Origin of the sequence: Hyalangium ruber (assembly GCF_034259325.1) — a bacterium.
In the GTDB taxonomy this organism is placed as follows: domain Bacteria; phylum Myxococcota; class Myxococcia; order Myxococcales; family Myxococcaceae; genus Hyalangium_A; species Hyalangium_A rubrum.
This window is the reverse complement of record NZ_JAXIVS010000025.1, coordinates 57,672-99,893: the sequence shown is the minus strand read 5'-3', so window position 1 is coordinate 99,893 and position 42,222 is coordinate 57,672. Positions and strand designations below refer to the sequence as shown.

The window sequence follows — 42,222 nt, the reverse complement described above, 5'->3', positions numbered from 1 at the left end:
CGCGGGGGCCGGGGGCGCGGGCTGCGCGGTGGGGCGTGGGGCCGGGGGCGCGCTGGAGGCGGGCGGGGGAGGCGGAGCGGCCTGCGCGGCGGGAGCGGCGACCGGCATCGGCGGGCGCGCGGCGGTGGGGACAGGCGGTCCCGGCCGCTCGGTGGCGGCGGCGGGCACGGGCGGAGCGGCCTTGGCTGCCCCGGAAGCAGCGGCCTTCTTCATGACGGTGGCGACGAGGCCGTAGACCTCTTTCCAGGCCGCCTCGGTCTCCGGGGTGAAGGACTCGCCGAGGCCCTCACGCAGGGTCCACAGCAGGGCCTCGCCCACGAGGCCGTAGTGGTGCTCCTGAACCATGTAGCCGGCGTGGCGGGCGCCGAGCTGCTCCAGCACGGGCACGAGGCGCTGGGGGTTGCTCAGGCCGTCCACGGCGACGCTGAGCATCTGCATCAGCTTCTTCTTCTGCTGGGCCAGGTCGCTCTTGAAGAGCGGCCGTACCGAGGGGTCCAGCTCGAAGAGGCGATCGTAGAAGAGATTGGAGGCGGCGTCCGAGATGGGGGCCACCTGGGCCCAGGAGCGCTGGACCAGCTCCACGGAGCGCGGGTTCAAGCCGCCCTTGGCGGCGACCGGCGCGTTGGGCTGCGCCGCGGGGCGCTGTCCCGCGGGCACGGGCACGGCGCCGGCCCCATACGACACGGTGCTGGAGGGGTTGGGGGCGTTGGGCGGAGGAGCCGGCTGCTTGGGATCGAACATAGGTGGATTCTCTCAACAGGACCTGTCCGGTCGAGGACCTGTCCGGTCGGATTGCCGGAGGAGTGGGGTGTGGTGGGTGATCACCCCTGCCGTGCCGCATTGTGCTCGCGCACCTGTCAAAAGGGGGCTCCTTTGAGGGCTCGGTGGGGTGAAAACGTCATCCACCGAGCGGCTCGGGGGCCAGCCGTGAAAAAAATGCACGGTGCGGGGCGCCGCGCACCTTGCCCCGGAGGCATCGGATGTGCAGATGGATGCGCCAACAAGGGGTCGCGCGTCGCTGGGACGCTCGGCTGCCGAGGGGGCGCTGATCCACAAAGCACACCGCGGTCCCACCCCAGGGCCGCACCTGAACCCTATGTTGACCGTCCGATCACTGCGCGTGCTCGCTTCGCTGTGCCTGGCCCTGACGGGGCTGGGCGCCGCCGCCCAGGAAGAGCAGCTCCTGGAAGAGGCCGTCGTCCGCAACCGGCTCTACGAGCCCGCGGGCAACCTCGAGTTCTCTCCGAGCGTCGGCGTCTCGATGCTCACGTACCTGACGGCCCACTACACGTTGGATCTCGGTGTGGCCTACAACTTCTTCGACACCCTGGCGATCGAGGGGCGCGCGGGCTACGCCTTCAGCCGCCACACGGGCCTGGCGCGCTCCATCTCAGAGAGCTTCCTGGACCGGGACGACAAGAAGATCACCGACGAGCTGGCGGACCTGTGGCGGATGAACCTCCACGGGGTGGCCGGCGTGCGGTGGGCGCCCGTGTACGGCAAGCTGTCGCTGATGGCGGACGTGCCCGCGCACTTCCAGGCCTACCTGTGGGCCGGCGGCGGGCTGGCCTCGTTCCAGCGCCAGTCGCTGATTCAGTGTACGCGCGTGGTGAACCGCGGCATGGGCGTGTGTGATGACCGCACGGATCCGATGGATCGCTCCAGCGCCTCGGAGAACTTCTGGGTGAAGGAGAACCGGGTGGCGCCTGTGGTGAGCGCGGCGGTGGGCCTGCGCTTCTTCGCCTTCCAGCGGCACGGCGTGAAGTTCGAGCTGCGGGACTGGGTGTTCCGCGACGCCTACCGCGTGGGCCTGTCCCGAGACGCCTGGGAGTCGGGCGCCGAGTCCGGCGAGCCCGCCTCCAGCCCGGGCCTCACGCACCTGGTCCAGTTCGACATCGGCTACACCTTCCTCTTCTAAGAACCCATGCGAACGATCCTGTCCTTCGCGGTCCTCCTGGTGGCGGTGGTTCGGGCCCAGCCCGCCTTCGCCCAGTCCGAGCAGCCCACGGTGCCCGCTCCGGGCGCCGAGACCTCCATTCCTCCGCAAGTGGCCACGCCGACGGAGCCCACGGCCTCGCCCGCCGCGCCCGCGCGTCCCGAGATGGGTACGGCGGTGCCGACCGAGCCGACCGCGCCCGCGTCCCGCGCTCCGGCGCCCGAGCAGGCCGAGCCCGCCGCCGAGGCCCAGGCTCCGGCTCCCGAGGCTCCGCCAGCCGTCGAGCCGCCGGTGTCCTCGGATGCGCCCACGGTTCTGGCGGAGGCGGACTCGGACTTGCGCACCACGACGGCCGAGCAGCAGCGGCTGGTCCACGGCGCGCCCCTCTACAACCCGAACGTGGCCGTCCACATCGTCCAGAAGAAGCGCTTCGCGGACGAGGGCCGGCACGAGTTCTCGCTCTACCCGGTGACGGTGCAGATGAACGGCCGGTTCACCAACCACACCGGCACGGCGCTCAACTACACGTACCACCTGCAGGAGAACTTCGCCCTCCAGGTGGGCGGCCAGTACAACTGGTACTCCAACGAGAGCGACTTCAACCTGGAGCTGATCGACAAGGTGCGCGAGCAGGCGCAGGCGGCCTCCTCGCTGCTCCTGGTGTGGGGCGCGCAGGCAGGTGTCGAGGTGACGCCGCTGTACGGCAAGTTCGCCTTCTATGACGACCAGCTCGCGCAGTTCAGCCTCGTCATCACCGGCGGCGCGGGCTTCGGCGGCGCGCGTCACCTGATCCGCCCCGAGGTGGACAACCAGGTGGACGGCGAGACGTTCCGGGTGCCGGCGCGCTTCGGAGATGCGGGCACCAAGTTCCTCGGCTCGGTGGGCGGCGGCTTCCGGCTCCAGTTCGGCGACTCGTACGCCATCCGCCTGGAGGTGAAGGATCTCGTCTACACCGCCCGCGTGGACCGGGTGGATGGCTGCAACCTGGCCGACTTCGAGAAGATGGAGGCCGCGCGTGCCTCGGACTCGCCCTTCGCGGACCTGGGCCTGAGCGGCGGCTGCCAGTTCCAGAAGTTCGACGGCGTGGATCCGAAGACGAAGAAGAACTACCGCGAGGACATCATCCTCGGCAGGGATCTGGTGGCGGAGCCCTCCTCGGACGTCCTCAACAACGTGAGCTTCTACGCCGGCTTCTCGGTCCTCTTCTGATGGGAACCCCTGCCATGTCCCGACTGCTCGCACTCATCGCCGTCGCCCTGGCTCCGCTTGGGGCGCTCGCGCAGGACGTGAACACCTACAACCGCGCGCTCTCCGCCTTCAACGCCGGAGAGCTCGACACGGCCGCGCCCCTGTTCTTCGAGGTCTCCGAGCGCGCCTCGGATCCGGAGACGAAGGGCAAGGCCGAGTACTACCTGGCGCAGACCTTCGCCCGGAAGGGGCTGCCGGTCAGCGCCTTCGTCACCTACGCGGCCATCGTGAAGGCCGGCTCCAAGCACCCCTCGTACCTCAAGGCGGTGGAGGGGCTCGTCGACATGCAGCAGCAGCTCGATGAGCAGAACCTCATCCCGAGCCTCCTCAACCAGGCGTACACCGATGAGGTGCGCGACCAGTGGGTGACGCTGCCGCGCGAGGTGCTGGCGCGCATCAACTACCTGGTGGCCACCATCAGCCACCGCCGCGGGCGCTACGAGGAGGCCCGCAGCCTGCTGGAGGCCGTGCCCGCCGACAGCCGCTTCTACGCCAAGGCCCGCTACCTGCTCGGCGTGGTGCTCGCCGATCCGCGCTTCCCGGGGCGCCCGGGAGAGGCCGAGGTGCTGGACAAGGCCGCCGTCACCGCCTTCAAGGCCGTGCTGGAGCAGAAGGGGGAGCGACAGCTCGAGCTCCCGGAGACCCAACACCTGGCGATGCTGGGGCTGGGCCGCCTGCACTATGGGCGCGGTGAGTACAAGGAGGCGAGCGAGGCCTACGAGGGCGTGCCGCGCTACACCCGCTACTGGGATCAGGCCCTCTTCGAGAACGGCTTCGCCCGCTTCCAGAACGAGGACTTCGGCGGAGCGCTCGGCAGCCTCCAGGCGCTGCATGCGCCGCAGTACGCCGGCGCCTTCCAGCCCGAGTCGTGGGTGCTCAAGGCCACCGTCTACTACTACAGCTGCCTCTTCGATGAGGTGAAGACGACCCTGGGCGCCTTCGACGAGGTGTACGGGCCCATGGCCAAGCAGCTCGAGCCCTTCACCGGCGAGGACATGGAGCTGATCCCCGCCTTCAACCTCGTGGCCTCGGAGAACCGCCGCCTGCCGCGCCCGGTGTACCTGTGGCTGCGCAACAACGAGCGCATCCGCGAGGTGATGCGGGTGCTCGCCAGCGTGGACTCGGAGAAGCGCTCGCTCAGCGGAATGGGGGCCTGGAAGGGCACCGCGTTCAGCGCCCAGTCCATGGCCGCGCTGGAGGATGTGCGCAACACGCTGCTCCAGGTGGGCGGCACCCTGGCCCGCAGCCGCCTGCGCGAGGCCGCCGACAACCTGCGCACCTTCGCGGATCAGGCGGAGATCATCCGCGTGCAGACGGCGCTCGATGAGAAGGACCTGCTCCAGGCGGGCGTGGACCAGAAGGCGCTGCTCACCCGCCAGTCGCTCTACCGGCCCGCCATGCCCGGGGCCTCCTGGAACTACTGGAAGTTCCAGGGCGAGTTCTGGATCGACGAGATCGGCTATTACCAGTACACCCTCAAGCGGGGCTGCCCGGCCCGCCAGGGCCAGGAGCGCACCGAGGTCGGCGCCGAGTAGCTCCAGCGCCTCCAGCGGCAGTGGAGTAACGGGGTGGCCCCGCGCGTTGTCCCGCGCACCGTGGCCGCCCCGTTTTGTTGTTTAGCGATCGAACACCTCGATGCACTCTCGGGCGCAATTGGCCGCGTTGGCACGGTAGCAGCACTTCTCATTCCCCAAGTGCGCGTCTACCTTGCGTCGTCCCTTCGATGGCGGGAGTTGGCATGAAGGCGTTCCTTCGGTTCGGTGCGCTGGCGGTGGGCGTGGCGCTCACCGTGAGCGGGGTGGGAGAGGCGGCGGCACCGTCCAAAAAGACGGCGAAGAAGCCTGCTGTATCGGCCAAGTCGGCCACAGGACAGAAGAAGGCGACGGCCAAGTCGGCCAAGGCCGCGCCTTCGCCGATCCCGGGCGCTCCCGAGGAGAAGGAGCGGCGCCAGGGCCCGGCGCGGGTGAGCCCCGCGAACATGAAGTTCGCCGAGCTGCCGCGCATCGCCGATGCGAAGAAGGAGGCCCTCGCCGACAAGAAGCGCGATGAGGCCATCGAGGGCTTCAAGCGGCTGATCCCGAAGATTCAGGACGGCACCTCGCGCAAGGCGGATCTGCTCTACCGGCTCTCGGAGCTGTACTGGGAGAAGTCCAAGTACCTCTACCGGCTGGAGATGGACCGCTTCCTCGCCGCCGAGAAGGCGTACGACGTCGCGGTGGCGCGCGGGGAGAAGGTGGAAGCCCCCAAGCAGGAGCACCGCGACAGCGAGCGCTACCGCGCCGAGACGATGAGCCTCTACGAGGACATCCTGCGCGACTATCCGCAGTACGAGCTGCGCGACGAGGTGCTCTTCTCGCAGGGCTACAACCTCTACGAGCTCAATCGCCGCGAAGAGGCGGTGAAGCGCTACGAGGAGCTGATCCGCGACTTCCCGAAGTCCCAGTTCGTCCCGGACACGTACATCCAGCTGGGCAACCACTACTTCGAGAACAACAAGCTGATGCCCGCGCGGCAGAACTACGAGAAGGCGCGCGAGACGGGCGTCCCGAAGATCTACGCCTACGCCATCTACAAGCTGGCCTGGTGCGACTACAACAGCGGTGACTACGACGCGGGCCTCAAGAAGCTGCAGGAGGCGGTGGACTACGCGGACACGCGCGGCGAGGAGCTGGGTGACCTCAAGACCGAGGCGCTCAATGACCTGACCGTCTTCTACGTGCAGCTCGATCAGCCCAAGGAGGCCCTGGCCTACTTCAAGCAGAAGGCCCCGAAGAAGCGTCAGGCGCGCCTGCTGTCGAAGACGGCCGTGGGCCTGGCGGACGCGGGCCATTTCGACAGCGCCATCCTCATGTTCCGCACGCTCATCGACGACGAGCCGATGGGCCCCAACGCGCCCGAGTTCCAGCAGGCCATCGTCCGCTCCTTCGAGGGGCTGCGTCAGCGCACCCAGGTCCGCGCGGAGATGAAGCGCATGGTGGACCTCTACAGCCCCAACGGGACGTGGTGGAAGCAGAACGCCAGCAACAACCCGGTGCTGCGCAACGCCTTCAACGTCACCGAAGAGGCCATGCGCGTGATGGTGACCGAGTACCACCAGGAGGCGCAGAAGACGCGCCAGGTGGAGACCTACCGGCTCGCGCGTGACATCTACAAGCAGTACGTGGACGCGTTCGCCTCCAACGAGGATCCGAACTTCGTCGCCGACTCGGCCTTCAACCTGCGCTTCTTCTACGCGGAGATCCTCTGGGCCCTGGAGGAGTGGCAGGCCGCCGCCGCCGAGTACGACGCCGTGGTGGCCTTCAAGATCCCGGACCGTGACTCGGCGCGCGAGGTGTCCAACGAGGCCTACCGCAAGAGCGCCTCGTTCGCCGCGGTGCTCGCCTACGACAAGCTGGTGAAGATCGAGCGCGGGCAGATCGCCAAGAGCGACCTCAAGGACGGCCAGAAGGTCGACGAGAACAAGTACAAGGGCGACGTCGAGAAGAAGCGCATCGTCAAGAAGGACGCGAAGGAGCGCCAGGAAGAGCCGCTCACGCGCTTCGAGGAGCGCCTGGTCGCCGCCTGTGACACGTACAACAAGCTCTACCCGGACAACCCGGACGAGGTGGACCTGCGCTACCAGGCCGCCGTCATCCTCTACGATCGCAACCACTTCGTGGAGTCGGCGCGCCGCTTCGGCGAGATCATCACCAAGTTCCCCGAGGAGCGGCGCTCGCGTGACGCGGCGGACCTCACCATGTTCGTGCTCGAGAGCCGCGAGGAGTGGTTCGAGCTCAACAAGCTGTCGCGCCAGTTCCAGGGCAACAAGAAGCTGACCAAGCCGGGCACCGACTTCGCCACCCGCGTGGCCAAGGTCGTCGAGGGCAGCCAGTACAAGTGGGTGGATGAGGTGGTGTACCGCAAGGAGAAGAACCCGAAGAAGGCCGCCGAGCTCTTCCTCGAGTTCGTCACCGAGTTCCCCAAGTCGGAGAACGCGGACCGGGCGCTCACCTACTCGATGATCATCTTCCAGGAGGCCGCCGAGCTGGATCGCGGCGTGGTGGCCGGCGAGCGCGTGCTGGCCGAGTACCCGGACAGCGTGTTCGGCCACAAGGTCCGCTACACCCTGGCCAACTTCTACGAGCAGATGGCCGAGTTCCGGAAGGCCGCGCAGATGTACGAGGCCTTCGTCGCCGCCTATGACGAGGCGAAGTCGGGTGGCGCGGCCAAGAAGGGCAAGACCGCCGTCGCCAAGAAGGCCACCAAGGCCCCGGCGAAGAAGCCGGTCGCCGCGGGCGCTGAGCCCAAGGTCGAGACGAAGCCGCTCACCGAGCGCGAGCAGCTCCTCAAGGAGGCCGAGGAGTGGGTGGCCGACGCGATGTTCAACGCGGGCCTGTGGTGGGAGGGCGTCGGCGAGTCGCAGAAGGCCGTCACCGCCTACCTCGCCTACATGCACCGCTTCCGCGACCGCAAGGACGTGCCGCAGATCGCCTTCAACATCGCCCTCATGCACGAGAAGAACGAGCGCTGGGCGGACGCCGCCAAGGCCTTCGCCAACTTCGCGGAGTTCTACGGCCGCGACGCGCGCACCTCGGCCGGGCAGCTCTACCTGGCCAAGTACCGCGAGCTGATGGCCTACCGGCAGATGAAGGACGCGCGCCCCGCCATGGAGCGCGTGCAGGGCGAGCTGGTGAAGGGCTGGGCCAAGCTCTCAGAGGAGGACAAGAAGGACGTGCGCCTGCTGGACGCTTATGCCCACGCCCGCTTCCTGGAGCTGGAGCCGCTGTGGAGGCGCTACACGGACATCAAGTTCACCCGCGTGGCCACCATCCGCCGCGACCTGGCCTCCAAGCAGAAGGAGATCCAGCGGGTGGAGAAGGAGTACGCGGCGGTGCTGGCCATCGGCTCGGGTGAGTGGGGCATCGCGGCCATCACCCGCATCGGCCTGGCCTACTCGGACTTCGCCCGCAACATCCTCGAGTCGCCGGACCCCAAGGGCCTGGATGAGGAGCAGCTCGCCATGTACCGCGGAGAGCTGGAGAACCTCGCCCTGCCGCTGGAGGACAAGTCCACCGAGGCGCTGGAGAAGGCGCTGGAGAAGGCCTACGAGCTGGCCATCTACAACGAGTGGACGCTGGCGGCGCAGGACCAGGTGAACCGCTACCGCCCCGGGGCCTACGCCCAGGTGCGCCAGGTGCCCTTCCGCGGCAGCGAGTTCTTCGCCACCGCGGGCGTGGCCAAGGATCCCGGCATGCCGGCGGCCGCCACGGCCGCGCCCGCGCCCGCCGCTCCGGCCAGCCCTGAATCCGCGCCGCAGGCCCCGTCCGCGCCCGAGGCGCAGCCCACGCCCACCGTCACGGTGGGGGAGGCCCAGCAGTGATGCGCACCCGTTCCCAGGTCCTCGCAGGAAAGACCGTCATGACGATCACCCGCACGCTCGCCACCGCCGCCCTGGCTTTCACCACGGCGTGCGCCACGGCGCCTCAGGTCAAGTCCACGCCCACCGCCTCGGTGGCGCCCACGACGGCGCCCGCCAAGGCCGCCGCTCCGGCGCCTCGGCCTGCGCCTCCGGGGGCTGGTCCCAACGAGCTGTTCGCCTCGGCGCTCGCGTCCTTCGACGCCGGCGACTACGAGGCCTCGCGCAAGGGCTTCGAGCAGGTGGTGGAGAAGGCGCCGCAGAGCCTCAACGCCCAGTTCAACCTGGGCCTCATCGCCGAGCGCCAGGGCCGGCTCGCCGATGCCCAGACCGCCTACGAGAAGGTCCTCTTCCTGGACGCCAACCACCAGCCCTCGCTGCTGAACCTGGGCCGGCTCTACCGCGTGCAGGAGAAGTTCGACCTGGCCATCTCGTTGTACGAGAAGGCCCTGAAGGCTCCGGGCCGCGAGCACGACGTGGCGCTGCTCAACAACCTCACCGTGGCCTACCGGCTGGCGGGCCGCTTCGAGCAGGCCGAGGCCACCGCCCGCAGCGTGCTGGCCCGCAGCAAGGACAACCCGGACGCGTACAAGAACCTGGCCCTCATCTACTATGACCAGGGCCAGTACCGGCTCGCCGAGCTGGTGAGCGGCAACGCGCGCAAGCTCGCGGAGAACGATCCGGGCGTCTACAACAACCTGGGGATGATCTACCTGAAGCTGAACGATCGTCCGCGCGCGCTGGCCCAGTTCCAGAAGGCCGTGTCGCTCGATGAGAAGTTCGCCCCGGGCCACATGAACATCGGCGCCATGGCGCTCTCGTACCGCGACTACGTGGGCGCCGAGCGCGCCTTCGCCCGGGCGGTGGAGCTCGATCCGCTCACCTACGAAGGCCAGCTCTACTTCGCCTTCGCGCTGGACGGGCAGAAGGGCCGCGACCCCAAGAAGGGCCTGGCCGCGGGCGAGGCCTTCGAGAAGGTGCTCGCCGTGCGCCCCGACCACCCGGAGGCCGTGTGCGGCGCCGGCTGGGCCTATGCCGCCGAGCGCGGCGGCTGGGACAAGGCGCTGTCCTTCCTCGACCGCTGCAAGGGGCTGCAGAGCACCACGCCGCAGGACCGGCAGATGATCGACGCCAAGGTGCAGGGGATCCAGGCGATGCAGAAGAGCGGGCAGCTCCAGCCCGCCGCCGACGCCAAGAAGGAGGGTGCGCCCGCTGGCGACGGCTCCCTGCTCAACAAGGTCTCCGAGGAGGCCGAGCGCCAGGAGGGGCCTCCTCCCGAGGAGGTCAACCCCGGCGCCGAGCCGACCCCCGCCGAGCCCGCGCCCACCGAGGGCACTCCCGCCGCCGCTCCCGAGAGCGCGGCCCCGGAGGCCCCGGCCGCCACGCCTGCTCCCTCGCCCGCTCCGTGAAAGGTATGGGCGACACGGACAAACCTACCGGACACGGTGGGAACTTTTTTCCTCTGACCGGGCAGGCGACGTGGCAGGCACCGGGCAAGTCCCTTACGATCCAGGGCATTTGGATTGGATCGACTCCTGCAAGAACATGCGGGAACCTCTTCTTGAACCCGCTGTCTCAACCGATGGGTGAACGGAGGCGACGGATGAAACGACTGGCATCGGCGGTAGTGGCGGCGGCGGCGTTGTGGACGGGCCAGGCTCTGGCCCAGGACAAGACCGAGGTGAAGATCATCCAGGAGGAAGACCGGACGATCTACCGGAAGAAGACGGTCATCGACTTCACCGACGTGGCGGTGGAGGGTGAGCTCACCAAGCCGGAGGGCTCCTACGTCTTGAACCGGAAGAAGACGGACTTCCAGAGCCTCATCAAGGTTCGGGACAACTTCAACCCCGAGTTGCAGAAGTCGGTGGACAACCTGTAGCGCCTTGGGGGGCGCGCGTTTTTCTGGGTGGGAAGGGGAAGGGAACGATCCTCATGGCGGCGGCGAAGAACAACGGACTGAGGCTGCGCATCACGGGACCCGACGGCTCCACGGTGGAGACCACCGCGGACACCGAGAGCATCATCGTGGGCTCGGGAGCGCAGGCGGCGGTGAAGATTCAGGACCCCAGTGTCTCCAACCTCCACCTGATGTTGAAGGTGGACAAGGACGGCGGGGTGACGGCCATCGATCTCGGCAGTGAGTCCGGGACGAAGGTGGACGGACAGCGGCTGATGGTGCCCAAGCCGCTCTCCCACGGAGACGTGCTCACGGTGGGCGAGTCCCGCGTGGAGGTGCTCTTCGGCGCGGACGAGGCGCCCAAGATCCCCGCGGGCGCGCACGCGAGCGGCAAGGGCTTCCAGGGCTCGGTGACGCAGCGCACGCCGACGCCCGCGCCCGCGCCGCGCGCCGCCATGGTGCCCGAGGTGGTCACTCCGCCCGCGCGGACGATGACGCCTCCTGGGCTCAAGGCGCGCCAGACGCCGACGCCCGTGCCGGTGGCTCCGGCGCCGGCTCCGGTCGCTTCGGTGACTCGGACCCCGGTGGTGGCTCCGGCCGCGGTGGCGGCGGTGATGAAGAAGGCCCAGACGCCGGCGCACCTGCAGGAGCCGCTGCCTCCCAGCGCGCTGCCGACCGCCGAGGCGAAGGTGCTCCAGGTGGCGATGCTCTGGGGCGACACGCTGCTCGAGGTGCAGCACTTCCGCGAGGGCGTGCCCGTCACCATCGGCGAGGGCAAGGGCAACCTCTTCAACGTCTTCGTTCCCGAGGTGGGCGCGCGTCACGTGCTCGCGGTGGGCAAGGGCACCCAGGTGGAGCTGCGCGCCCCGGCTGGCTCGGGCGTCATCGTCACCACGCAGGGCGATGTGCGGACCAAGGACGCGCTGCGCGCCTCGGGCCAGCTCACCCCGGCGGCGGCCGACAAGGGCCAGGTCTTCACCCTGGGCCTGCATGATCGGGCCGAGGTCTCGTTCGGAGCGGTCTCCTTCGTGGTCCGCTACGTGCGCCCCTCGCCGGCCATCAAGGTGTCGACCATCGATGAGGCGGACTTCACCTTCTTCAAGATCACCTGCATCACCATGCTGGCCGCCGCGGCCGTGCTGGCGGCCATGCTGCTCACGCCGCGCTCGGAGGCGCCCTCGGCGGATGACATCCTCCAGAATCAGCAGCGGGTGGCCAAGTTCCTCATCGCCCCGGAGAAGAAGCTCGAGATCAAGAAGCTGAAGCTGGCCGGGGTGGAGGAGGGCGCCAAGGCGAAGGACGAGGAGGGCAAGTTCGGCAAGGAAGAGGCCAAGAAGCAGGAGGCCGATCCCTCCAAGCCCGGCACTCGCGTGGTGGACAAGACCAAGAAGGAGAAGGACCGGCAGGTGGTGGGCAACGTGGGCCTGCTGGGCGCCTTCAAGGGCCTCAAGGGCGGCGCCTCGGACGTGTTCGGTCCGGGTGGCCTGGGCACTGGCATCAACAACTCGCTCGGTGGCCTGAAGGCCGGCGCGGGGCTCGGGGATGCGCAGGGCGTGGGCGGGCTCGGCTCGCGCGGCAAGGGCACCGGCGGTGGCGGCACGGCGCTGGGCATCGGCGGCCTGGGCACTCAGGGCAACGGGCGCGGCACCGGCGGCGCGGGCGGCATCGACCTGGGTGGCAAGGGCAAGGCCATCACCAAGGTCATCCCCGGCAAGACGACGGTCATCGGCGGCCTGGACAAGGACGTCATCGCCAAGGTGATTCGGCGTCACCAGAATGAGATCAAATACTGCTACGAGTCGGAATTGAACAAGAACCCCAGCCTCGCGGGCAAGGTGGCGGTGGCCTTCACCATCGACCCGACGGGCGCGGTCGCCGAGGCCAATGTGGCGGAGACGACGCTGAGCAACTCCACGGCGGAGAACTGCATGCTCTCGCGCATCCGCCGCTGGAAGTTCCCCGAGCCCAAGGGCGGCGGCGTGGTGGCCGTCACGTACCCCTGGCTCTTCTCTCCCTCGGGCAGCGAGGACGAGAGCTGAACCGCTTGAAAGCCTGAAAGCCCTGAACCCCCGGTGCTCCGCGTTGCTGGAGCCCGGGGGTTCTTCGTTGCGGGATGCCGGAATTGCTGGCCCATCCCGCAGGCCACTCTGTATTATGAGAAGGAAAGACGTTTCAGCCGGTATCGAAACCAAGAACTGCCGGACAGGCCCGTTCCTGTTCCACTCTTGAGCGGAGTTAATGGTCCAACAGCCGACCGTGGTTCCGGACCACCTCCACCCGAACCTGCGAAGGCTCCGGAACGTGGGCGCGATCCTTTTCAACCTCGCGCTCATCATCCAGTTCTGGGGGCACTGGGACGCGACCGTGGTGCTCGTCACCGTGCTGCCGGTGATGATGCTGCTGAACTTCCTGTTCATCGAGCGCTTGGCGAAGTGGACGAGCCGGGACGTGGCAGAGACCGTGCGGATGATCGCCAGCGGTCTGAGCTTCGTGGTCTACGGCCCCTTCGTGAACTGGTCGGTGATCCTCTGGCTCTACGTGCCGCTGAACATGATCTGGCTGCACGGGCCCGGAGGGCGAGAGCGCACGCGGGCGTTCTTCTACCTGCTGCTCACCAACGGGGCGGCGATCTGGGCCGGGTGTGATCCGTGGTTGCCGGTGGCCTTCGACATGCTGGGCATCATCAGCTTCCTGATCGCCGAGCAGCGCACGGCGCTGCTGCAGAGCGCGCTGCAGAAGGTCATCCAGCAGCAGGACGAGCTGCGGCAGGTCCACCAGCGCGCGCTCGAGCAGGAGAAGCTCTCCAGCCTGGGGATGATGGCGGCCGGCGTGGCCCATGAGATCAACAACCCCATGAGCTTCGTCACCAGCAACATCCACTCGCTCTACGACGAGCTCAAGCAGCAGACCTCCCTGTCCAAGGAGCTGAAGGAGTACGTGGACGAGGTGCTGCCGATGACGTTGGACGGAGTCCAGCGCGTCAACGACATCGTCGCCGACCTGCGGCGCTTCTCGCGGGGAGACCCCGAGGCCTATGTCGAGTACGACCTGAACGCCGAGGCGCAGACGGCGCTGCGCATCGCCCACAACCAGCTGCTCCACTGCCAGGTGGAGACGCACATGGAAGAGGTGGGCAGGCTGATGGGCAGGCCCCGGCAGATCGGCCAGGTGCTGCTGAACCTGCTGGTGAACGCCGGCCAGGCCACGAACGCGGGGGGCAAGGTGAGCCTGTCCACGCGCCAGGAGGGGGAGGGCGTCTTCGTGCAGGTGCGGGACACGGGCGCGGGCATGTCGCCGGAGACGATGCGCAAGCTCTTCCAGCCCTTCTTCACCACCAAGGCGCCGGGCATGGGCACGGGCCTGGGGCTGGCGGTGGTCCACGGCATCGTCACCGCGCACGGCGGCCGCATCGACGTGCAGAGCCGGCCGGGCGAGGGCTCCTGTTTCACGGTGTATCTGCCGCGCACGCCGCCGCGCACCGAGTCGATGGTCACCAGCCCCGGCTCTCGAACGGACTTGCGCCCCATCGAGTGAGCCCGAGGCGTGGAGTGGAGGACGTTCCGCCCCGTTGCCGGGCCTGTGGAGCGTTGCCGGAGTGTGGGGGGCGTCATTAACGTCCAGCGCCACTTCCGGATGTTCCTGGGAGGGCTGCTTCGGGAGGTTCCGTGAAGAAGTGTCTGTGGGTCGCCGCGCTCGCGCTGTCCTCTTCCGCACTGGCGGCCACGCCTCCAGAGGGCGTGGAGTTCAAGCCTCGGCGCGGGTTCTTCACCGAGACGGACGTCGGGGTGTTCTTCACGCTGGGCGGGGAGAACGCCTATTCGAACGCGCAGTCGTACCTGCAGCTGGGCGTGGGGTATGACCTGACGGAGACCCTGTCGCTCGGCGTTCACTTCGGGCTGGGCTCCTCGGCGGCGAACTGCTTCGCGGGCTACCTGCCGAACACGGATGTCTGTGCGCTCTCGGACAACTTCACGGTGGCGTTCGGAGACGTGACGGCGGCGTACAACGTGCGGCTGGCGGACCGGCTCTACCTGTCGCCGAAGGTGGCGGCCGGCTACACGCGGCTGGATCCGGCACCGGTGAACACGGAGGGCGATCCGGGGCGCACCATCCACGCGCCCAACGCGGGCGTGGGCGTGGGCATCGAGTACGCGACGATGATGGACCACTTCTCGGTGGGCGCGGACTTCATGGCGCGCTACGTCATCGGTCCGAACATCCCCACGTTCGCGCTGTTCCCGCGGGTGAAGTACACGTTCTGAGCCCACCGGGCGTCCGCCGCGTCCACGATTTGACGCGCGGGTGCCCATGGCTAGGTTGAGGCCGGATGTCCGGCTCCCTTCACTCCACGGCTCGCTGGTTGCGGATGGCACTGGCGTGCCTCGCCCTCCTGGGGGCGGGCGTGTCGGCGCGTGCCTTGCCGGACGCCTGGGTTGGGGCCGTCGCGGCGCTTTGCGAGCATGCGAGGCAGCGTCCAGCGGCTGAAGCCGAGGCACGGGTCGGACGTTCGGTGCTCCGCTTGGAGCGGCCTCGGGCGCGGGTTTCCCGCGAGCCTCGGATCATCCAACCGGTCCAGGTGCCGAGTCCTCTCCGGCGCCTCTTCCTCGTGCATCGCGCGCTCCTCCACTGAGCCGTTCCGGGGCCTGTTCCTGGAACCTTCTTCTTGCTCGTGGAGTTCGCCATGCCTGCCTTCTTCAAGGCGGTGCGCGCCTGGGTGCGCGCCTGCCTGCGCTTTCTTTTTCGTGTCTTCCGTCTCGCCTTCATCCTCGCGCTCGTAGCCTTGCCCGTGCCCATCGCGGCCTTCGTGGTGGCCCTGCTGGACCCGGCGCGCCGCAACCTCCCGGCCCAGGTCCTCCGCAAGAAGTGAGAGGACTCCGTGATAAATAGGGGGCCCGAGTCCCCGCATGCCGCCTCGCTTCCCGCGACGACCCGACGGCCGAGCCGCCGCCACCGCTCCCACCGTCGACGATGCGGCGGCCGCGCAGCCCGCTTCCGGCAAGGACACGCCCGCCGAGTGTACCGAGGGCTCGCGGCGGGAGATGCCTCCTCGCCGGCTCGAGCGCTTCGTGCTGCTCGAGGAGCTTGGGGTGGGCGGCATGGGCATGGTGTTCGCCGCCTTCGACGAGCGGCTCGATCGCAAGGTGGCGATCAAGGTCGTTCGGCCGCAGCGGCGCGATGGGGAAGGGGTGGCTCAGGAGCGACTCCTGCGCGAGGCCCAGGCCCTGGCCCGCCTGTCGCACCCCAACGTGGTCGCGGTCTACGAGGCCGGCGTGCTGCCCGATGGCGACGTATTCATCGCCATGGAGTTCGTCAAAGGCGGCAGCTTGCGACAGTGGCAGCGGGCGCCGGGACGCTCGTGGCGGGAGATCCTGTCGGCCTATGTGGCGGCTGGCACGGGCCTCTCCGCGGCACACCAGGCGGGTATCGTTCACCGTGACTTCAAGCCCGACAACGTCCTGGTCGCCGGGGATGGGCGGGTGCGGGTGCTGGACTTCGGCCTCGCGCTGGCGACGGCGCCCGCGCGCGAGGAGGTAGCGGGCGCGGCGGTGGCCCTGGCGGGGGCAGGGGCAGGGGCGGGCAGTGCCGGTGTGTCGGGTACGCCCGGCTACATGGCTCCGGAGCAGTTCTCGGGTGGGGCGCTCGACGCGCGGACCGACCAGTTCAGTTTCTGCGTCTCGCTCTATGAAGCCCTCTATGGCGAGCGGCCCTTCGCTGACTTCGCCTTCGCTCGCGCGGCTGGCGAGCCTGGAGAGGCCCAGCGCCGGGCACGCCCCGCCGAGCTCCATGCGCGCTGGCTCTGGGAGACGATCGATCGCGGGCTGTCACCGCGACCGGAGGAGCGCTTCCCGACGATGGAGGCGCTCCTCGAGGCGCTGACCCGGGATCATGGCCGGTCGCGTCGCCGCCTCGTCGCGGTGGGGGCGATCACGCTCCTCGTCGCTGGGACGAGCGCTGCTTCGCTCTACCTCCAGGACCTACGGCCTCGGTGCGAGACTTCCGCCGCGGAGCTGGCGGGCGTCTGGGACGAGGCCGCCAGGCAACGGGTGAGGACCGCGCTGCTCGACACCCGCTTCTCCTATGCCGCCGACGCCTGGCGCGCGGTGGAAGCGCGGCTCGATCAGTACGCCGAGCGCTGGCTCGCCGCCAGCCAGGACGCCTGCGAAGCCACCCACGTGCGGCATGTGCAGTCCCCCGAGCTGCTCGACCGGCGCATGGAGTGCCTCTCTGCCCGTAAGCGCTCCCTTGCCGCTGCCACCGAGGTGTTCACCACCCATCCCGCGCGGTCGGCCGAGCGCAGTGGCGCCATCCTCGATGGCCTGGGAGACCTTGGGGTGTGCGCGGACTCGGGAGTCCTCCGGCTGGGACTGCCTCCGCCCAAGGAGACGCAGGGGCTGGAGCAGCTCGATGCGCTGCGGCGGCACCTGGCGCGCGGCGAGGCCTTGCTGGCGGCGGGAGAGCTCGCCGAGGCGAGCGCCGAGCTGGGCAAGGCCGAGCAAGTGGAGACGCGCCTGGCGTACCTACCGGCGCGGGGCGAGGTGCTGCTGCTCCGGGGACGGCTGGAGCTCCAGCACGGCCGTTCCGCCGAGGGGGAGGCCCGGCTGCGCGATGCCCTGGAGGTCGCCACCGAGAGCCGGCATGACGAGCTGGTGGCCGACACGTGGCTCACGCTCGCCCGGGACGCTGGGGCGAGCCACCGTCCCCTCGAGGAGGCGCGGGAGTGGGTACGGCAGGCCGATGCGTGGCTGCGCCGGCTGGGCCATGGAGACGACCGGCGGCGCCTCGACGTGGCGCACGCCCGGGGCAACATCCAGATGGCGGGGGGGCAGCACCGCGAGGCCGTGGAGACCTTCACCCAGGCACTGGCGGAGGCGACCGCGCGTCGCGTCGAAGAGGTCCGGCTCGTTCCGTTGCTGCGCGGCCGGGCCATCGCCTTCGCCGCGACGGGAGAGGCCCCGAAGGCCCTGGCCGACTACCAGCGGGCGCTCGCGCTGAGTCTCGCCGCCTGGGGGCCGGGCCATCCCGATGTCGCCACCACGCGGCGGGCCCTGGGGGTGCTCCAGATCGAGCGCCTGGGGCAGGTGGAGCAGGGGCGGCGCGAGATCGAACAGGCCGCCAACATCTACCGCGCGGCGCAGGGGGAGGACGCTCCGGACGTCGGCCACTGCGAGGCCGCCCTGTCCCAGGCGGAGATGTTCCGGGGCGACTACGCCGCGGCCCTGGCCCACGCCGAGCGCGCCGACGCCATCTTCGAGCGCACGCTGGGGGCCGAGCACCGCCGCCGGGGCGAGACGCTCATGGCCATCGGCGTGCTGCGCTTCATGCGCAAGGACTACGCGGGCTCGCTCACGGCCTACGAGCGGGCGCGGGGGATTCTGGAGGCCAACCTGGGGGCCGAGCACATCGACGTGGGGGTGCTCGTCAGCAACATCGGAGAGACGCTGCTGGCGCTCGGGGAGAGCGAGGCCGCGCTTCGGAACTTCGAGCAGGCGCTGGTGATCCTCCGTCGAGGCCTGGGGCCTTCGCACCCCAACCTGGCCTTCCCGCTCAAGGGTGTGGGGCTCGCCCACCTCGACCGGAGGCACTACGCCCTGGCGCGCGAGGCCTTCGAGGCGTCGCTCGCGCTGCGCGAGAAGACGCCTGGGGGAGGGGACCCGCAGGAGCTGGCCGAGACGCGCTGGGGGCTGGCACGCGCCCTGGGCGGGCTCGGGGTGGAGCCGGCGCGCCGCCGCGAGCTGTCCACCGCGGCCCTTGAGACCTACCGCACCCTGGGGCCGGACTGGGCGGACCGCGCCCGGGAGATCTCCCGCTCCCTGGCCGCGAGGTAGGGCGGACCCTGGCTGTCATGGGCTGTCATGGTGTTCGCGAGGGCCTTCGTCCACCATCGCCCCCTCCCTTGAACCCGAGGTGACGAGAGATGCCGACCAAGTGGGTGGATCCGCAGCAGAACCCTCAGATCATCCGCGCGAGCGTGCAGTACAGCGCGGACAACCTGATCATCCAGGCGGAGGACGGCCGCTACAACGCCATCGCGCTCCAGTACAACAGCCAGGGTGACGGCGGGTACCCTTCCAGCACCACCCTCTCGCTGACCCCGCTGCCGGGCACCAAGACGGTGGCCGGAATCCAGACGACGAAGGTAGGGGGCCACACCGTGAACCCGCCCCAGGACTGGAGCTTCGCGAACGGTGTCTACAGCTACACCCTGCCGAGCAAGTTCATCGGCAGCGCGGAGCACACGGTCCACTTCAAGGTGAAGTGGAGCGACGGGACGGAGCACGATCCATTGATTGTCATCAACCCGCCGAACACCTGAGCGCCGTTACACCGAGACGATCTCGAGCCGGCTCACCCCGAGCCGGAGCTGGCGCGTCGGCTTGCGGCGCTCGATGAGCCTCGCGGCGCCCGTCACGCCCGCGCCCGCGAGCTGCTGGCGGCAGCGGTACACCGCCACGTTGAGGTGCATCTCGTCGAGCTTGAGGCTCTCGGCGAGATCCTCCAGGAAGAGCCAGCCGTGGCGGGTCTCGGGGTGGCCGGAGCCCTTGGGCGCCTGGGCCGCCTCGCGCTGATCCTCGAGCCGCGCCCGCGCCAGCGCGAGCAGCAGGGCGTGGTGCGCGCGCGCGCCGAGATCGATCGTCCGGCCCCCCTCGGCCAGCACCGTCACCGCGATGAACTCCTCGTCGCGGCTGACGGAGAAGCGCAGGCCGAGCCGCTCCAGCGAAGGGGCCAGGGACTCCGCGTCCCAGGTGGAGGCGACGATGTCGGGCAGGTGGAGCGTGAAGCTCCGGCCGCCCGCGCTCACCTCCCGCCCATCCGCGGTGCGCTCCGTGTCTCCGTCGCGCTCGACGACCCAGTCGCCCACGGCGTCGCGGTACACCGTCACCTCGGGCGCCTCGGCGTCCGGCAGGGCGATGAGCTCGTGCTCCGCGCAGACCGGCTCGCCCCCGTCCAGGGGCCGGGCGAGGGCCACCGGCGGGCTGTCATCCACCAGCTCCCAGAGGTTGCCAGCCCCCGCGAAGCCCAGGACCGCGCCGCGCTTCACCGCCACGCGCTCACCGGCCCCCAGGCGCTTGCCGTCGAGGGTGGTGCCATTGCGGCTGCCCAGATCGTGCAGCTCCCACCGCCGTCCGTCCCAGCTGAGCACCGCGTGCTCCCCGGAGACGTTCGGCTCGTTCAGGCGCAGGTGGGCGAGGCTCGAGCGGCCCACCAGGTGCCGGCTGAGGAGGACGGAGCGGGTCCGCGTCCCGCGGTGTTCGAGGATGGCCATGGGCGATTCTTGCCTGAAAACACGAAGGGCCCGCCCCTCCGCTTGCGCGAGAAAGACAGGCCCTCATGTCGCGAACTGGGTCGCGCCGCGAAGCGGTTCAGCCCACCATCAGATAGGACGAACGTTCTGCGCCTGCAGGCCCTTGGGCCCACGGCCCACATCGAACTGTACCCGCTGGCCCTCCTGCAGGCTGCGGAAACCGTCGGCCTGGATCGCAGTGTGGTGGACGAACACGTCCTCGCCACCGCCGTCCTGCGTGATGAAACCGAAGCCCTTCGCATCGTTGAACCACTTCACGACACCCGTTGCCATTTTCGCTTCCTTGCTCGACCGGACGCGGTGGATCGCGCCGGAATTCCCGCCCGCATTACGAACGGTAAGACCCGCCCTTGGCAGCTTTTGAGGCAAAAATCCAGAGATCCGCTCGTTTTCCTCACACCAGGGAACGTTCGGAATGCGACTCGGGGTGCAATGGTGCTAGCCAGTGAACATATGGGTGGAGTAGTCCTGCCTCCCTCCATGCTTCGATACTCCGCCGACCGTCGGACTCTTCTGTGGTGCGCGGCCATGCCTGTGGTGGCCCTGTCCATGTACGCCAACCCCGGGTTGATCCCCTGGTTGAGCCCGCTGGCGTGTTACCTGGCGCTGTCCGCCGGGGTCATCGCCCACAACCACAACCACTGCCCCACCTTCCGCAACCGCAAGGCGAACGACGTCTTCGGCATGTGGCTGTCGATCTTCTACGGCTACCCGACGTTCGCGTGGATCCCCACGCACAACCTGAATCACCACAAGTACGTGAACAAGGCGGGGGACGCCACCATCACCTGGCGCTACACCAACAAGCACAACTGGTGGGTCGCCTCCACGTACTTCTACGTCTCCTCGTACTTCCAGAGCGATCCGATCAAGGCCTTCATCCGCAAGGCGCGCACCAACAACCCCGCGCTGTTCCGGCAGATCGTCACCCAGTACGTGGTGTGGGCCGGCACGCACCTGGCGCTGCTGGGGCTGGCGATGGTGCTGCACGGGCCGTGGGCGGGAGCCAAGGTGTGGCTGTTCGCCTTCGCGCTGCCGGCCTTCTTCGCGCTGTGGACGATCATGTTCTTCAACTACATCCAGCATGTCCACACGGACCCCTGGAGCGAGCACAACCACAGCCGCAGCTTCACCGGCACGCTGATCAACTTCTTCCTGTTCAACAACGCGCTCCACGCGGCGCACCATGAGATGCCGGGAGCGCACTGGAGCACCCTGCGCGAGGCGCACGCGCGCATCGACGCGGAGATCCACCCCGACCTCAAGCCGCGTTACTTCTTCCCCTGGTGCTTCAGCAACTACGTGCTGGCGCTCGTCGCCCCGCGCTTCGGCACGCAGCAGATCGGCCGCGCCCCGTTCACTCCTCCCTCGGGGGAGAAGGCCGAGGTGGCGTTCGGGGACGAGCTGGAAGCGGTGGAGTCGGGCGTCAACGCCGCGCGCATCTAGCGGCGGGCCCGGAGGCGCCTTCAGCCCATGCGCTGGAGGCGCTGCTCCTGGCCGGCGACACGGAGGTGGAAGCGGGTGCCCAGCCAGCCCTGGGTGACTTCGGCCTCCACTGGCTGCTCCGTGTCGCCCAGCTTCAGCTGGCCGCGCAGGGTCACCGCGCTGCCGACATTGCAGGTCGCCTCGTCGACTTGTTCGCCGCGCAGGAGGAGGCGGAACTTCCCTCCGAGCAGGCTGATGCTTCCCTGGATCTCGATGCGAGCGTCCTGGATGAAGGCGACCTGACGGTCACTGAAGATTCCCACGGGTGTCTCCTCGGCGGATGAGCGCCAGGCCTGCGTGGAGCCAGCTCAGGCAGATGAGGTAGGTGCCGAGCACATCGCTCGGCCAGTGGGCGCCCGGCACCACGCGCGCGGCCCCGGCCAGGACGAGCAGCGCCACGCCCACGGTGATGATGGCGGTCCGCGGGGCCCCTCGGGCGGATCTCCAGGCGATGAGAACCAGCGCGCCCACGGTGACGCTGTAGAGGGTGATGAAGGTGGAGGGGAAGGAGAAGCCCTTGGGGCTGCCCATCACGGCGATGAGCTCCGGGGAGGGGCGGGGGCGAGAGAAGATCGACTTGCTCTCCTCGCCGAGGAGCTGTTCGAGCACGATGAAGCCGAGCACCAGGGCGGCGGTGCGCGTGCCGGCGAGGCGCCAGGCTCCCAGCACGGCGATGGCCATGAGGATGAACTTCGTGGGCGCGTAGGCCGTGGAGACGAGCACGGGCACCCAGGCCGTGCCCGGGGAGAGCGCCTGGACGGCCCTCGCCACGGCCACGTCTCCGGGCAGCGGGGGCGTCATGGCCATGGCGACGCCGACGAGCAACGTGCAGAGCGCGGCGACGGCGAGCTCTCGGAGGGGGAGGCCAGAAGGCGACATGGGCGCGAATCTACCTCTCTGGTGGGGCAGATGGGCATGGACGCTGTGGAGCGGTCCTGCTGTCATGGCGGCCTCCATGCCAGCCTGGGGGCCACCACGGAGACCGTCGAGCAGTTGATTCAAAAGGGAGACTTCGTGGGGGCGCTGCGCGCGCTGGAGGCCGAGCTCCAGGCTCAGCCCGCGCCGGAGAAGTACCTCCTCGTCTTCAACCTGCGCACGCGCCTGGAGGACTATGACGGGGCGCTGGCCGCGCTGGAGCAGGTGGTGCGGCTCATGCCCGACTTCGCCGAGGGGGCTGGCTTCCTGCGGGACTGTGCGGAGGCGGAGCGGCTGCGCACGCTGCGAGGCAAGGACGCGGCGCTGGCGGGCGCGCGGAAGATGTTGGGGGGGATGCCGCCTCCGGCGTCGATGCGCCTGGCCCAGGCGGCGGTGTTTCATGCCCAGGGGCGTTACGCGGAGGCCGCGCGCACGCTGACCGAGGCGAAGGAGGCCGGGCCGGCGGTGTCGGGGACGCTGACGCGGACGAATGGGGCGGTGGTGCGCTTCACGGATCTGACGGACTCGGATGAGCTGACGGGGCGGCACCTTCCGTGCTTCGAGGGGCGCACCTTGTTGGATGTGCCCTACAGCGAGCTGCGGGAGGTGCGCTTTGCGCCTCCGCGCAGCTTCATGGAGTCCGCCTGGCTGCCGGCGCTGTTGGTGCCTCGGAGTGGGGAGCCAGTGCCGCTGCGGGTGTTCACGTTCTACGCCGGGACCGGGCGGCATGAGAGTGAGCAGGTGCGGATGGGCGGCATGACGTTCTGGGAGCACGGGCACGGCTACGCCGAGGGCGTGGGGCAGCGGGACTTCAAGGTGACGCACGAGGACGGGACTACGGGGCTGGTGGGTGTTCTCCAGGTGGCGCAGATCGTGTTCGACGCGCCGAGCGCTCCTCAGGTGAAGGGGGAGGAGGAGAAGCCCCAGCGCAAGGGGTTCTGGAGCCGGCTCTTCGGGTGAGAGGGCGCGGGCCTCTTGCGCGCCGACTGGCTCCGAGGCAACCTGGAGGGTAGGCGTGTCGTATGTGACGCTGGACGTCAGACCCTGTTGGTAGACCCGCGCTCATGGAAATGGAGACGGGCGTTGGGGAGCATGGGGAAGAAATGGGACGCAAACCGGCCAGCTATGCGGATCTGGAGGCGTTGCCCGAGAACGTGGTGGGGGAGCTCATCGAGGGGGAGCTGTACGCGAGCCCAAGACCTGCTTCCGGGCATGCCCTGGCAACCACCGTGCTGGCCGATGAGTTGGTAGGGCCGTTCAGCCGGGGGAAGGGTGGGCCTGGGGGATGGCTGCTCTTGTTCGAGCCGGAACTTCGCTTGGGGCGAGATGTGCTGGTCCCAGACATGGCGGGATGGCGCCGTGAGCGGATGCCGGAGATGCCGGACACGGTGGGCTTCACGTTGCCACCGGACTGGGTGTGCGAGGTGCTCTCCCCATCGACGGTGGTGTTGGACCGGGAACGGAAGATGCGGGTGTACGCGCGCGAAGGCGTGCGGCACGTGTGGCTGGTGGACCCCAAGGCGCGGATGCTGGAGGTGTATCGGCAGGAGGGGAGCCGGTGGTTGTTGCTCGGCACGCACGCGGGGGCGGTGAAGGTGCATGCCGAGCCGTTCGAGGCGCATGCGCTGGAACTGGGCGCCCTCTGGGCTCGGTGAACCGGCGTGAACCGGATAGAATGAGCCGATTGGTTGCGCTGTTGCTGGGAGGAACCGCATGCGACTGTGGGGTTCGCAGTGGCCGGTCACGCTGCTGGGCTGGGCTCTCGGTACGGCACTTCTCGTCGGGTGCGCCTCTTGGGGCACCATTCCGCCGACTACCTTCCAATTCTACAACGTCGTTCCCTACAAGGCGCCAGGGGAGGGTGGGTGGAAGGTGGCTCAGGTTCGCATTTTGCTGACGCGCGTTTCACGGACCCAGCCCCTGCAAGCCTGGTGTGATGTGGAAATTGGGCTTCCCGAGGTGAACCATCAGGGGCGTGTTGCCAATGTCGCCGCTCAGGAACTGGCGGCCTTCGCTGCGGATGAGGCAGCGCGGTTCGCGCTCCAACAAAGAGTGGCTACCAGCGCTGCACTTTGTGATGCGTTCAGGCTGAAGATGGGAAGCCTGCTGGCGCGTGACATCCCGGGCGCTAAGGTCAACAAGTTCATGGAACAGGGGATCCCTCAGACGACGTTTTCACCGGAGTAGAGGGCTGCGCCATGGACTCGCGGTTTACAGCCGAAGCGCTCATCCAACTTGTCCACCGCTACTACCCGGCAGGAGTCCACCGCGATGACCCCAGTCATTCCTCCACTGAGGAGCATCAGCGGCTCGAAGCGCTTCGGCAGGCTGCGGTGCAAGATGTGACTTCCTGGGAGGCTTTCCTCCAGCGCATCCGTGACGAGTTACCCGGGTGTCGCGTCTGGGACTACCCGACCATTCGGTATGACCCTGCGCGAGAGGCTCGAGTCGCACAGCCGAATTCCTCGTTGGCTACGCCGGAGGTGAAGGAGGTGAAGGAAGTCGTGCTCTTGGTGAGCATCCTCGCGCCTGTTCATTGCCTCTATGCTTCCCAGCATCGGTACACGGACAGTCGGAGAGGGGAATCCACGGTGTTCTACTCTCCGCTCCCCTCGGAGTACCAAGCCTATGAGGCGAAGGTGGATCAGCTCGTGGAAGCTTTCTTCTCCTCTGTGCGCCTGCCCAATGAAGTTCTCTTTACTCCCGTGCCGGATCTACAGGTTGGCAACACTGGGTTGGGGCAGGCGAAGCTGATCGACTGCCTCTTCACGGACCATCGTTGGTAGCGGGTGTACCATCGTGCGAGGTAGGGTGCCGGGTTGCCCACCTGATTGGATGCTTCCATGACGATACCCGCTGGTCCCCGATTCCCTCCCTTTGGCGAAAGCATTGGCCGGTGGCGGCTGCTCAAGTGCGCAGGGCACGGTACCTTCGGCATCGTTTTCCGTGTTCAGCGCATCGATGCGCCAGGGACCGTGGCTGCGTTGAAGATCGCCCGGGAGTCGAGAGATCCGCGCTTCGAACGGGAGGCGAAGCTGCTGGACACCGCCCGCTCGCCGCACCTGCCTCGGCTACTGGACAAGGGGGAATGGCTCTTGTCTTCCGGGCAGAGTTACTCCTACCTCGTCATGGAGTGGGTGGAGGGGCTGCCGCTGTACGTCATGCAGAGAGAGACGGGCCTTACCAACGCCTCCGCGGCACGAGCCCTGGCCCATGTGGCGTACGCTCTGGCGGAGCTTCATCGGCTTGGTGGGGTTCACAGGGATGTGAAAGGCGACAACGTGCTGGTGAACGCCGACGGCACCGCTGTGCTCGTGGACCTGGGGGCTGCGTGGCACGTGGGAGCGCATCCGCTCACCGATACCGTGATTCCTCCTGGCACCGAGGCATACCGCAGCCCTGAGCTGCTGCGCTTCCGACGCCAGTTTCGCCACGACCCCGAAGCGCGCTACCCGTCCTGTCCTGCCGATGATCTCTACGCGCTGGGAGTGATGGCCTACCGCCTCGTGACAGGGACCTATCCGGGGCCCCGCACCGATCCGGACATCTCTTCCGCCGAGCCGCCGCGCTTTTTACCCCCGGGAGCCTTGGCAACGGTGAGACCGGAGTTAGAGCGGCTCATCCTCCGGATGCTCTCCCGGGAGCGAGAGGCGCGAGGTACCGCAGGCGAACTCGCCGACGCCCTGAGCAGGGTCAGCACTGGGCTTGAGGCTGCCACGCCCATCGGTGTCAGTCCGTCTGTGATGGAGACCCAGAAGACCGCGAGGCCTGGCCCTCGCTTCTGGCAGGTGTCGCGTACAGCACGCAGGCTCGTGGTGTTGGGAGGCTGTGCCGCTGTGGCTTTGCTCATGGTGCTACCCACGCGAGGGGGGCAGCACGAGGCTCCGCTCTACGTGGCCGCCGCCCCGGAACAACTCATGGACGACGATAGGGACGGTGGCACCGTGGGCCTTGGGGAGGAACTGCTCGCCAGCGTCACTCGCGACGTTCCCTTCTCCGGAGCGCCCACCGCCGCATTGGCCCTGCCTATGCCGAAGGTTCCGTTCAAAGGGCAGAAGAAGCCCCCCTGCAACCCTCTTTCGGAGAGGGAGATCATCGGCGCGTGCTGGGTTGTGATGGAGTTGAAGCCTCCGTGTGCCAAAGCTGGCTTCGAGCACGATGGAAAGTGCGTCATCCCCACTGCCGAGTTGCCCCGACCGCCCACCTCCGACAAGCCGTGACCGCACAAGGTGGGAGGGTGTGAAGGACGGGTGCAACCCGGCAACTCCTCCTCTCTCGTGTGGCAGCCCCCTAACCTGAGCCTCTCCTCACGAGAAGAGGTACCTGCGGATGCTCTGGCGGATTCTGTGGCGGACCAACCCCTTGCTTTTTGCGGTGATGGTCGGATGCAGCGGCACCCCGTAGGTTGTCCGCACGTACACCGGCCAGGACAAGGGCGCGCGAGGTGCGGAGCTGAACCAACTCGTCACCCGCAAGCAGCCGCGCTAGATGGCGGAGTCCATGTCCAAGCGGTTCTTCGCGCTAGCCGACAATGTGAATTTCCCGCACCGGTGGGACCTTGATACGCCGGTGGGCCGTCAGGGCCGAAAGGTGGACGACCGGCAGTTCCTGCGCGGGACCCCTGTCCACATCGAGGACCGCTTGAGAATCCCGGTCGAGATCGCAGGCAAGCCTCTGGATTTCACGGAAGCGGGCATCAGCATCCCAGTAGTCCATGTCAGGGTCGCGTCCATGTTCACGCAACTGGCACCTGACGACGTGCAGCTGATACCCGTCGACGTCAAGGGCCAGCCAGATCAGTACCTCATCCTCGTTGCCACACACCTCATCCGCTGTATCGATGAAACGGCGTCCCGAATCGAACTCTGGACGCACGAGGACGGAGTGCCCCACAAGGTCGGTCAGTACTCCTCCGTGCGGGACCTGCGTATCGACAAGGCGAAGGTGGGAAGCGCTCGGGTATTTCGCCTCGAGGGATGGTCGGGCCCGCTGCTCGTCTCCGAGGAGATCAAAGACGCCTTGGAGCGCATGGGCGCCACCGGCACGCGGTTCGAGGAGGTTTAGCCCTCCTCCACGAGAACGGGCGCTCCATGAAGTCATGGAGCGCCCGCGGTCTCTTCAACGTGTGAGTCGGTGGCTTACGCCTCGCTGCGCTCCTCGCGCTTGCGGTCGCGCTCGGCGCGGTAACGCTCGCCCACCGCCAGCGCCTTCTTGCGCATGCGGATGGACTTCGGCGTCACCTCCACCAGCTCGTCGTCGGCGATCCACTCCAGCGCCTTCTCCAGCCCCATCTCTCGCGGCGGCGTGAGAATGACGTTCTCGTCTCGGCCCGCCGCGCGGATGTTCGTCAGCTTCTTCTCGCGGCAGCAGTTCACGTTCAGCTCCGAGGGGTGCGCGTGCTCGCCGATGATCATCCCCTCGTACACCGTCACGCCCGCACCAATGAACAGGTAGCCGCGCTCCTGGATGCTGAACAGCGCGTACGGCACCGTCTCGCCCAGGCGGTCCGACACCATCGCCCCGTTGCTCCGCTTCGGGATCGACCCGAACCACGGCTCGTAGCCGTCGAACTGGCTGCTCATGATGCCCTCACCGCGCGTAATCGTGAGGAACTCCGAGCGGAACCCGATCAACCCACGCGCCGGAATCCGGAACTGGAGCCGCGTACGCCCCGAGCCCAGCTGCGTCATGTCCACCATGCGGCCCTTGCGAGGCCCCAGCCGCTCCGTCACCGCGCCCACGCTGTTCTCGGGCACGTCGCACACCAGCAGCTCCATCGGCTCGTGCAGCACGCCGTCGATCGTCTTCGTCACCGGCTCCGGGTTCGACGCCGTCAGCTCGTAGCCCTCGCGGCGCATCGTCTCGATGATGACCGCCAGCTGGAGCTCGCCGCGCCCCACCACCCGGAACGCGTCCGGCGTCGCCGTGTCCTCCACGCGGATGGCCACGTTACGGTAGGCCTCGCGGTACAGGCGCTCACGCAGGTTGCGGGAGGTGACGTACTTGCCCTCCTTGCCCGCCAGCGGCCCGTCGTTCACCCGGAAGATCATCATCATCGTGGGCTCTTCCACGGTGATGCGCGGCAGCGCGATCGGCTTCTCCGGGTGCGAGAGCGTGTCGCCGATGGAGATGTCCTCGATGCCCGCGATGGAGACGATCTCTCCGGGACCCGCGTCCTGGATCTCGGCCCGCTTCAGGCCCGAGAAGCCGTACAGCTTGACGATCTTCCCCTGCTGCACCTTGCCACCCTCACGCACCACCGACACCGGCATGTTCGGGGTGAAGCGGCCCGCCTGCACGCGGCCCACCGCGAGGCGGCCCACGTAGTCGTCGTAATCCAGGTTGGCCACCAGCAGCTGCGGCGTGTCGTGGTCGCTCGCCGGCGGGGGCGGGATGTGGTCCAGGATGGCCGAGAACAGCGGCTCCAGCGTCTTGCCCGGCACCTCCAGCTGCGTCGAGGCCTGGCCCTGGCGCGCGATGGTGTAGAGCACCGGCATTTCCAGCTGCTTATCGTCCGCGCCCAGATCGATATAGAGCGAGTAGACGTGGTCCAGCACTTCCTTGGCCCGCGCGTCCTGACGGTCGATCTTGTTGATGACCAGCACCGTCTTCAGGCCCATGCCCAGCGCCTTGCTGAGCACGAAGCGCGTCTGGGGCAGGGGGCCTTCCGCCGCGTCCACCAGCAGAATCACGCCGTCCACCAGGCGCAGGCCGCGCTCCACCTCGCCGCCGAAGTCCGCGTGGCCCGGCGTGTCGATGATGTTGATCTGCTTGCCCTTGTAGGTGACCGCCGTGTTCTTCGCGAGAATGGTGATGCCCTTCTCGCGCTCCAGGTCATTGGAGTCCATCACCCGCTCAACGACGGCTTCGTTGCTCCGGAAGATGCCCGCCTGACGGAGCATGTGGTCGACGAGGGTGGTCTTGCCATGGTCGACGTGGGCGACGATGGCGACGTTACGGATGTTTTCGCGAGCGATCATACGGACTAAGACTCAAGGCTGAAGGGGAGGGCTTTCCGTGGACAGGAGAACCCTGGAATCCCACTGGAACGCATGAGGCCGGGCCTTATATGCCGCGAGCCCTCCGTCCGCAATTACGACGGAGTGGCACCCTCCCCGGGGGGCAGGCGGGGGGGCAAAGGCACTTGGACGCCCAACCGATCCCTGAGAAAGCGCTCGATCCGCAGCTCGATGAGCTCCCGGTACTCCAGGGTGGCCGTGTGGGTGGCCAGGGGCACCAGCATCAGCTCGGCGCCCGGGATGTGCTCGGCCATCTTCCGCGACAGCCAGGAGGGGGTGAACTTGTCCCGCTCGCCCGCGATGATGAGGGTGGGCACGTCCACGTGGGGCAGGTGGTCCCACGCCGTGTGGGTGGCCAGCGAGTCCAGCGTGCGGACGAACACCACGGGGTCCATGCGCGCCAGGTGCTCGAAGTAGGGCGCCAGGTCCGCCTTGGAGATGAGGTCGCGGTTGAGCTCCACCGAGAGCGCCACCTGCATGGCCAGATCCGTGCTCAAGAGCGAGTGGATGAGGCGGGCCGCCCGCGCCGGGTAGCGCTCCACCAGGTGGCGCAGCACCGGGAAGACGCGCTTGAGGTAGGTGGAGTCGTGGAAGGTGTCCAGCGGGTTGCCGTAGCTGCCGCAGATGAGCACCAGCCCCCGGACGCGGTGGGCGTAGCGGCGGTGGAACTCGAGGGCCACCTGCACCCCCATGGAGTGCCCGAAGATGATGCCCTGCTTCACCTCGGCCGCGTCCATGAGCCGGTCCAGGTCCTCGCAGGTGTAGAGCATGCCGAAGCGGCGGCTGTCCTCGGGCCGCCCCGAGCGCCCATGGCCCCGGTAGTGCCAGCGCAGCACCCGGTGCTGCCGCGAGAGGTAGGGCGTGAGGTACTTCCACGCGAACCCGTCGCAGCCCAGTCCGTCACACAGCACCATGCCCGGCTCGCCCTCGCCCAGCACCTGGAAGTACAGCGAGGAGCCATCGGGGACGCGCAGGTAGTCCTGGCGGAAGTAGTGGTTCATGGGCTCAGTCTTCCGCCTCCGCCCCTTCCGGGCCCCGGTCCAGCCCGTACTTGGCGATCTTCAGGATGAGGTTCGAGCGGCTGATGCCCAGCTCCCGCGCCAGCCGGCTCTTGTTGTACTGGGTGCGCGCCAGGCCCCGCTGGATCATCTCCCGCTCCAGCGCCTCCACCGCCTCGTTCAGCTTGCCGGTGGTGCGCACCGGCGCCATCAGCGAGGAGCCCCCCGGTATCACCACGTCCCGGATGCGGCTGGAGATGAGGTCCGGAGGGATCATCTCCAGGTCCCCGCCCAGCACCAGCAGCCGCTCTATTTCGTTCTCCAGCTCGCGGATGTTGCCCGGCCAGGGGTAGGCGTTGAGGATCGCCAGCGCCTCGGGCGACAGCCCCCGGGTGCGCTGGTTCTCGCGGTGGTGCTTGCGCAGGAAGTGGTCGATGAGGATGGCCATGTCCTCCCGGCGATCCCTCAGCGCGGGCAGGTGCAGGCGGATGACGTTGATGCGGTAGTAGAGGTCCTCGCGGAACTGCCCCTTCTTCACCAGCTCGCCCAGATCCTTGTGGGTGGCGGCGATGACGCGCACGTCCACCTCCTTGGAGTGGGTGCCGCCCACGGGGATGAAGGTGCCCTCCTGCAGCACGCGCAGCAGCTTCACCTGGAGGGCAGGGGACATGTCGCCCACCTCGTCCAGGAAGAAGGTGCCCCCGTCGGCCACCTCGAACAGGCCCTTCTTGTCGCGCAGCGCGCCCGTGAAGGAGCCTCGGGTGTGGCCGAACAGCGCGCTCTCCAGCAGGTTGTCGTTGAAGGCCGAGCAGTTCTGCACCACGAAGGGCTTGTCCTTGCGCGGCCCGTTGAAGTGGATGGCCCGCGCCACCAGCTCCTTGCCCGTGCCCGACTCGCCGTTGATGAGCACCGTGGAGTCCGAGTTGGCCACCTTCTCCATCAGCCGGAAGACTTCCGTCATCGCCGTGGAGCGGCCGATGATCTTCTCGAACTTGTAGCGGTCCGACAGCTCGTGCGACAGCGAGGTGATCGTCTCGTCCTTGCGCGACAGCTCCGCCTCGTAGTTGGCGATCTCGGTCACCGCGAACTCGAGCAGATCCGCCAGCTTGCTCAGCTCCGAGGCCTCCATCACCGGCACTCGCGCCACCGCCCGGTCCAGGTCCGTGTCCACCGGGGTCAGCTCGCGGATCTGCGCCTTGAGCACCTGCGCCTCGCGCTCGCCCAGCGGCTGGCGCGCGAACCCCTGGATGAAGAGCAGGCCCTCGTACTCGTTGTCCACGTAGAGCGGCGCGCCAATCACGGTGAAGTTCAGGTGGCACTCGTGCGTCAGCGCCCGGCGCACGCGCTTGCTCCCCTTGAACTTCTCGTGGAGCACCCGCACCGACTGGCCGCAGCGCCGGCCGCCCTCCTTGGACAACAGCGACAGGCGGCAGAAATCATTCGGAGGGGGGACGATGTCTCCGCGCTGCCATTCCTGCACCACCCCATGCTTGTCCGCGAAGGCCAGCTCCGCTTGCCACCACTTGCGGATGACTTCTTTGAGCATGATGATGGTGTGCAGGTTCTGGTACTTCTCGAAGTCCATCCCCTCTCCTCGTGCCCATGTCCCACGCCAGGACAGCTTGAAACCCGGGGTGTCCGAATTTCAGCCGCTTCTCATATCCTGAGACCGGCGCGCTGTCCGCAGGGTTCTCTCCCTTGACTACATCAGCGCATAAACACGGCGGCTCAGGACACGGACACGGGCATGATCACGACCACCATGGCCACGATCATGACCATGGGCACGGGCATGGGCACGGTAAGCCTCCCCGGCGTCCGGCCAACCTGGCCGAGGAGCGCCGCAAGGACCGCAACCGGCTGCTGTTCGCGCTGATTCTCACGGGCACCATCGCCCTGGCCGAGGCGGTGGGCGGCTATCTCACCAACTCGCTGGCGTTGATGTCCGACGCGGGCCACATGCTCACGGACGTGTCCGCGCTGGCGCTCAGCCTGCTGGCGCTGTGGTTCTCGGGCAAGCCGGCCAACCTCAAGAAGACCTACGGCTACTACCGCATGGAGATCCTCAGCGCGCTGGTCAACGGCGTGCTGCTGCTGGGGATCACCGGCATCATCCTCTTCGAGGCCTGGCAGCGCTTCCGGGAGCCGGCGCCCGTGCAGCTGGGGCCCATGGCCATCGTCGCCACGGTGGGCCTGGTGGCCAACCTCGCCGCGCTGGGCTTTCTGCACCGCACGCACTCGATGAACGTGCGCGGCGCGTTCCTCCATGTGCTGGGCGATGCCCTGTCCTCCGTGGGCGTGCTGGTGGGCGCCGGCATCATGGCGATGACGGGCTGGTACGGGGTGGATCCGCTCATCTCCGTGCTCATCTCCGTGGTGATCGTCGTGGGCGCCATCCGGCTGGTCCGTGACGCGGTGGACGTGTTGCTGGAGGCCGTGCCCGCCCACGTGGACCTGGAGGCCGTGAAGGAGCTGATGCTGCGGGTGCAGGGCGTGAGCGCGGTGCATGACCTGCACGTGTGGACCATCTCCAGCGGCATGTACGCGCTGTCGGCGCACCTGGTGGTCGCCAACGCCATGGCCTGCAACAACGACGAGATCCTCTCGGCGGTGAAGCACGAGCTGTTCGATCGGTTCGGGATCGATCACACCACCATCCAGATCGAGAGCGAGACGTACGCCCACCTCGGCGAGGTACACTGAGGGGCTGGGCGAGGGGCCGGCAACGGACGCGCGGCTGCGCAGTTGTCTTGCGGAGTTCGGGCAGTCGGAACATTCTCGGCGGCTCATGAGTGTGCTGGACAAGGTACTGTCGTTGCGGCCGGCGAACGCCGTGGCGCGGCTGGGGCAGAAGTCTCGGGTGCCGCTGCTCAACCCGGAGGACCTGCTGCGGGCGCTCGAGGGCTCGCCGGTGGCGCTGCCCTGCGTGCCGGTGCGGGCCAAGGCCGCCGTGCCGGGCTTGCTGGCGGCGGCGCGCTCGGAGGACGCGGTGCTGGGGCTGGCGTGCAGCCACCCCCTGGCGGACCGAGGCGCCACGGAGCGCTTCCTGGCGGCGGTGAAGGCCGCGGCCACGGAGGCCGAGCATGCGCGGCCCCTGTTCCTTCAGGCCGGCCCCGTGCGGGTCGCCAAGCCCAAGCCCGAGGGCGTGCGGCTGCAGCAGGAGGCCATTTTCCGGCTGGTGGATGACGGCTTCTCCCTGGTGTCGCTGGATGTGTCGCGGCTGGAGCCGGCGGCGGCGGTGGAGGTGGTCCAGACGCTGTCGGCGCCCCTGCGCGAGCGCGAGCTGCCCCTGGAGTTGACCCTGCCGGCGCGCGCGCAGGAGTGGGAGACGCCGGTGGACACGGCCCGCCCGCTGCTGGAGGGGATGCGCCAGGCGGGGGTGCCGGTGCGCTTCCTTCGGGTGTCGGCGCCGGCGCTGGGCGAGGAGGACCTGGACGTGGGGCTGCTGCACCTGCTGGTGGAGCTGGCCACGGACCATGGCGTGAGCGTGACGGTGGCGGACGTGAACGAGCGCACGGTGCGGGCGATGCCCACGCTGGTGGCGGCCGGGGTGCGCAAGGTGGACTGCATCGGGCCCTTCGATCGCGTGGCGCTGGCGGCCTGGCCGGCGGAGGCTCGCGCCGTGGTGGAGCAGAAGGCGGAGGCCGCGGGGCTCTCGCCCGCCGAGCTGCTGGGGCTGCTCGAGGAGCAACTGCCACCCCTGGAGCTCGCCGCGCAGGAGCGGCTGGAGGCGCTCTCCTTCGCGGAGGCCACGGTGGTGCTGGGGCTCCTGGGCGCGTCGAGGACGGGCTGGCGCGCCATGAACTGGCTGGCCGAGAACCGGGGCGACTGAGCCGATGCGAATCGTCGCGGGCAGCGCCAAGGGCCGCGCCATCCAAGGCCCCAAGCCGACCTCCAAGCACATCCGCCCCACGGCGGACCGCGTGCGGGAGACGCTCTTCAACGTGCTCGGCCAGTTCCTGGAGGGCCAGGCCGTGTTGGATCTCTACGCGGGCACCGGGGCCCTGGGGCTGGAGGCCCTCTCGCGCGGGGCGGGCCGGGCTGTGCTGGTGGACTCGGATCGCGAGGCCCTGGCCCTGTGCCGGCAGAACACGGACACCCTGGGCTTCACCTCCCAGGTGGAGATCCTCGCCCAGCCGGTGGCCCGCGCCGTGGAGGCCCTGGGCAAGCGGGGCGAGCGCTTCGAGCTGGTGTTCGCCGATCCGCCGTACGCCGCCCGGGTGGTGGAGTCGGTGCTGGAGTTGGTGGTGCGCGCCGGGCTGCTGGCCCCCGGGGGCATGCTCATCATCGAGCACGACAAGCGCGAGCCGGCGCCCGACTCCCACGAGGGGATGAGCCGCGAGGATCAGCGCCGGTTCGGCGACACCCTCATGAGCTTCTATCGCATTCCTTGACCGACCCGTTGGGGTGGGTTGAGACTCCCACCCATGCCGGTTGCCATCTATCCAGGTTCCTTCGATCCGCTCACCAACGGGCACCTCAGCATCATCCAGCGGGGCCTGCAGATGTTCGATCGGCTCATCGTAGCCATCGCGGTGAACCCCAAGAAGACACCCCTCTTCTCCCTGGAGGAGCGGCGCGAGCTCATCCGGGGCGCGTGCCAGGACGATCGGGTGGAGGTGGACTCGTTCCAGGGCCTGCTGGTGGAGTACGCCAAGCAGCGCCAGGTCGGCGTGCTGCTGCGCGGCCTTCGCGCCGTGTCGGACTTCGAATACGAGTTCCAGCTCGCCAACATGAACCGCAAGCTGGCCCCCGGCATCGAGACCGTCTTCATGATGACCGGCGAGGACTACTTCTACATCTCGTCCCAGCTCGTCCGGGAGGTCGCCTCCCTGGGTGGGGATGTGGCCGGCCTGGTGCCTCCCAACGTGTACGCCGGGCTGAAGGCCAAATTCGCCAGCCGCACCTGAAGTGCGTGTAAGCCTTGTCCGCCCTGGCGTCTCGGAGTAGCAAACAGGGCATGCAACTTGCTCAGCGGCTCAAGGCCATCAAGCCCTCTCCCACGCTGGCGCTGAACGCGCGCGCCAAGGCGCTCGCCGCCAAGGGAGTGGACATCGCGGGGTTCGCGGCCGGGGAACCGGACTTCGACACCCCTGAGTTCATCAAGGAGGCGGCCATCGACTGCCTCCGCGCGGGCTTCACCAAGTACACCCCCACCGCCGGCATTCCCGAGCTGCGCGAGGCCATCTGCGCCAAGCTCCAGCGCGACAACCAGCTCACCTACGCGCCCGATCAGGTGCTGGTGTCCGTGGGCGCCAAGCACTCGCTCTACAACCTCTTCCAGGCGCTGCTGAACGAGGGAGACGAGGTCATCATCCTCGCCCCGTACTGGGTCAGCTACCCGGACATGGTGCTGCTGGCCGGCGGCAAGCCCGTCATCATCGAGACGCGCGAGGAGGACGGCTTCGCGCCGGACCCCGAGGCCATCCGCCGCGCGCTCACCCCGCGCACCCGCGCCGTCATCATCAACAGCCCCAGCAACCCCAGCGGCGCCGTGCTCTCGCGCGCCGTGCTCGAGGGTATCGCCGCGGCGGTGCGTGGCCATGACTGCCTCATCGTCAGCGACGACATCTACGAGAAGCTGATGTACGAGGGCGAGTTCCTCAACATCGGCAACGTGGCGCCCGACCTGGTGCCCCGGCTGGTGGTCGTCAATGGCATGAGCAAGTCGTACTCCATGACGGGCTGGCGCCTGGGGTACGCGGCCGGGCCCAAGCCGCTCATCGCCGGCATGAACATGATCCAGGACCAGTCCACCTCCAACCCCACCTCCATGGTGCAGAAGGGGGCGGTGGCGGCGCTCAAGGGCCCCACCGACACCATCACCACCATGGTGACGGAGTACCGCGCGCGCCGGGAGCTGATCGTCTCGGGGCTGAACGCGCTGCAGGGCGTGAGCTGCCGCTACCCGGACGGGGCCTTCTACGTGTTCCCCAACGTGAAGGCCCTGCTGGAGCGCTCCTACAAGGGCCAGAAGGTGGGCAGCTCCCAGCGGCTCTCGGACATCCTCCTGGAGGATTTCCGGGTGGCCGTCATGCCCGGCGCGCCGTTCGGCGCCGAGGGCTACCTGCGCATGAGCTTCGTCACCTCGCGCGAGGTGATTCAGAAGGGCCTGGCGCGGATCGGCGAGCTCATCGCCGCGCTGAGCTGACGTCGCCTCAGTCCGTGTAGGCGAAGGCCTGCGGCTGGGTGGTCCCCTGGGGGGCGCGGAAGAGCAGCACCGCCGCCTTCCCAGAGAGGTTGCCCACCGCGGCGTAGATGTTGGGATCCTTCAGGTTGCCGAGCCCCAGCCGCGCCGGGGACTTGCCGTACTTCTTCTCCATCTCCGCCAGGGAGAGGACCTCGATGTCGTAGAGGGTGATGAGGTCCGTGCGCTTCTGCCGGAGCTCCTTCACCCAGGCGGCCACCAGCTCGTCGGGGGTGTTGAACTTCTTGTCCTCGAGCTGGAAGGGGTAGATCAGCTCGTTCGAGGCGCCCCGCGCGTCCCCCGCCAGCAGGTTCTCGAAGATGTAGCGGGCTTCCCGGCGCACCAGCTTGCGCAGGTACTCCTCGGCGTTGAGCTTCGAGTCGTCCTCCTCGGCGGCCACGGGCGCCGGCACGGGGGCTGCCTTGGCCGCTGGAGCGGGCGCCGCCGCTGCGGGAGCGGGAGCGGGCGTCGGGGTGGCCTTGGCCGCCGGAGCCGGAGCTGCTGGCGCGGGCGGCGTGGCCTTGGGCTCTGGGGTAGGGGCATGGGCCGCTGCCTTGGGCTCGGGGGTGGGGGCGGGGGCGGCCGCCTTGGGCTCCGGAGTGGGCGTCGGCGCCGGAGGGGCAGCCTGGGGCTCGGGCGCTGGCGCGGCGGGCGGGGTCTGCGCGGGCTCGGCGGCAGGCGTGGGAGCCTGGGCAAAGGCGGGAGCGGCAAGGGTGACGAGCAGGGCCAGGGACCAGCGGCGCATGGAACCTCCAGGGAGCGTTCGCGTTTTAGCAGAGCGCCGAGCCGATGGCCTGGGTTCCTCCCGGAGCAGGCGACCCACCTCGTTCAATCGCCACGTGCATGTGCGGGCGCGGGTTGCTATGGGGGCGCCCGATGCCCAAGCGAAACGATATCCGTAAGGTCCTCGTGATTGGTTCGGGTCCGATCGTCATCGGCCAGGCCGTGGAGTTCGACTACTCGGGTACGCAGGCCATCAAGGCGCTCCGGGACGAGGGGGTGGAGGTGGTGCTGCTCAACAGCAACCCCGCCACGGTGATGACGGACCCCGAGTTCGCCAACCGCACCTACATCGAGCCCATCACCGTCGAGGCCGCCGAGAAGATCCTCGCCGCCGAGCGCCCCGACTCGCTCCTGCCCACCATGGGCGGACAGACGGCGCTCAACCTCGCCAAGGCGCTGGCCGAGCAGGGCATCCTCCAGAAGTACGGCGTGCGGCTGATCGGTGCCTCGCTGGAGGCCATCAACAAGGCCGAGGACCGCCAGCTCTTCAAGGCGGCCATGCAGAAGATCGGCGTGGCGCTGCCCAAGAGCGGCTACGCCAAGACGATCGAGGAGGCGATCGCGCTCATCGAGGAGATCGGCTTCCCGGCCATCATCCGGCCCTCGTTCACCCTGGGCGGCACTGGCGGCGGCATTGCCTACAACCGCGAGGAGTTCGAGACGATCTGCCGCTCGGGCCTCAAGGCCAGCCCCACCTCCACCATCCTCGTCGAGGAGAGCGTGCTCGGCTGGAAGGAGTATGAGCTGGAGGTGGTCCGCGACTCGGCGGACAACGTCATCATCGTCTGCTCCATCGAGAACCTGGATCCGATGGGCGTACACACTGGTGACTCCATCACCGTGGCCCCCGCGCAGACGCTCACGGACCGCGAGTACCAGCGCATGCGCGAGGCGTCGCTGGCCATCATCCGCGAGATTGGCGTCGACACGGGCGGCTCCAACATCCAGTTCGGCATCCATCCGCGCGATGGGCGCATGGTCGTCATCGAGATGAACCCGCGCGTGTCCCGCTCCAGCGCGCTGGCCTCGAAGGCCACGGGCTACCCCATCGCGAAGATCGCCGCGAAGCTGGCCCTGGGCTACACGCTGGACGAGCTGCGCAACGACATCACCCGCGACACGCCGGCCTCGTTCGAGCCCACCATCGACTACGTGGTGGTGAAGATTCCCCGCTTCAACTTCGAGAAGTTCCCCCGCGCCGACCGCACGCTGACCACCAGCATGCGCTCGGTGGGCGAGGTGATGGCCATTGGCCGCACCTTCTCCGAGGCGTACCTGAAGGCCCTGCGCTCCATGGAGGCCAGCCGCCTGGCGCTGGAGGTGCCCGAGCTGCCCACGGAGAAGGAGGAGCGGGAGAAGGTGCTGCGCGAGGCCCTGCGCATCCCCCGGCCCGAGCGCCCCTGGTACGTGGCCCAGGCCTTCCGCGAGGGCCTCACGGTGGAGCAGGTCCACGAGGTGTCGGCGATCGATCCGTGGTTCCTCCGGAAGATCGAAGCGCTGGTGCGCCAGGGGCATGCGCTGCAGGAGTACGGCCGGCTGGATCAGATCCCGGACGAGGTGCTGCGCGACGCCAAGTCGAACGGCTTCTCGGATCGCTACCTGGGGCTGCTGTTGGGCTACCCGGAGTCCGAGGTGCGCGCGCACCGGCACGCTCGGGGCATCCGGCCCGTGTACAAGCGGGTGGACACGTGCGCCGCGGAGTTCGAGGCGTTCACCCCCTACCTGTACTCCACCTATGAGGAGGAGGACGAGGCGCCTCCCTCCGATCGCCAGAAGGTGCTGATCCTGGGCAGCGGGCCCATCCGCATCGGCCAGGGCGTGGAGTTCGACTACTGCTGCGTGCATGCGGCGTTCGCGCTGCGCGAGGCGGGCTTCGAGACGGTGATGGTCAACTGCAACCCGGAGACGGTGTCCACCGACTACGACACCTCGGACCGGTTGTACTTCGAGCCGCTCACCATCGAGGACGTGCTCGAGGTGGCCCAGCGAGAGAAGCCCGTGGGCGCCATCGTACAGTTCGGCGGGCAGACGCCCCTCAAGCTCAGCGTGCCGCTGGAGAAGGCCGGCCTGGCCATTCTTGGCACCACGCCGGACGCCATCGACCGCGCCGAGGACCGTGAGCGTTTCGCCACGTTGATCGAGAAGTTGAAGCTGACGCAGCCGGAGAACGGGGTGGCGCGCAGCCACGCCGAGGCGTTCAAGATCGCCGAGCGCATTGGCTACCCGGTGATGGTGCGGCCCAGCTACGTGCTGGGCGGTCGGGCCATGGAGACGGTGTACGACGCGTCCAGCCTGGAGCGCTACATGCGCGAGGCGGTGAGCGCCTCTCCGGAGCACCCGGTGCTCATTGACCGCTTCCTCAAGGACGCCATCGAGGTGGATCTGGACCTCGTGGCGGACAAGACGGGCGCGGTGCTGGTGGGCGGGGTGCTGGAGCACATCCAGGAGGCCGGGGTGCATTCCGGAGACGCGGCGGCGACGCTGCCTCCGCACTCGCTCTCGCCGGACCTCGTGGAGCGCATGAAGGATCAGGCCATCGCCCTGGCGCGCGAGCTGAAGGTGGTAGGCCTGATGAACGTGCAGTTCGCCATCCAGGGGAAAATCATCTACATCCTGGAGGTGAACCCCCGCGCCAGCCGCACCGTGCCCTTCATCTCCAAGGCGACCGGCGTGTCGCTGGCGAAGATCGCCGCCCTCTGCATGGTGGGCAAGACGCTCGAGGAGCTGGGCCACACGCAGGAGGTCGAGTTCTCCCACGTGGCCGTCAAGGAGTCGGTGTTCCCCTTCGCGCGCTTCGCCGGGGTGGACGTCATCCTCGGGCCGGAGATGAAGTCCACGGGCGAGGTGATGGGGCTGGCGGACGACTACGCCTCGGCCTTCGCCAAGAGCCAGCTCGCCGCTGGCGTGAAGCTGCCGCGCGCCGGCAAGGTGTTCATCTCCGTGAAGGACGATGACAAGCCTGCGGTGGTGGACCTGGCCAAGCGCCTGCGGGCCATGGGGCACGAGCTGGTGGCCACGGCCGGCACGCACGCGTACCTGGCCACCAAGGGCATCCAGGCGCAGCTCGTGCAGAAGGTGAAGGAGGGCCGGCCGAACATCGTCGACAAGATCGTCGATGGGGCGATCGTGCTGCTCATCAACACCACGTTCGGCAAGCAGGAGATCGCCGACAGCTTCACCATCCGCCGCGAGGCGCTGATGCACGGCGTGCCGTACTACACGACGGTGCAGGCGGCGCGGATGGCGGTGGGCGCGCTGGAGTCCCTGCGGCGCACGGAGCTGAGCGTCAAGCCGCTCCAGGAGTACCTGAAGACCACCGTGCGCCCCGGGTAGTGCCCGGGGTTACTGCGGCAGGCCGGTGTGCGCCCCGTCCGCGTGGGGCGCACGGCATCGCAGCTCCACCTCGGACTCGAGCGCCGCCAGGTTCTCGCGCATCGCCTTGGCCCACTTGGCTTTGGGCTGCTCCTGCAGCTTCGAGTGGGCCAGATCGATGGAGGCGCTCAGCTCCTCGTCGCTCATCTCGGAGATGGCCTTGCCCTTGTAGGGGCCGAAGGCCACCGCGGAGATTCGGGGAGAGGCCTCCACCGTGGGCCCCGGCGCCGAGACCGCGCCCGTGACGGGAGGGGCGACCGCGGAGAGCTCCGCCGCCGGCATGTCCTCCACGTCCTGGGTGAACATGTCCGAGCAGCGCGCCAGGGCGATGGCCCCATCCACCTGGGCCCGCTTCTTGGCCATCTTCAGGATGGTGTTGTCCACGTCGGCGATGTTCTCGTTCTCCACGCGGCCCACCGGCTGCACAGTGATGCGCTCGTCCGACTCGACGTACTTCTCGCCGCAGCCGCCCCGCTTCTTGAAGCACACCCAGCCGCCGCCGTACTCGGCCTTGCCCTGGATGATGGCCGCCTTGCCGCAGGTGGGGCAGGTGCGGTTGGCCGTGCGCCAGCGGAACCGGCTCTCGCGGCTGTTGGCCGAGCCGTAGCCCTCCGCCATCACCGCGCCCGTGTCCCGGCTGAGGATGCGGCAGCGGAAGGTGTACTTGAAGAAGCCCCCCTCGAAGTCCTCCCGGCTGAAGTCCGGCACCAGGGTGAACTCGGGGGTGCAGCGGAACAAGTCGATCAGCTTCTCGGCGCCGGGCTTGAGCAGCGTCGGCTTGTCCATGCCGGGGATGCGGCCGTAGTCGGTGCCCTCCACCATGCACTGCTTCACGTACTGGCCGAGGAGCTGGCGCTGCTCCCGCTCCTCCTTCAACAGATCGGCCGTGAGGTACGCGCGGCGCGTTGTTGGCACCAGCGACTCACTGCGAAACATCTCTCCCTGCATGGATGCCTCCCGCTCAGACACGTGAATAACTAGTGCATGGGTCTGACTTTCCCCTTCGGGAGACGGGGTAGGAGGATGGAGTTACGTCAGTTTCCGCTGCGCAAGAGGACCTCTACGTCCGTGGTCCGGCCGCCCTGGGTGAGCACGGTGATGGGCTCGGGCGTGGAGAAGGTCCGCGCGCCGTCGGTGATGCGCGCCCGGACGAGGTAGGTGGCGTCGGCGCGGATGCGCTCGGAGGGCACGTCCACGGAGAAGGGGATGGGGACCTGGCCCGGGGAGCGCAGGGTCTGTGTGCCGACCACGTCCCCAGGGCGGCCCTCGGCGGAGACCTCCACCACCTCCACCTGGACGACGGCCTCCGGGGAGAGGGCGATGCGCTCGCGGTACCGCACCGTCCCGGTCACCTGGGTGCTGGCGGGAGGGGTAGGGCGCTCCGTGGGGGTGGTGTCGGGGGTCTTCATCTCGGGGGCCTGGGTCTCGGGGGTCTGGGTTTCGGGGGTGGGGGGCGTAGAGGCGCAGGCGGACAGGGTGAGCGCGGCGAGGCATCCCGCGAGCGCGGTGATTCGGCGAGTCATGACAGGGCTCCTGAAGGAGAGCGGGGAACCGGTCCCCGCAAAGAAAAACGGGAGCGTCGCCGCTCCCGCCGTTCGCTCCTTAGCTCAGCCTGCCTGCTGGAGGGGCGGGTGTTCTCGGTCGGGGCAAATCTCAGCGCCCTTGGATTAAGTGCTTTGT

The 42,222-nt window shown here is 68.4% G+C and carries 36 protein-coding genes; 25 read left to right on the top strand and 11 right to left on the bottom strand.

Annotated elements, in window-relative coordinates; translation table 11 throughout:
• A partial coding sequence (locus SYV04_RS41765; protein ID WP_321551699.1) for a globin family protein occupies positions 1 to 741 on the bottom strand: 741 nt, incomplete at its 3' end.
• A 355-nt stretch (positions 742 to 1,096) separates the two neighbouring features.
• Between SYV04_RS41765 and SYV04_RS41760 the strand changes: the two genes are divergently transcribed.
• The 12 genes from SYV04_RS41760 (at position 1,097) to SYV04_RS41705 (ending at position 18,793) form a co-directional block, all read left to right on the top strand.
• On the top strand, positions 1,097 to 1,918 hold the full coding sequence (locus SYV04_RS41760) for an outer membrane beta-barrel domain-containing protein (RefSeq protein ID WP_321551698.1): 822 nt from the start codon (positions 1,097 to 1,099) through the stop codon (positions 1,916 to 1,918).
• 6 nt (positions 1,919 to 1,924) lie between these two features.
• Entirely contained in the window at positions 1,925 to 3,145 is a 1,221-nt protein-coding gene (locus tag SYV04_RS41755; RefSeq protein ID WP_321551697.1) for an outer membrane beta-barrel domain-containing protein, read from the top strand.
• A gap of 14 nt (positions 3,146 to 3,159) precedes the next feature.
• Positions 3,160 to 4,719, top strand: coding sequence for a tetratricopeptide repeat protein (locus SYV04_RS41750; protein WP_321551696.1), 1,560 nt, complete (start codon positions 3,160 to 3,162; stop codon positions 4,717 to 4,719).
• A 203-nt stretch (positions 4,720 to 4,922) separates the two neighbouring features.
• On the top strand, positions 4,923 to 8,543 hold the full coding sequence (locus SYV04_RS41745; RefSeq protein ID WP_321551695.1) for a tetratricopeptide repeat protein: 3,621 nt from the start codon (positions 4,923 to 4,925) through the stop codon (positions 8,541 to 8,543).
• Between the two features lie 38 nt (positions 8,544 to 8,581).
• Positions 8,582 to 9,988 (top strand): tetratricopeptide repeat protein, encoded by a 1,407-nt coding sequence (locus SYV04_RS41740; RefSeq protein ID WP_321551694.1) that lies wholly within the window; start codon positions 8,582 to 8,584, stop codon positions 9,986 to 9,988.
• A gap of 194 nt (positions 9,989 to 10,182) precedes the next feature.
• Complete coding sequence (locus tag SYV04_RS41735; RefSeq protein WP_321551693.1) at positions 10,183 to 10,461, top strand: hypothetical protein; 279 nt, start codon at positions 10,183 to 10,185, stop codon at positions 10,459 to 10,461.
• Between the two features lie 53 nt (positions 10,462 to 10,514).
• On the top strand, positions 10,515 to 12,518 hold the full coding sequence (locus SYV04_RS41730) for an AgmX/PglI C-terminal domain-containing protein (protein WP_321551692.1): 2,004 nt from the start codon (positions 10,515 to 10,517) through the stop codon (positions 12,516 to 12,518).
• A gap of 262 nt (positions 12,519 to 12,780) precedes the next feature.
• Complete coding sequence (locus SYV04_RS41725) at positions 12,781 to 14,013, top strand: sensor histidine kinase (protein ID WP_321551691.1); 1,233 nt, start codon at positions 12,781 to 12,783, stop codon at positions 14,011 to 14,013.
• A 131-nt stretch (positions 14,014 to 14,144) separates the two neighbouring features.
• Positions 14,145 to 14,741, top strand: coding sequence for an adventurous gliding motility protein CglE (gene cglE, locus SYV04_RS41720; protein ID WP_321551690.1), 597 nt, complete (start codon positions 14,145 to 14,147; stop codon positions 14,739 to 14,741).
• A gap of 419 nt (positions 14,742 to 15,160) precedes the next feature.
• Positions 15,161 to 15,346 (top strand): hypothetical protein, encoded by a 186-nt coding sequence (locus SYV04_RS41715; RefSeq protein WP_321551689.1) that lies wholly within the window; start codon positions 15,161 to 15,163, stop codon positions 15,344 to 15,346.
• 37 nt (positions 15,347 to 15,383) lie between these two features.
• Entirely contained in the window at positions 15,384 to 18,305 is a 2,922-nt protein-coding gene (locus SYV04_RS41710; protein WP_321551688.1) for a serine/threonine-protein kinase, read from the top strand.
• An 89-nt stretch (positions 18,306 to 18,394) separates the two neighbouring features.
• Complete coding sequence (locus tag SYV04_RS41705) at positions 18,395 to 18,793, top strand: hypothetical protein (protein WP_321551687.1); 399 nt, start codon at positions 18,395 to 18,397, stop codon at positions 18,791 to 18,793.
• A gap of 6 nt (positions 18,794 to 18,799) precedes the next feature.
• On the opposite strand, the gene SYV04_RS41700 is transcribed toward SYV04_RS41705, so the two are convergent.
• Both SYV04_RS41700 and SYV04_RS41695 read right to left on the bottom strand, forming a co-directional pair.
• Positions 18,800 to 19,744 carry an FHA domain-containing protein gene (locus SYV04_RS41700; protein ID WP_321551686.1) on the bottom strand — a complete coding sequence of 315 codons (945 nt, stop codon included), beginning with the start codon at positions 19,742 to 19,744 and terminating at the stop codon, positions 18,800 to 18,802.
• A 108-nt stretch (positions 19,745 to 19,852) separates the two neighbouring features.
• Positions 19,853 to 20,056 (bottom strand): cold-shock protein, encoded by a 204-nt coding sequence (locus tag SYV04_RS41695; RefSeq protein WP_321551685.1) that lies wholly within the window; start codon positions 20,054 to 20,056, stop codon positions 19,853 to 19,855.
• A 255-nt stretch (positions 20,057 to 20,311) separates the two neighbouring features.
• On the opposite strand from SYV04_RS41695, the gene SYV04_RS41690 reads away from it, so the two are divergent.
• Positions 20,312 to 21,229 (top strand): fatty acid desaturase family protein, encoded by a 918-nt coding sequence (locus SYV04_RS41690; protein WP_321551684.1) that lies wholly within the window; start codon positions 20,312 to 20,314, stop codon positions 21,227 to 21,229.
• A gap of 20 nt (positions 21,230 to 21,249) precedes the next feature.
• Here SYV04_RS41690 and SYV04_RS41685 read toward each other — a convergent pair whose 3' ends face one another.
• Both SYV04_RS41685 and SYV04_RS41680 read right to left on the bottom strand, forming a co-directional pair.
• A complete protein-coding gene (locus tag SYV04_RS41685; RefSeq protein WP_321551683.1) occupies positions 21,250 to 21,531 on the bottom strand; it encodes a hypothetical protein in 282 nt (93 codons plus the stop codon).
• Complete coding sequence (locus SYV04_RS41680; protein WP_321551682.1) at positions 21,515 to 22,147, bottom strand: phosphatase PAP2 family protein; 633 nt, start codon at positions 22,145 to 22,147, stop codon at positions 21,515 to 21,517. Before SYV04_RS41680 ends, SYV04_RS41685 begins: the two co-directional genes overlap by 17 nt.
• Positions 22,148 to 22,177: 30 nt before the next feature.
• Here SYV04_RS41680 and SYV04_RS41675 point away from each other — a divergent pair, with 30 nt between their 5' ends.
• From SYV04_RS41675 to SYV04_RS41650, 6 genes are all read left to right on the top strand, one after another.
• The gene (locus SYV04_RS41675; RefSeq protein ID WP_321551681.1) at positions 22,178 to 23,143 is read left to right on the top strand and encodes a type VI secretion system accessory protein TagJ; all 966 of its coding nucleotides are present in this window, start codon (positions 22,178 to 22,180) and stop codon (positions 23,141 to 23,143) included.
• Between the two features lie 143 nt (positions 23,144 to 23,286).
• Positions 23,287 to 23,838, top strand: a complete 552-nt coding sequence (locus SYV04_RS41670; protein WP_321551680.1) for a Uma2 family endonuclease — start codon at positions 23,287 to 23,289, stop codon at positions 23,836 to 23,838.
• Positions 23,839 to 23,896: 58 nt separating this feature from the next.
• Positions 23,897 to 24,370 carry a hypothetical protein gene (locus SYV04_RS41665; protein ID WP_321551679.1) on the top strand — a complete coding sequence of 158 codons (474 nt, stop codon included), beginning with the start codon at positions 23,897 to 23,899 and terminating at the stop codon, positions 24,368 to 24,370.
• Positions 24,371 to 24,381: 11 nt separating this feature from the next.
• Entirely contained in the window at positions 24,382 to 24,969 is a 588-nt protein-coding gene (locus SYV04_RS41660; protein WP_321551678.1) for a hypothetical protein, read from the top strand.
• A gap of 57 nt (positions 24,970 to 25,026) precedes the next feature.
• Positions 25,027 to 26,403: a serine/threonine protein kinase gene (locus tag SYV04_RS41655; protein ID WP_321551677.1), complete on the top strand. Its 1,377-nt coding sequence runs from the start codon at positions 25,027 to 25,029 to the stop codon at positions 26,401 to 26,403.
• A gap of 280 nt (positions 26,404 to 26,683) precedes the next feature.
• Entirely contained in the window at positions 26,684 to 27,247 is a 564-nt protein-coding gene (locus SYV04_RS41650) for an imm11 family protein (RefSeq protein ID WP_321551676.1), read from the top strand.
• Between the two features lie 74 nt (positions 27,248 to 27,321).
• On the opposite strand, the gene typA is transcribed toward SYV04_RS41650, so the two are convergent.
• From typA to SYV04_RS41635, 3 genes are all read right to left on the bottom strand, one after another.
• On the bottom strand, positions 27,322 to 29,163 hold the full coding sequence (typA, locus tag SYV04_RS41645; protein ID WP_321551675.1) for a translational GTPase TypA: 1,842 nt from the start codon (positions 29,161 to 29,163) through the stop codon (positions 27,322 to 27,324).
• 113 nt (positions 29,164 to 29,276) lie between these two features.
• Positions 29,277 to 30,203, bottom strand: coding sequence for an alpha/beta fold hydrolase (locus SYV04_RS41640; RefSeq protein WP_321551674.1), 927 nt, complete (start codon positions 30,201 to 30,203; stop codon positions 29,277 to 29,279).
• A 4-nt stretch (positions 30,204 to 30,207) separates the two neighbouring features.
• The gene (locus SYV04_RS41635) at positions 30,208 to 31,785 is read right to left on the bottom strand and encodes a sigma 54-interacting transcriptional regulator (RefSeq protein WP_321551673.1); all 1,578 of its coding nucleotides are present in this window, start codon (positions 31,783 to 31,785) and stop codon (positions 30,208 to 30,210) included.
• A gap of 113 nt (positions 31,786 to 31,898) precedes the next feature.
• Here SYV04_RS41635 and SYV04_RS41630 point away from each other — a divergent pair, with 113 nt between their 5' ends.
• The 5 genes from SYV04_RS41630 (at position 31,899) to SYV04_RS41610 (ending at position 36,351) form a co-directional block, all read left to right on the top strand.
• The gene (locus tag SYV04_RS41630; RefSeq protein WP_321551672.1) at positions 31,899 to 32,903 is read left to right on the top strand and encodes a cation diffusion facilitator family transporter; all 1,005 of its coding nucleotides are present in this window, start codon (positions 31,899 to 31,901) and stop codon (positions 32,901 to 32,903) included.
• 85 nt (positions 32,904 to 32,988) lie between these two features.
• On the top strand, positions 32,989 to 34,032 hold the full coding sequence (locus tag SYV04_RS41625; RefSeq protein ID WP_321551671.1) for a hypothetical protein: 1,044 nt from the start codon (positions 32,989 to 32,991) through the stop codon (positions 34,030 to 34,032).
• 4 nt (positions 34,033 to 34,036) lie between these two features.
• On the top strand, positions 34,037 to 34,594 hold the full coding sequence (gene rsmD, locus SYV04_RS41620; RefSeq protein ID WP_321551670.1) for a 16S rRNA (guanine(966)-N(2))-methyltransferase RsmD: 558 nt from the start codon (positions 34,037 to 34,039) through the stop codon (positions 34,592 to 34,594).
• A gap of 33 nt (positions 34,595 to 34,627) precedes the next feature.
• Positions 34,628 to 35,110 carry a pantetheine-phosphate adenylyltransferase gene (coaD, locus tag SYV04_RS41615; protein WP_321551669.1) on the top strand — a complete coding sequence of 161 codons (483 nt, stop codon included), beginning with the start codon at positions 34,628 to 34,630 and terminating at the stop codon, positions 35,108 to 35,110.
• Between the two features lie 50 nt (positions 35,111 to 35,160).
• Positions 35,161 to 36,351, top strand: a complete 1,191-nt coding sequence (locus SYV04_RS41610) for a pyridoxal phosphate-dependent aminotransferase (RefSeq protein WP_321551668.1) — start codon at positions 35,161 to 35,163, stop codon at positions 36,349 to 36,351.
• Between the two features lie 7 nt (positions 36,352 to 36,358).
• On the opposite strand, the gene SYV04_RS41605 is transcribed toward SYV04_RS41610, so the two are convergent.
• Positions 36,359 to 37,132, bottom strand: a complete 774-nt coding sequence (locus tag SYV04_RS41605) for a hypothetical protein (RefSeq protein ID WP_321551667.1) — start codon at positions 37,130 to 37,132, stop codon at positions 36,359 to 36,361.
• A 131-nt stretch (positions 37,133 to 37,263) separates the two neighbouring features.
• Between SYV04_RS41605 and carB the strand changes: the two genes are divergently transcribed.
• Positions 37,264 to 40,503 (top strand): carbamoyl-phosphate synthase large subunit, encoded by a 3,240-nt coding sequence (gene carB / locus SYV04_RS41600; RefSeq protein ID WP_321551666.1) that lies wholly within the window; start codon positions 37,264 to 37,266, stop codon positions 40,501 to 40,503.
• A 9-nt stretch (positions 40,504 to 40,512) separates the two neighbouring features.
• Here carB and SYV04_RS41595 read toward each other — a convergent pair whose 3' ends face one another.
• A complete protein-coding gene (locus SYV04_RS41595) occupies positions 40,513 to 41,490 on the bottom strand; it encodes a hypothetical protein (protein WP_321551665.1) in 978 nt (325 codons plus the stop codon).
• 86 nt (positions 41,491 to 41,576) lie between these two features.
• Positions 41,577 to 42,065 carry a YbaY family lipoprotein gene (locus SYV04_RS41590; protein WP_321551664.1) on the bottom strand — a complete coding sequence of 163 codons (489 nt, stop codon included), beginning with the start codon at positions 42,063 to 42,065 and terminating at the stop codon, positions 41,577 to 41,579.
• Positions 42,066 to 42,222: the final 157 nt, after the last annotated feature.

Coding starts and splice junctions, on each gene's coding strand:
- SYV04_RS41760 (WP_321551698.1), top strand. CDS start 1,097: ATGTTGACCGTCCGATCACTGCGCGTGCTCGCTTCGCTGTGCCTGGCC.
- SYV04_RS41730 (WP_321551692.1), top strand. CDS start 10,515: ATGGCGGCGGCGAAGAACAACGGACTGAGGCTGCGCATCACGGGACCC.
- SYV04_RS41665 (WP_321551679.1), top strand. CDS start 23,897: ATGCGACTGTGGGGTTCGCAGTGGCCGGTCACGCTGCTGGGCTGGGCT.
- SYV04_RS41735 (WP_321551693.1), top strand. CDS start 10,183: ATGAAACGACTGGCATCGGCGGTAGTGGCGGCGGCGGCGTTGTGGACG.
- SYV04_RS41755 (WP_321551697.1), top strand. CDS start 1,925: ATGCGAACGATCCTGTCCTTCGCGGTCCTCCTGGTGGCGGTGGTTCGG.
- SYV04_RS41595 (WP_321551665.1), bottom strand. CDS start 41,490: ATGCAGGGAGAGATGTTTCGCAGTGAGTCGCTGGTGCCAACAACGCGC.
- SYV04_RS41680 (WP_321551682.1), bottom strand. CDS start 22,147: ATGTCGCCTTCTGGCCTCCCCCTCCGAGAGCTCGCCGTCGCCGCGCTC.
- SYV04_RS41675 (WP_321551681.1), top strand. CDS start 22,178: ATGGGCATGGACGCTGTGGAGCGGTCCTGCTGTCATGGCGGCCTCCAT.
- SYV04_RS41740 (WP_321551694.1), top strand. CDS start 8,582: ATGACGATCACCCGCACGCTCGCCACCGCCGCCCTGGCTTTCACCACG.
- SYV04_RS41705 (WP_321551687.1), top strand. CDS start 18,395: ATGCCGACCAAGTGGGTGGATCCGCAGCAGAACCCTCAGATCATCCGC.
- SYV04_RS41605 (WP_321551667.1), bottom strand. CDS start 37,132: ATGCGCCGCTGGTCCCTGGCCCTGCTCGTCACCCTTGCCGCTCCCGCC.
- SYV04_RS41660 (WP_321551678.1), top strand. CDS start 24,382: ATGGACTCGCGGTTTACAGCCGAAGCGCTCATCCAACTTGTCCACCGC.
- SYV04_RS41690 (WP_321551684.1), top strand. CDS start 20,312: ATGCCTGTGGTGGCCCTGTCCATGTACGCCAACCCCGGGTTGATCCCC.
- SYV04_RS41640 (WP_321551674.1), bottom strand. CDS start 30,203: ATGAACCACTACTTCCGCCAGGACTACCTGCGCGTCCCCGATGGCTCC.
- SYV04_RS41715 (WP_321551689.1), top strand. CDS start 15,161: ATGCCTGCCTTCTTCAAGGCGGTGCGCGCCTGGGTGCGCGCCTGCCTG.
- SYV04_RS41650 (WP_321551676.1), top strand. CDS start 26,684: ATGTCCAAGCGGTTCTTCGCGCTAGCCGACAATGTGAATTTCCCGCAC.
- coaD (WP_321551669.1), top strand. CDS start 34,628: ATGCCGGTTGCCATCTATCCAGGTTCCTTCGATCCGCTCACCAACGGG.
- SYV04_RS41670 (WP_321551680.1), top strand. CDS start 23,287: ATGGGACGCAAACCGGCCAGCTATGCGGATCTGGAGGCGTTGCCCGAG.
- SYV04_RS41695 (WP_321551685.1), bottom strand. CDS start 20,056: ATGGCAACGGGTGTCGTGAAGTGGTTCAACGATGCGAAGGGCTTCGGT.
- SYV04_RS41590 (WP_321551664.1), bottom strand. CDS start 42,065: ATGACTCGCCGAATCACCGCGCTCGCGGGATGCCTCGCCGCGCTCACC.
- SYV04_RS41710 (WP_321551688.1), top strand. CDS start 15,384: ATGCCGCCTCGCTTCCCGCGACGACCCGACGGCCGAGCCGCCGCCACC.
- SYV04_RS41635 (WP_321551673.1), bottom strand. CDS start 31,785: ATGGACTTCGAGAAGTACCAGAACCTGCACACCATCATCATGCTCAAA.
- SYV04_RS41610 (WP_321551668.1), top strand. CDS start 35,161: ATGCAACTTGCTCAGCGGCTCAAGGCCATCAAGCCCTCTCCCACGCTG.
- rsmD (WP_321551670.1), top strand. CDS start 34,037: ATGCGAATCGTCGCGGGCAGCGCCAAGGGCCGCGCCATCCAAGGCCCC.
- typA (WP_321551675.1), bottom strand. CDS start 29,163: ATGATCGCTCGCGAAAACATCCGTAACGTCGCCATCGTCGCCCACGTC.
- SYV04_RS41655 (WP_321551677.1), top strand. CDS start 25,027: ATGACGATACCCGCTGGTCCCCGATTCCCTCCCTTTGGCGAAAGCATT.
- carB (WP_321551666.1), top strand. CDS start 37,264: ATGCCCAAGCGAAACGATATCCGTAAGGTCCTCGTGATTGGTTCGGGT.
- SYV04_RS41700 (WP_321551686.1), bottom strand. CDS start 19,744: ATGGCCATCCTCGAACACCGCGGGACGCGGACCCGCTCCGTCCTCCTC.
- SYV04_RS41625 (WP_321551671.1), top strand. CDS start 32,989: ATGAGTGTGCTGGACAAGGTACTGTCGTTGCGGCCGGCGAACGCCGTG.
- SYV04_RS41745 (WP_321551695.1), top strand. CDS start 4,923: ATGAAGGCGTTCCTTCGGTTCGGTGCGCTGGCGGTGGGCGTGGCGCTC.
- SYV04_RS41750 (WP_321551696.1), top strand. CDS start 3,160: ATGTCCCGACTGCTCGCACTCATCGCCGTCGCCCTGGCTCCGCTTGGG.